Annotated in this window: 43 protein-coding genes (2 of these 43 running past the window's edge); 27 read left to right on the forward strand and 16 right to left on the reverse strand. The window is 51.2% G+C overall.

The genetic code is table 11. The annotated features are described in order from the left end of the window. A protein-coding gene (gene ppc, locus ABD028_RS13370) for a phosphoenolpyruvate carboxylase (RefSeq protein WP_343845505.1) crosses the window boundary here: on the reverse strand, nucleotides 1–1,711 show its 5' portion. It extends 908 nt beyond the left edge of the window; the window shows 1,711 of its 2,619 coding nt (coding positions 1–1,711); it begins with the start codon at nucleotides 1,709–1,711; its stop codon lies beyond the left edge, outside the window. Between the two features lie 168 nt (nucleotides 1,712–1,879). Beyond that, nucleotides 1,880–2,188: an isoamylase early set domain-containing protein gene (locus ABD028_RS13375; protein ID WP_343845507.1), complete on the reverse strand. Its 309-nt coding sequence runs from the start codon at nucleotides 2,186–2,188 to the stop codon at nucleotides 1,880–1,882. A 251-nt stretch (nucleotides 2,189–2,439) separates the two neighbouring features. Between ABD028_RS13375 and ABD028_RS13380 the strand changes: the two genes are divergently transcribed. Both ABD028_RS13380 and ABD028_RS13385 read left to right on the forward strand, forming a co-directional pair. Next, a complete protein-coding gene (locus ABD028_RS13380) occupies nucleotides 2,440–3,633 on the forward strand; it encodes an efflux RND transporter periplasmic adaptor subunit (RefSeq protein ID WP_343845508.1) in 1,194 nt (397 codons plus the stop codon). After that, on the forward strand, nucleotides 3,630–6,752 hold the full coding sequence (locus ABD028_RS13385; protein ID WP_343845509.1) for an efflux RND transporter permease subunit: 3,123 nt from the start codon (nucleotides 3,630–3,632) through the stop codon (nucleotides 6,750–6,752). Before ABD028_RS13380 ends, ABD028_RS13385 begins: the two co-directional genes overlap by 4 nt. A gap of 93 nt (nucleotides 6,753–6,845) precedes the next feature. Here ABD028_RS13385 and ABD028_RS13390 read toward each other — a convergent pair whose 3' ends face one another. Further along, nucleotides 6,846–7,130, reverse strand: a complete 285-nt coding sequence (locus ABD028_RS13390; RefSeq protein WP_102795213.1) for an RNA-binding regulator — start codon at nucleotides 7,128–7,130, stop codon at nucleotides 6,846–6,848. Between the two features lie 217 nt (nucleotides 7,131–7,347). Then, nucleotides 7,348–7,998, reverse strand: a complete 651-nt coding sequence (locus tag ABD028_RS13395; protein WP_343845510.1) for a glutathione S-transferase family protein — start codon at nucleotides 7,996–7,998, stop codon at nucleotides 7,348–7,350. A 316-nt stretch (nucleotides 7,999–8,314) separates the two neighbouring features. Here ABD028_RS13395 and ABD028_RS13400 point away from each other — a divergent pair, with 316 nt between their 5' ends. Further along, complete coding sequence (locus tag ABD028_RS13400) at nucleotides 8,315–10,378, forward strand: putative bifunctional diguanylate cyclase/phosphodiesterase (protein ID WP_343845511.1); 2,064 nt, start codon at nucleotides 8,315–8,317, stop codon at nucleotides 10,376–10,378. Here the strand turns inward: ABD028_RS13400 and cysZ are convergent. Continuing rightward, nucleotides 10,361–11,110: a sulfate transporter CysZ gene (gene cysZ, locus ABD028_RS13405; RefSeq protein WP_102795216.1), complete on the reverse strand. Its 750-nt coding sequence runs from the start codon at nucleotides 11,108–11,110 to the stop codon at nucleotides 10,361–10,363. The genes ABD028_RS13400 and cysZ overlap by 18 nt on opposite strands. A gap of 136 nt (nucleotides 11,111–11,246) precedes the next feature. On the opposite strand from cysZ, the gene smc reads away from it, so the two are divergent. The 6 genes from smc (at nucleotide 11,247) to ABD028_RS13435 (ending at nucleotide 21,509) form a co-directional block, all read left to right on the forward strand. Further along, nucleotides 11,247–14,714, forward strand: a complete 3,468-nt coding sequence (gene smc / locus ABD028_RS13410) for a chromosome segregation protein SMC (RefSeq protein WP_343845513.1) — start codon at nucleotides 11,247–11,249, stop codon at nucleotides 14,712–14,714. A gap of 9 nt (nucleotides 14,715–14,723) precedes the next feature. Then, nucleotides 14,724–15,932 carry a cell division protein ZipA gene (gene zipA / locus ABD028_RS13415; protein ID WP_343845515.1) on the forward strand — a complete coding sequence of 403 codons (1,209 nt, stop codon included), beginning with the start codon at nucleotides 14,724–14,726 and terminating at the stop codon, nucleotides 15,930–15,932. 7 nt (nucleotides 15,933–15,939) lie between these two features. After that, a complete protein-coding gene (ligA, locus tag ABD028_RS13420; protein WP_343845517.1) occupies nucleotides 15,940–17,964 on the forward strand; it encodes an NAD-dependent DNA ligase LigA in 2,025 nt (674 codons plus the stop codon). A 38-nt stretch (nucleotides 17,965–18,002) separates the two neighbouring features. Further along, nucleotides 18,003–18,326, forward strand: coding sequence for a DUF3392 domain-containing protein (locus tag ABD028_RS13425; protein ID WP_343845519.1), 324 nt, complete (start codon nucleotides 18,003–18,005; stop codon nucleotides 18,324–18,326). Continuing rightward, nucleotides 18,326–18,799, forward strand: a complete 474-nt coding sequence (locus tag ABD028_RS13430; protein ID WP_343845521.1) for a DUF2919 family protein — start codon at nucleotides 18,326–18,328, stop codon at nucleotides 18,797–18,799. The genes ABD028_RS13425 and ABD028_RS13430 overlap by 1 nt, the downstream gene beginning before the upstream one ends. Before the next feature lie 112 nt (nucleotides 18,800–18,911). Then, nucleotides 18,912–21,509 (forward strand): TonB-dependent receptor plug domain-containing protein, encoded by a 2,598-nt coding sequence (locus ABD028_RS13435; protein WP_343845522.1) that lies wholly within the window; start codon nucleotides 18,912–18,914, stop codon nucleotides 21,507–21,509. A gap of 108 nt (nucleotides 21,510–21,617) precedes the next feature. On the opposite strand, the gene ABD028_RS13440 is transcribed toward ABD028_RS13435, so the two are convergent. The 4 genes from ABD028_RS13440 to ABD028_RS13455 all read right to left on the reverse strand — a co-directional run bounded on the left by ABD028_RS13440 (nucleotide 21,618) and on the right by ABD028_RS13455 (nucleotide 27,414). Continuing rightward, nucleotides 21,618–22,031, reverse strand: coding sequence for a hypothetical protein (locus ABD028_RS13440; protein ID WP_102795225.1), 414 nt, complete (start codon nucleotides 22,029–22,031; stop codon nucleotides 21,618–21,620). Continuing rightward, nucleotides 22,031–22,960 (reverse strand): LysR family transcriptional regulator, encoded by a 930-nt coding sequence (locus ABD028_RS13445; protein ID WP_343845524.1) that lies wholly within the window; start codon nucleotides 22,958–22,960, stop codon nucleotides 22,031–22,033. Before ABD028_RS13445 ends, ABD028_RS13440 begins: the two co-directional genes overlap by 1 nt. A 225-nt stretch (nucleotides 22,961–23,185) precedes the next feature. After that, nucleotides 23,186–24,532, reverse strand: a complete 1,347-nt coding sequence (locus tag ABD028_RS13450) for a DUF3472 domain-containing protein (RefSeq protein ID WP_343845526.1) — start codon at nucleotides 24,530–24,532, stop codon at nucleotides 23,186–23,188. Nucleotides 24,533–24,597: 65 nt separating this feature from the next. Then, nucleotides 24,598–27,414: a TonB-dependent receptor gene (locus tag ABD028_RS13455; RefSeq protein ID WP_343845528.1), complete on the reverse strand. Its 2,817-nt coding sequence runs from the start codon at nucleotides 27,412–27,414 to the stop codon at nucleotides 24,598–24,600. A 326-nt stretch (nucleotides 27,415–27,740) separates the two neighbouring features. Here ABD028_RS13455 and agaR point away from each other — a divergent pair, with 326 nt between their 5' ends. From agaR to ABD028_RS13510, 11 genes are all read left to right on the forward strand, one after another. Further along, nucleotides 27,741–28,526 carry a transcriptional repressor AgaR gene (gene agaR / locus ABD028_RS13460; protein ID WP_102795229.1) on the forward strand — a complete coding sequence of 262 codons (786 nt, stop codon included), beginning with the start codon at nucleotides 27,741–27,743 and terminating at the stop codon, nucleotides 28,524–28,526. Between the two features lie 12 nt (nucleotides 28,527–28,538). Next, nucleotides 28,539–29,906, forward strand: a complete 1,368-nt coding sequence (locus ABD028_RS13465; protein ID WP_343845530.1) for a Gfo/Idh/MocA family protein — start codon at nucleotides 28,539–28,541, stop codon at nucleotides 29,904–29,906. A 106-nt stretch (nucleotides 29,907–30,012) separates the two neighbouring features. Next, nucleotides 30,013–31,293, forward strand: a complete 1,281-nt coding sequence (locus ABD028_RS13470; protein ID WP_343845532.1) for a D-tagatose-bisphosphate aldolase, class II, non-catalytic subunit — start codon at nucleotides 30,013–30,015, stop codon at nucleotides 31,291–31,293. 11 nt (nucleotides 31,294–31,304) lie between these two features. Further along, entirely contained in the window at nucleotides 31,305–32,441 is a 1,137-nt protein-coding gene (locus tag ABD028_RS13475; RefSeq protein WP_343845534.1) for an SIS domain-containing protein, read from the forward strand. A gap of 2 nt (nucleotides 32,442–32,443) precedes the next feature. Further along, nucleotides 32,444–33,358, forward strand: a complete 915-nt coding sequence (locus tag ABD028_RS13480; RefSeq protein WP_343845536.1) for an ROK family protein — start codon at nucleotides 32,444–32,446, stop codon at nucleotides 33,356–33,358. Next, nucleotides 33,355–34,524, forward strand: a complete 1,170-nt coding sequence (gene nagA / locus ABD028_RS13485) for an N-acetylglucosamine-6-phosphate deacetylase (protein WP_343845538.1) — start codon at nucleotides 33,355–33,357, stop codon at nucleotides 34,522–34,524. The genes ABD028_RS13480 and nagA overlap by 4 nt, the downstream gene beginning before the upstream one ends. Continuing rightward, the gene (locus tag ABD028_RS13490; protein ID WP_343845540.1) at nucleotides 34,511–35,836 is read left to right on the forward strand and encodes a sugar MFS transporter; all 1,326 of its coding nucleotides are present in this window, start codon (nucleotides 34,511–34,513) and stop codon (nucleotides 35,834–35,836) included. The genes nagA and ABD028_RS13490 overlap by 14 nt, the downstream gene beginning before the upstream one ends. 145 nt (nucleotides 35,837–35,981) lie before the next feature. Then, nucleotides 35,982–36,551: an alkyl hydroperoxide reductase subunit C gene (gene ahpC, locus ABD028_RS13495; protein WP_343845542.1), complete on the forward strand. Its 570-nt coding sequence runs from the start codon at nucleotides 35,982–35,984 to the stop codon at nucleotides 36,549–36,551. Between the two features lie 110 nt (nucleotides 36,552–36,661). Next, nucleotides 36,662–38,236, forward strand: coding sequence for an alkyl hydroperoxide reductase subunit F (ahpF, locus tag ABD028_RS13500; RefSeq protein ID WP_343845544.1), 1,575 nt, complete (start codon nucleotides 36,662–36,664; stop codon nucleotides 38,234–38,236). A gap of 94 nt (nucleotides 38,237–38,330) precedes the next feature. After that, the gene (locus ABD028_RS13505) at nucleotides 38,331–38,966 is read left to right on the forward strand and encodes a DUF642 domain-containing protein (protein ID WP_343845546.1); all 636 of its coding nucleotides are present in this window, start codon (nucleotides 38,331–38,333) and stop codon (nucleotides 38,964–38,966) included. Between the two features lie 287 nt (nucleotides 38,967–39,253). After that, a complete protein-coding gene (locus tag ABD028_RS13510) occupies nucleotides 39,254–39,934 on the forward strand; it encodes a DUF642 domain-containing protein (RefSeq protein ID WP_343845548.1) in 681 nt (226 codons plus the stop codon). Here ABD028_RS13510 and ABD028_RS13515 read toward each other — a convergent pair. Further along, entirely contained in the window at nucleotides 39,918–40,511 is a 594-nt protein-coding gene (locus tag ABD028_RS13515; protein ID WP_102795238.1) for a nucleoside deaminase, read from the reverse strand. The two genes, ABD028_RS13510 and ABD028_RS13515, sit on opposite strands and share 17 nt — an antisense overlap. 153 nt (nucleotides 40,512–40,664) lie before the next feature. Between ABD028_RS13515 and ABD028_RS13520 the strand changes: the two genes are divergently transcribed. After that, the gene (locus ABD028_RS13520; RefSeq protein ID WP_102795239.1) at nucleotides 40,665–41,225 is read left to right on the forward strand and encodes a PhnA domain-containing protein; all 561 of its coding nucleotides are present in this window, start codon (nucleotides 40,665–40,667) and stop codon (nucleotides 41,223–41,225) included. Here the strand turns inward: ABD028_RS13520 and ABD028_RS13525 are convergent, their stop codons facing one another. After that, nucleotides 41,226–42,260 (reverse strand): patatin-like phospholipase family protein, encoded by a 1,035-nt coding sequence (locus tag ABD028_RS13525; RefSeq protein ID WP_343845551.1) that lies wholly within the window; start codon nucleotides 42,258–42,260, stop codon nucleotides 41,226–41,228. Between the two features lie 77 nt (nucleotides 42,261–42,337). Continuing rightward, nucleotides 42,338–42,763 (reverse strand): DUF3224 domain-containing protein, encoded by a 426-nt coding sequence (locus ABD028_RS13530; protein ID WP_102795240.1) that lies wholly within the window; start codon nucleotides 42,761–42,763, stop codon nucleotides 42,338–42,340. A 153-nt stretch (nucleotides 42,764–42,916) separates the two neighbouring features. Here ABD028_RS13530 and ABD028_RS13535 point away from each other — a divergent pair, with 153 nt between their 5' ends. Beyond that, a complete protein-coding gene (locus ABD028_RS13535; RefSeq protein ID WP_343845554.1) occupies nucleotides 42,917–43,930 on the forward strand; it encodes a 2-dehydropantoate 2-reductase in 1,014 nt (337 codons plus the stop codon). A 46-nt stretch (nucleotides 43,931–43,976) separates the two neighbouring features. On the opposite strand, the gene ABD028_RS13540 is transcribed toward ABD028_RS13535, so the two are convergent. Then, entirely contained in the window at nucleotides 43,977–44,828 is an 852-nt protein-coding gene (locus ABD028_RS13540) for a hypothetical protein (protein WP_343845556.1), read from the reverse strand. Nucleotides 44,829–44,968: 140 nt separating this feature from the next. On the opposite strand from ABD028_RS13540, the gene ABD028_RS13545 reads away from it, so the two are divergent. Beyond that, complete coding sequence (locus ABD028_RS13545) at nucleotides 44,969–46,399, forward strand: YfcC family protein (RefSeq protein WP_343845558.1); 1,431 nt, start codon at nucleotides 44,969–44,971, stop codon at nucleotides 46,397–46,399. A 268-nt stretch (nucleotides 46,400–46,667) separates the two neighbouring features. Here the strand turns inward: ABD028_RS13545 and ABD028_RS13550 are convergent, their stop codons facing one another. From ABD028_RS13550 to ABD028_RS13560, 3 genes are all read right to left on the reverse strand, one after another. Next, on the reverse strand, nucleotides 46,668–46,982 hold the full coding sequence (locus tag ABD028_RS13550) for a hypothetical protein (RefSeq protein ID WP_343845559.1): 315 nt from the start codon (nucleotides 46,980–46,982) through the stop codon (nucleotides 46,668–46,670). A 77-nt stretch (nucleotides 46,983–47,059) separates the two neighbouring features. Then, entirely contained in the window at nucleotides 47,060–48,451 is a 1,392-nt protein-coding gene (locus tag ABD028_RS13555; protein ID WP_343845561.1) for a DEAD/DEAH box helicase, read from the reverse strand. A 367-nt stretch (nucleotides 48,452–48,818) separates the two neighbouring features. After that, a complete protein-coding gene (locus ABD028_RS13560) occupies nucleotides 48,819–49,697 on the reverse strand; it encodes a LysR family transcriptional regulator (RefSeq protein ID WP_343845563.1) in 879 nt (292 codons plus the stop codon). A 376-nt stretch (nucleotides 49,698–50,073) separates the two neighbouring features. On the opposite strand from ABD028_RS13560, the gene ABD028_RS13565 reads away from it, so the two are divergent. The 4 genes from ABD028_RS13565 to ABD028_RS13580 form a co-directional block, all read left to right on the forward strand. Next, nucleotides 50,074–53,094 (forward strand): TonB-dependent receptor domain-containing protein, encoded by a 3,021-nt coding sequence (locus ABD028_RS13565; RefSeq protein ID WP_343845565.1) that lies wholly within the window; start codon nucleotides 50,074–50,076, stop codon nucleotides 53,092–53,094. A 58-nt stretch (nucleotides 53,095–53,152) separates the two neighbouring features. Further along, a complete protein-coding gene (locus tag ABD028_RS13570; protein ID WP_343845567.1) occupies nucleotides 53,153–54,730 on the forward strand; it encodes an N-acyl-D-amino-acid deacylase family protein in 1,578 nt (525 codons plus the stop codon). Nucleotides 54,731–54,742: 12 nt separating this feature from the next. After that, nucleotides 54,743–57,334 carry a M14 family zinc carboxypeptidase gene (locus ABD028_RS13575; protein ID WP_343845569.1) on the forward strand — a complete coding sequence of 864 codons (2,592 nt, stop codon included), beginning with the start codon at nucleotides 54,743–54,745 and terminating at the stop codon, nucleotides 57,332–57,334. Between the two features lie 213 nt (nucleotides 57,335–57,547). Further along, nucleotides 57,548–57,671, forward strand: partial view of a hypothetical protein gene (locus ABD028_RS13580; protein WP_343845570.1) — the start only. Its footprint extends 248 nt past the window's final position; only the first 124 of its 372 coding nucleotides appear in the window; its start codon is at nucleotides 57,548–57,550; its stop codon lies beyond the right edge, outside the window.

Here is a 57,671-nt window from a genome sequence, read left to right on the forward strand (position 1 = left end):
GGAATAAGGTCAGTTCAATGCCTTTGCTATCGGCCAGCGCCACCAATTGCTCCTGAGACTGGTACTGCCCCCAGCCAGCGGCTAGCGCTCCGGCATCTTTGGCTGAATCCGAGTAGCCAATCATTATGTACTGTCGACCTTGGATATAACCGCGATACCAGTCAATATCCAGTAGCTTACCTGTAACGTCTGCGGCGTTATTCAGGTCATCCAGGGTTTCAAACAAAGGTGCCACTGGCATTGGCCAGTTGATACCCGCTTCTTGTAGTAGCAATTGCACTGCCAATACGTCGGAGGGCTGACTGGCCATGGAAATAATGTAAATGCCAAAACCATCTTTGCTTTGCGATGCGATAACCGCACAGGTATCCAGCACTTCCTGCACTTCTTTACTTGGTTGCCATTTGCGTGGCAACAGAGGACGACGCGATGACAATTCCCGTAACAGGAAGGATTGCTTGTCTTCTTCACTCCAACTTAAATAATCGCCGATGCCAAGGTAGCGGGTCAGTTCACTTAATACCTGACTGTGGCGTTCTGAATGTTGACGGACATCCAGTTTTAACAAGTGAATACCAAAACAGTGGGCTCGGCGGATAGTATCCAGCAGCTCAGCGTTGGCAATACTGGCCAGGCCGGTGTCCACCAGCGACTGATAACATAGCAGCAATGGCTCAATCAGCTCCGCCTGACTGTTTACCCAAGTGGCAGGTGAGCCGCCCTGATCGTTAATAAAGGCATCAATACCATCATGGGTCGCCTCCAGTTTATCGCGCAACTTGCGTAGGATATGACGATAAGGCTCCCTGTGATGCTCGGCAGCTTCCATCAATGCCGGTGTGCCGTGGCTCATTGACAATTCAGCCTGGAGCTTATTCAGATCATTGAAAAACAACCTGGCCGCGCGTTTTCTGGCCAGCAACAACACCTGTTCGGTCACTTTGGCCGTGACAAAGGGATTACCATCTCTGTCACCGCCCATCCAGGATGAGAACCTTACCGGGCAGGCATCCAACGGCATGGGCTGGTCAAACTCGGCACGAAACTTATCATCCATTTCGCGCAAAAACTGCGGAACAGCGTCCCACAAGGAGTTTTCTATAACTGAAAAGCCCCATTGCGCTTCATCTACCGGGGTAGGTCGTACCGAGCGGATTTCTTCGGTATGCCAGGCCTGACAAATCAGTGCTGAGATTCTTTTCAACAGTTTGGCGCGGTCCTCGCTGCTCAGTTCATAACCATGAATGGTGGCCAGACAGTTGGCCAGTTCACTGTATTTGTGAATCAGGGTGCGTCGCGTCACTTCTGTGGGGTGCGCGGTTAGTACTAAATCTATTCGCAGCTGGGCCAGCGCTTGCTGGAAACTGCGACCCGCCATGCTGGTGCCTTTTAGTTTGCTGCTAAGCTGATCCAGTGGGTCTTCCGACGGCTGGGAGCTGTTAAATTCCTGCTCGGCAATATTGGCCAGGTTCAGAAATTGGGCGAACGCGCGGCCAACAGTGAGTAAGTCTGTATCTTCAAGCTCGCTGAACAGCGACTGCAATTCATGTCTGGCCTGCTCATCGCCCTGAGACGAACTGCGCCCTTGCTTGCGAATTGTTTCGATCCTGTCTAACCAGGTTTTGCCCAATTGGGCTTCGATGGTTTCACCCAGAATACTGCCTAGTTCTCTGACAGTTTCCATCAACTGATGATCGATTGGCGCTGACATGCGGTCCTCCAACTTGTTGCAGATTAAGCGGGTCATCCCGTCTATTTTGTAATTTAATTACAATAACCCGAATCGACCTGCTTGTCGAAACTTTGCCTGATATGTTGTGCAGAAAATAAAATAACAGGAAGGGCTACGGGATTGCAGCCCTGGCGGGAAACACTCAATTCATACTGAAATCACAGAGTTATCTTCCAAAGATAGCGGCGAGGGCACATAGGTGTCGGCATTCCAGTCGTTCTCCCATGTCTTGTCATCCAGCAGATAGCGAAACTGATATTGACTGTCCTTAGGCAAATCAAGAGTAGTGGTAAAGTCACCGTTCTTCAGCTTTTTCATGGGCTCAGCACTGGTGTCCCAGGCGTTAAAGTCACCCAATAACCGAACCCTGTCAGCATGTTGGGCTTCTTCTTTGGACAGCTTAAAGGTAACTTTGCATACAGGTTTGGATTTGAGATATTGCTTTTTAAAACTCATCGCGGATGCTCCTTTCTTTGTAATAAAATTACATTTGTTTGCTGTATCCTTATCATCTATACCAGAGTTGAGCGAAATTACAGCAATTTAGAATGAATAAGGTTAAAACCGATGGCTATATACTTAACGTCGTGCACATAGCTGACAGTCAATAACGGCGAAGCTGAAAACTTAACAAAATCAATAGCGCATTCGCGTTATTAAGCAATTAAACTAGCGTTTGTATCGTGACTTATTACAAAGGGTTGTCCATGAGTAGTCGCTTGAAAAAGGTGGTGTTACCTATTGGTATTATTCTGCTGGCCGGGGTTGTGGCAGCCATTATGATCTTCAGCCGTAAACCACCGGCAAAAGTGGCACATGAAACGCAGGCGTTTCTGGTAGAGGTGATACAAGTCAGCAAAAGGGATGTGGATTTTCAGGTTAAATCGCAGGGCACCGTCATCCCCAGAACCCAAACTACGTTGAGTAGCCAGGTCAGTGGCAAGATTGTGGAATTATCTGCTGACTTTATTGAAGGTGGCTTGTTTAATAAAGGTGATGTGCTGATCAAGTTGGAACAAGCCGATTACCTCACGGAACTCAAATCTGCCGAAGCACAGCTGGCCAGTGCTAAGGCAGCGTTGCAGGAAGAACAAGCCAGGGGCAAGGTGGCAGCGGAGGATTGGAAAACTGTTAAAAACAGTATCGCACCGGAATTAGGCCTCAGAAAGCCACAGTTGCAGAAAGAAAAGGCTAATGTCCTGGCTGCTGAAGCACAATTAGAGCGGGCCCAACGCAATCTTGAAAGAACATTAATACGCGCACCTTATGATGGCCTGGTAAAAAGTAAAACGGTGGATATTGGCCAGTTTGTTGCTGTGGGTACCCAATTAGGGGTGATTTATGGCACTGATGTTGCCGAAGTCCGTTTACCCCTGAGTGACAATGACCTGGCCTATCTGGCGTTACCTTCACATCAGGACGTATCAGAAGTGAGTTTGACATCTGTCGTCGCCGGACAGCCACTTAGCTGGCAGGCAAAGCTGGTGCGCAGTGAAGGGGTATTAGATCCGCAAAGTCGGGTTATTTACGCAGTGGCGGAAGTCAGCGATCCCTACCTTAGAAAACAAGAACAGCATGCTGCAGCACTTAAATTCGGGCGTTTTGTCTCGGCCACCATTCGCGGAAACCATGCCAGAGACCTGGTGGTATTGCCACGTCATGTTTTACGGCTCGACGGCACGGTTCTGGTGGTGGACCAAGAGCTTAAGCTGCAAATACGACCGGTTAACATAGTACGTGCAGACGAACGCCATGTGTATATCGACAACGGGTTGCAGGAAGGTGAAAAGGTCACCGTGAGTGCTGTGCCCAACCCGGTCAATGGCATGCCGGTCAGATTGAACAGCGATAGAGGATCTCAGGCGGAAGATAGCACGGCGCCTGGTGGAGACGGGCAATGAGTCGTATCGACACCCATAAAGGGGTTATTGCCTGGTTTGCACGCAATTCTGTGGCTGCCAATCTGTTGATGCTGATTATCATCATTGGCGGATTAATGGGGGCGTTCAGCATCCGTAAACAGGTTTTCCCCACCTTTGAATTTAACATTGTCAATGTTCGTGTGCCTTATCTTGGTGCTGCGCCACAGGAAGTGGAAGAAGGGGTGTTGATTAAGATTGAAGAAGCCATCAAGGATATCGAAGGCATTAAAAAGATTACCGCCACCGCCACCGAAGGGATGGGCACAGTCAGTATTGAAGTGGAAGAAGATTACGATCCGCTGCTGGTGTTGGATGAGGTCAAAGTTCAAGTAGATGCCATTCCCAGCTTTCCAGAGAACATAGAAAAACCTGTTATTTACCGGCAAAAATCCACCCAGACAGTGCTGTGGGTGGCTTTGTACGGCGATACATCCGAAACCATATTAAAAGAGCTGGCCAAGGGGCTACGTGACAATATTGCCAATTTGCCCGGTGTGACAAATGTACAGGTGGTAGGAGCCCGCAATTACGAAGTGTCAGTGGAAATATCAGAGTTGCAACTGCAGCAATATGGTCTGACGTTCACAGAGTTAGTCAATGCGGTGCGCCGCACATCTATTGATTTACCCGGTGGCAGTATTCGCTCAGAAGACGGTGACATTCTGCTGCGGGCGAAAGGCCAGGCCTACAATGGTCGGGACTTTGCCGAGATTGTGCTGTTAACCCGCGCGGATGGTACCCGTTTAACCCTGGGCGATATTGCGACGATTCGCGACGGTTTTGTGGAAGATCCTAATTTTGCTGAGTTTGATGGTAAATCAGCGGTGAATGTCAGGGTTAATGCCATAGGTGATCAGAATGCCCTGAAGATTTCGGAAACCGTCAATGCGTATTTAACAGAGCAAAAAGACAAATGGCCGCCCGGTATCAGTGCAGATACCTGGGGTGACAGCTCTTTTTACCTGGCTGATCGCCTCAATATGATGCTGAGCAATATGGCCATGGGGGCGTTGCTGGTGTTTTTGGTGTTGTCTTTGTTCTTAAAGATTCGCCTGGCCTTTTGGGTCATTGTGGGTCTGCCGGTGTGTTTTCTGGGCACGCTGCTGTTAATGCCATCCGCATTCTTTGACCTGTCTATTAATATGATCAGCTTGTTCGGCTTTATTCTGGTGCTGGGCATAGTGGTTGACGATGCTATTGTGATGGGGGAGTCTGCCTACTCAGAGATTGATCGCAAAGGACACAATGCCGACAATGTGATTGCCGGTGTGAAAAAAGTCGCGATGCCTGCAACCTTCGGTGTGCTAACCACAGTTGCGGCGTTTACGCCGATGTTAATGGTGCCTGGCACCTTTGGGGTGATTTGGAAAACTATTGGTTGGGTGGTGATTCTTTGCCTGTTGTTTTCTTTAATTGAATCCAAGCTAATTCTGCCTGCTCACTTGGTGCATATGAAAACCACCCCATATGACCCGGCCAAGGCCAATCGTTTTCAACGATTCCGCGACTTTTTTGCCGAAGGTATTAAACGTTTTGTACAGCATCGCTATCAGCCCTTATTGGAAAAGGCCGTGCGCAACAGGTATACCACGCTGGCTTGCTTTATTGCCGCGCTGATTTTAACCGTGGGGCTGTTTGGCAGTGGGCTGGTCAGGTTTGTATTTTTTCCCACCATTCCAAGCGACTTTATGTCGGCCACAGTGCAAATGGAACCCGGTTCATCCATTAGTCAACGAGACTTGGCTATCCGCAAAATTTTGGATGCCCTATATGATATGGACAAAGCCGTCGCTGAACAAAATGGTGCCGGTGTGGTAAAGCACTCCATGGCGTTTGACCAGGGTAATTTGGGCGGCCAGGTGTTTGTGGAGCTGTCAAAAGGGGAAACCCGGGAACTGGACGCCTTTGCGATTCAGGATAAATGGCGGCAATTTATTCCCGATCTGCCTGGGGTTAAAAACGTCGATGTGGGCGACCCAGGAGGGCCGGGCGGTGGCTCTGATATTTCACTGCAATTCAGCGGCACCAATCTCATCGAACTGCGCGCCGCTACTGAAGAAATCAAGCAACACCTGGCAAGCTATGACGGTGTCGTGGATATTCAGGACGATTTTTCCGGCGGCAGTGATGAGATCCGTTTGCATATAAAGCCCCAGGCCGAGGCTATGGGCTTGAGTCTGGAAAATCTGGCACGGCAGGTGCGCTACGGTTTTTACGGTGCCGAAGCACAGCGTATTCAACGGGGCGATGAGGAAGTCAAGGTAATGGTGCGTTATCCAAAGGATGAACGCAGCTCCATCGGGCATTTGGAAAATATGCGTATCCGCACCCCAGATGGACATGAGGTGCCATTTTCTGAGGTGGCAGACATAGAGCTGGCGCAGGGCTATGGTTCTATTGTACGTATTAATGGCGTGCGCTCAATTACGGTATCGGCAAAAGTGAATAAAGCCGTGACTGAGCCAGGTAACGTGGTGAGTGAGGTTACCAGTCACTATGTGCCTGGATTGCTGGAACGCTACCCGTCAGTGTCTTTTGGCCTGGAAGGCGCTTCCAAGGAAGAAGGCGAGGCCTTGATGAGCCTGGCTCAGGGCGCGATTTTCGCCTTGTTTGCCATTTATGCCCTGATGGCCGTGCCACTTAAATCTTATTCGCAGCCACTTATTATTATGTCGGTAATACCTTTTGGTATTGTGGGTGCCATCGTTGGCCATTTGTTATTGGGGCATGCGGTGAGTGTTTTATCTTTATGCGGCATTATTGCCTTGTCTGGGGTGGTGGTGAACGACAGCCTGATTATGGTGGACTTTGTTAATCGCGCCAGAGCGGAAGGGCACTCATTGCTGGAATCTGCCATTCAGGCTGGAACTCAACGTTTCCGTGCTATCGTCCTGACCTCACTGACGACCTTTATGGGGTTAATGCCTATCGTGTTTGAACGCAGTTTGCAGGCACAGATTGTGATTCCCATGGCGATTTCACTGGCATTTGGGATCTTGTTTGCCACGGTTATCACTTTATTGCTGGTGCCTTGTTTATATCTGATTCTGAATGATATACGTAGCGTGTTCAGTCGGAAGTCTGCTTATGCAGTCTAGATGTCATACACCAAAAAAATAAAAAAGCCCCGAACAGGGGCTTAATTTTACGCAGTTACCCGAAACCAGGGTTTCGGGATTCACTTCCTTGTATTAGAAGCGACCACGGCTGTTAGAGTGACCACCAGTTCTTGGCTTAGGTGGACGAGCTTCGTTAACTACCAGGGCACGACCGGAAACTTCTTTACCGTTCAGACTCTCGATGGCAGCTTCAGCCTCAGCACGATTTTCGAACTCGACAAAACCAAAGCCTTTAGAGCGATTGGTTTCACGGTCTGTGATGATTTTGGCGGAGCTAACGGCACCGAACGCAGCAAAAGCTGCTTCCAAATCAGCGTCTGTCATTTGATATGACAAGTTTCCAACATATAGTTTCATTGCAAGTTTTCTCACGGCTGTTAAGTATCTACGCCATCAAGGGAGCCAACAGCCAGAATCGCCCGATGTCGCGTGACCGGCAACCATTGCCTGCCACTTGGTTCATTTCTAGTTTGAGGCAAACAACCAGTAAGAGCAACAAAGATTTACGCAAAAATTGATTATTTCCTGTTCAGATTCAAGCAATCACGGAATTCTGTCTGCTCGAACACTGACTTTAGCGCTCTGAACTCTCTATTACTTCGTTTTCTGCCCGTGCATCCTCGTACCATTGTCGCATGGCATGCAGAGACAGTATCTGTTCCTGATAGCGTTTAATTCTGGCATTTCGGGGCGTGACGCCATAGGTTTTAAAGCGGGTGACAATCGGTGCATACATGGCATCGGCAATACTAAACTGGTTGAACAGGAATGGGCCGTCGTGGCAGTCAAGACAATCTTGCCAGATATCCTGCACCCGTTCGATGTCGGCAGCCAGCGCTTCGGTGATATCCACATGTACCGCCACTTTTCGGCAGTTCATCGGCATTAACTGGCGCAGCGTCGAAAAGCCGCTGTGCATTTCCGCACTGATACTGCGAGCCCTGGCTCTGGCAGCCTTGTCTGTCGGCCAGGCATGAATCGCAGGGAAGGCTTCAGCCAGATATTCCATAATTGCCAGGGAATCCCATATCAGCAGGCTATCCTGTTTCAGTACTGGCACTAGGCCTGCAGGCGAGCGCTGCAAAAGCGCGTCTTTACTGTTGGGTTGGTACAACGCGATGCGTTCTTCAGCAAAAGCAATGTCATTGACCTTCATCAGCAACCAGGGCCGTAAAGACCAGGAGGAGTAATTTTTATTGCCAATAACCAGGGTGAGTCCTGCCATGGGAGTCCTTAAATTAACCAGTCAGTTGAGGGTATCAAGCTAACCCTAACCGCACATAAAAGGAAGTCAGATATGAGCGCAGAAATGCAAAGCAGATATCAGTGTCACGATTGAATAAATGTATAGACACTTTTACCTAGAATTTGCTGACAAACTTTAGGTTGATCATGTAGGCTTCTTTTTGAACAAATGGTGATATGTGTAGTTTTCATCATGGGGCATTGGATGTGCCCCGGGTGGTAACGATGCTTACGGAAAGCATCCATGCGACGACTTTGTGCGTTTGCCAACTGACAAGATCATTAGGTTGTTTCTGATGCAAGCCAATTCTCCGTTCCATTCAGATTTTCAGCAGTTTATCCACCGCTCTACGGAACCTATGTTGTTACTAAGGGAAGGACGGGTGGTGCAAGCTAACCAGGCATTGATTAAAGCACTTGGTTATCAGAACGATACCGCACTTCAGCACATGGCCCTGACCGAACTGTGCCAGAATTCTGCAGACGACATGGATATTGCCCTCAGCCTCAAAAAATTTGAACAACATGGCCAGGGGAAGGGGCAATGGGAGTGGCTGACCTATGGCGAAGACTGGATTAATGTTGAATGTCACTTTACCCGTATTCAGTTGGCGGATGGCGACTATCTGCACGCCAGTTTACGTATTCTGGATGAGTTTGGCCCCAGCGCGGCATTGCAACTGCAACTTTATCAACAAGTTTTCGACTCCTCCAGCGAAGCGGTGATTATTACCGACAGACATCAGCAAATTGCCTATGCCAACCGGGCCTTTTGTGAAATGAGCGGCTACAACACCAGCGAATTGGTGGGGAGCGACATTCGAATTCTGCGTTCAGATAAACAGGATGATCAGTTCTTTCTGGATATCACCATGCAACTGATGGAAAAAGGCTTTTGGAGTGGTGAGCTGTGGGACAAGAACAAGCAGGGCGTGGATTTTCTCTGTCAGGTAAGGTTAAGCGCCATTGTGGATGAATATCGCCGCCCCTGTTATTTCGTTGGGGTTTATACCGACATGGCCACCCAGGACAGCCGCCTGCATAAACTGCGGGAAATGGCTTACCAGGATGAGTTGACCGGGCTCCCTAACCGCGCCCTGTTAATGCAGTTAATTCCCCATCAGATTAATCAGTGCCGACGCGATAATAATGGCTTTGGCCTGATGTTTATGGACCTGGATAAATTTAAGCAGGTCAACGACACCCTTGGCCATGAAGCAGGCGATGAATTGCTGCGTCTGGTCGCCAAGCGCTTCTGCAATGTGCTAAGAAACAGCGATACCGTGGCTCGCCTGGGCGGTGATGAATTTGTGATTTTGGTGGGTAATGCAAATGGGCCGGAATCCATGGCCAGAGTGGCCGAAAAACTGCTGCAATGCCTGGAAGAACCCTTTGTGATTAAAAATACCCCGGTGGAAGTTGGCGCCAGTATCGGTATCAGTTTGTTTCCTTACAACAGCGAACAGTCAGAAGAACTCTTGCATCAGGCCGATATTGCTATGTACCGGGCCAAAAAAGACGGACACAGTCAGTTTGTCTTTTATTGTGAGGATCTTAATCAGGAACTGGTGTACTACAAGGAAACTGAACAACAGATTAAAGACGGTCTGAAGCGTGGAGAATTTATTCCCTATTACCAGCCGCAGGTGGATAGCCTCAGTGGCGACATTGTCGGGGTGGAATGCCTGGCACGCTGGAAACATGCCAAGCGCGGTATTGTGCCACCGGATCAGTTTATTGCCGTGGCAGAACGCTCAGGTTTAATACAGGAAGTGTTTTTGCAGGTGCTGGCACAGGCGCTGGCCCATATCAATCTATGGAAAAGCTTGTACCAAAAGGAGATCCAGGTTTCAGTAAATATTTCCGGCTATCAGTTTTGCGATCAGCAAAATATTCAGCAGATGTCTAACTTGCTGAAAGACTCGGGCCTGCCAGCTAATATGCTCAGAACTGAAATTACCGAAAGCTCACTGATGGACAGTGGTCAATATTTGCTGGAACGCCTGGCCTGGGTGAAAACCGCTGGTTTCAGTATTGCGCTGGATGAATTTGGCAGTGGCTACTCATCGTTACGGCAACTGAAAATATTGCCGGTAGATACACTCAAGATAGATCGCTCCTATATGTCCAATATGGACGACGAGCCCAGAGACAAGATCATTATCAAGGCGATTATTCAACTGTCTAAGACCCTGGGCATTGGTGTGGTGGCCCAGGGCGTGGAACGAGAAGATCAGGTCAGGTTTCTACAAGAAAATGGCTGTCATTTGATGCAGGGCTATCATTTCAGCCGACCCTTGCCAGCCGCTGACTTTGAGCGGTTGTTGGCCAATCAGAGCAGCTCAGCGGCGAAACTCTGAGCGATACTTATCCACCCACATGGCCGTGGCACCACAAATTGCCACAGGCATAACCAGAAAGTTGACAATAGGAACCATGGCAAACAGGGTGACAGTAATACCGAAACTAAAGGCACTGCCTTTGTTTTGCCCCAGTCTTTCGCGCATCAGTGGAAAGGCCACCTTGTGGTTGTCAAAGGGGTAGTCGCAATATTGAATGGCCATCATCCAGGCGGTAAACAAAAACCAGATAACCTGACCAAATACCGGTAGCAGAAAAAACACAATCAAAAAGCCCAAAGCACGGGGAATATAGTAAACCAGCTTGGTCCATTCGCGGCCCAGCGTGCGGGGAATATCTTTGATGACCGCCAACATACCGCCATCATCAAGGCGTTGTCCGGTCAGGTGTTGTTCTACTTTTTCTGCCAGCAGGCCATTAAATGGTGCGGCGAGCCAGTTAGCGATACTGCTGAAAATAAAGGAAAAGGTGACTAATATCACAATCACGGCCAGTGGCCACAAAAAGAAGCTTAACCAGTCTCTTAGCCATGACAACCAGTCTGGTACCTGATCCATCAGCCACAAGATGGCGGTGTCAATTTCCTGCAACAGAAAATAAAAGGCCAGAGCGAACAGCATCAGATTCACCATCAGCGGAATGAACACAAACCGCTTCAGACCTTTGGTTTGGATTAACTGAAATCCCTGAAAAAAATAAGCAGCACCGCTTTTGGGTTGTTGGCCTTGCATGACACTCCAGGCAGATATGGGTTTTAGCACAGAGTAACGTAATTGTGCCTGGGGAGAAAATTCCTTAATTGTTACACTTATTGAGTTTTGGTACAGTCGATTCGCGCCCACGACGTGACAACTATAACAAGGACCCATGCGCTTAAAAAAAATTAAACTGGCCGGTTTCAAATCCTTCGTGGATCCCACCAGTATCCCTTTCCCGGACGATATGACAGCCATTGTGGGTCCCAATGGCTGTGGCAAGTCCAATGTGATTGATGCCGTGCGCTGGGTGCTGGGCGAAAGCTCAGCTAAAAACCTGCGTGGCGATGCCATGACCGACGTTATTTTTAACGGCTCCACTGCCCGAAAACCGGTTTCTCAATGCAGTGTTGAGCTGGTATTTGACAATTCCAGCGGTCGTATTCAGGGTGAATATGCCAAGTACAATGAACTCTCTATTAAGCGCCTGGTTACCCGTGATGGCCAATCCAACTATTTTCTGAACGCCAGTAAATGTCGCCGCCGCGACGTCACCGATCTGTTTCTTGGTACCGGCCTTGGGCCACGCAGCTATGCCATTATTGAACAAGGCATGATTTCCAGATTGATTGAGTCAAAGCCCCAGGAATTAAGAGTTTTTATTGAAGAAGCGGCGGGTATTTCCAAATACAAAGAGCGACGTCGGGAAACGGAAAACCGCATTCGCCATTGCCGTGACAACTTGGAACGCCTTGAAGATGTGCGCGGTGAGTTGGGTCAACAATTAGAAAAACTGCAGCGCCAGGCCGCTGCCGCCAAGCGGTATAAGGAATTAAAAGCCCGCGAACGTAAGCTCAAGTCTGAACTGGCCGCACTGCGCTGGCTGAAGCACTCTGAGCATATTAACGAACTGGAACAAAGTATTGCGGCCAAAGAGTCTGAGATAGAGGAATTTATCGCCCGCCAACGGGGTGATGAGAGAGGCATGCTGGCCTTTCAGGAACAAGTGGATGACTTAAAACAGCAGTCCAGTGACGTGCAGAATCAGTACTTTCAGGTGGGCAATCAGATCAGCCGTCTGGAACAAACCCAAATTCATGCCCGTCAGCGTAAGCAACAGATAGAACAGGAACTGGCGCAACTGCAAGAAAACCTGGCCAGCTTAGAAGTCGAGCAGAGTGTAGAAACGCAGCGACAGGCAAGGTTGACCGAGCAATTTGACCAGGTACAGCCGGAGCTGGCGATGCTCGAAGAGCAGCAACAACAAGCCAATTTCTTATTGCTTAGTGCTGAACAGCAGTGGCAGGACCAGCAGGATCACTGGCGACATCAGGAACAGGGCCTGTATCAGTTAAAACAGCAGGTGCAAGACAGACAAAGCCAGATTCAGTCGTTACAGACCATGCTGGAACGGGACAGTTTGCGACTGGAGCAAACGGTACAGGAGCTGCAGGCCCTTAACAATCAAAGCCTTCACCAGCAATTGGTGCAAATGCAGGAAGTGCTGGCAAGCAAGCAAACTGAACTTGAACAAAGTAAAGAAAAGCAGGACCTGGCCAAAACCACGTTGGAAAACGCCCGGCTCGCTCTGGAAAACCGCCAGCAGCAGCAATTGCAACTAAAAGGTCGTTTGCACCAGGCGCAAGCCAGCCTGCAGGCGCTCAGTCAGTTGCAGGAAAACAGCTCAGACAGAGCCAGCGCTACCCAGCAATGGCTGGCACAACAAATTGTGCCACCTAAGCCTGCCTGGCAGTGGCTCAATGTCGACCCTGAATGGGAAAAGGCGGTTGAAACCGCGATGTCCGAATGGTTGGCGGCACTGGTGCTTGAGTCTGGTGAGTATCCACTGATTGACGGCACGCTCTGGTTGCTGGCGGAGCATATGACAAGCGGAAAGCCTGTCGGTACCCTGGCCACCAAGGTCAATGCCGACAAGGTACCTGATTGGCTGACCAGAATAAGGCTCAGCGATGACAATATGGCGCTGGCACCACAGCTTGATGGATTAGCAGAGGGGGAAAGCCTGATTAACCGACAAGGTCATTGGCTGGGACGGGGCTGGGCCTGTTTAGGCAGTCAGTCCGGTCAAAGCGGTGTACTTGACAGAGCCAGACAGATAAACGACCTGAGTGGGCAATGCCAGGCGCTTGATGAGGAACTGAACCAATTAGCTGAACAAGTCGCAGCTGACCAGCACGCGCTGGCGACGGCCGATCATGCCTGGCAACAGGCTGGAGAGGATGTCAGGCAGTTGGACAGGCTGTGTATAGAGTATCAGCAGCAGGTTCTTGCCCTTCAGCAGCAACTACAACAACAAATGCAACAGATTGACAGGTTGCAGACCCAAGTTGACCAGCAGCGCCAACAGGTGGAAGAGGACCAATTGCGTCGCGAAGAGCTGGCTGGCGAGCTGGAAGAATTGCAAATGCGTCTGGATGATGAGAGCGACGCCCTGCAATCTATTCAGAGCCAGCGAGAGTCATTACAACAAGAGCTTAGCAGCAAGCGCGCCCAGCATGATGCCCTGCGCAATCGTTGTCATCAAATGGCCTTACAAGTACAAAACCTACAGAATCAGGTGCATGCTGGTAGTCAGCATCTGCAACGTCTGCAACAGTCGCTGCATAGCCTGAAAGAACGTTATCTGCAGCTTCAGCAGGAACAAGGGCAATGGCAATCACCCATAGAGGAACAGGGGCAGCAACTGCAAGAACTGTTGGCCCAGCGTTTATTGCTGGAGGAACAGCAAAGTCTGATCCATAGCCAGTTGCATGACGCTGAAGAGCAACTTCGACAAAGTCACAAAGGACAGCAAGGTATTCAGGAGCAGATTCAAAAGATGCGCGACCTGCAGCAAAGCCTGAAACTGGAAGCCGAAGGGGCCAAGGTCAGAGCCAGCGCCGTACTTGAGCAGTTGCAGGACATGAATCAGCCCCTGAAGCCAGTGCTGGAGAGTCTGGACGAACAGGCCGAGGAAAATCTGTGGCAGCAGGAGTTGGATAAAACCCAGGCTGCGGTATCGCGTCTGGGGGCGGTGAACCTGGCTGCGGTGGAAGAGTACGATATTCAGGCTGAGCGTAAGCAGCACCTCGATGAACAGCATGAAGATCTGGTGGGTGCCCTGGACACCCTGGAAAGCGCCATTCGTAAGATAGACAAGGAAACCCGCAGTCGCTTTCGCGATACCTTTGACAAGGTCAACGATGACCTGAAAATGTTGTTTCCTAAAGTCTTCGGCGGGGGTGCGGCCTATCTGGAGCTCACCGATGATGACCTGCTGGAAACCGGCGTCACCATCATGGCCCGGCCACCCGGCAAGAAAAATAGTACCATTCATCTGCTTAGCGGTGGAGAAAAAGCCCTGACCGCTTTATCATTGGTGTTCGCAATTTTCAGGCTGAATCCGGCGCCTTTTTGCTTGCTGGATGAAGTGGATGCACCTCTGGACGATGCCAACGTTGGCCGGTTTTGTAAGTTGGTATCAGAAATGTCCAAGACAGTGCAGTTTATTTATATCACCCATAACAAGATCGCGATGGAAATGGCAACCCACCTCACCGGCGTGACCATGGCTGAACCTGGCGTTTCGCGCATGGTCGCTGTGGATGTGGACGAAGCCGTCGCTCTTGCAGAATTATAAAAAGATAAGATGGAAGAATTACGTCTGACTTTTCTCATTTTTGGTGCCCTGGCCATTGCAGGGATCCTGGTACATGGCCTTTGGACCGTGCGTAAGAAAAACAGCAAAAAACGGCAAAGCAAGCCCGCCTATCTGAATCATCGCCAGCAGCAGGCACAGGACCAAGTGGATGAAGATGATTCTGATTTTGCCCCGCAGAAGCGCAATGAACCGCAATTTAATGATTTTGATGAATTGGGCCTGGGACCGGTTCGGGTGGTTAAGAATCAGAGTAAAAAGGCTGATGAGCCGCCACTTTCCGCCGATTCAAGCGAAACGCATATTGAACCCACGGTTTGTGAGCCGCAAGGGAAAAGCCCGGAAAAACGTGAAGAGCAACGCGATGTCAGCGCTGTTGTTCCTGAGCCTCCGGCTTCCTTATTGCGTAAAGATATGCCACCTGAATCCGCGCAGAGCAGTCAACATGCCGAATCGACCGATTCTGCGCCAACAGCGCCTGCTGCTCAGCCTGTCAGACGGGAACCAAGCTTAGATGAGGTGCCGAATCAGCAGACGACACCAACAGCGAACGCGTCGCTTCAACCTGAACCTCGCCCCGGTCTGGCGGAACAGGCAAGAAATCTGGTGATGGGCAAAAAGCCGGATGCTCCCAAACGCCGTGAGCCACAAATGCGTGGCAGTAAAGTGCGTGAAGATCAAATGCGCATTGATTTTGACGACGAACCTAAGCTGGAAACGCCAGCACCGCAGGCCCCCAAGGAAACTAAAGACAGCAACAAAGCGGTCGGCCAGGAAGTGTTGGTGCTGAATATCAAGTCGCCGGATAATAAACCGATTTCCGGTGCTGCCCTGTTACCGGCTTTGCTGACCTTGGGGTTTAAATTTGGCGACCAGGATATCTTCCATCGACACGTGAACAGCAACGGTAAAGGCCCGGTGCTATTCAGTCTGGCCAATATGTTTAAGCCGGGCGTATTCGACGTCGACAATCTGGAAACCTTCTCCACACAGGGCTTGTCACTGTTTATGATCCTGCCTATAGAAGGCGACCCCCATCAGGTTTTCAATATGATGCATAACGCGGCGCGAAAGCTGGCAGATGAATTTGGTGCGCAGGTACTGGATGGACGCCGCGCGGTGCTAACTAAGCAAAGCTTGCAGCAATATGTAGAGAAAATTCGCGAATTCGAGCGAAAGCGCATGATTCGCAAGGCGTAATAGAAGCATGACCCAATCCGCTATTATTGAACGACTGGCCACACTCAGGGCCGGTTTGAACGAATATAACTACCAGTATTATGTACTGGATGCCCCTACGGTTCCCGACGCCGAATACGACAGGCTGATGCAGGAACTCAAGGCGCTGGAAAGCCAGCATCCGGATCTGATTACCCCTGATTCACCCAGCCAGAAGGTTGGCGGTGAACCTGTGTCAGCCTTTGGTGAAGTCGCACACGAAGTGCCGATGCTGTCGCTGGATAATGCCTTTGACGATGATGAGTTTCATGCCTTTGTAAAACGCATGGGCGACAGATTAAAACGTGATTTACAAGGCGGCTTTTGCTGCGAACCCAAGTTAGACGGACTGGCGGTCAGTCTACTGTATGAAAATGGCCAACTGGTGCGCGGTGCCACCCGTGGAGATGGGCGTACCGGCGAGAATATCAGCGCTAATGTAAAAACCATTGCCAATGTACCCTTAATGCTCAGAGGCGCAGGTTATCCGGCCAGGCTGGAAGTGCGCGGTGAAGTGTTTATGACCCGCAGTGGTTTTGAAAAACTGAATCAAAGCCAGGTCGAGCAGGGTAAAAAAGTGTTTGCCAATCCGCGTAACGCGGCAGCGGGCAGCTTGCGCCAGTTAGATTCGCGGATCACCGCATCCAGACCCTTAACCTTTTATGCCTATTCGGTGGGATTGGCTGAAGGCGGTGCCTTGGCGGATAGCCATTATGGACGTCTGCAACAACTGAAAGACTGGGGACTGCCCCTATGTCCGGAAATCCGTCTGGTTGAGGATGCCAAAGGATGTACCGCTTTTTATCAGCAAATCCTGCAAAAGCGCGACAATCTCGCCTATGAAATTGACGGTGTGGTAATCAAACTCAATGATCTGGCACTTCAGCAGGAACTGGGTTTTGTTGCCCGCGCGCCGCGCTGGGCTATTGCCTGGAAGTTTCCTGCCCAGGAAGAAATGACCGAGCTGCTGGATGTGGAATTCCAGGTTGGCCGTACCGGCGCTATTACCCCTGTTGCCCGTTTAAAACCGGTATTTGTCGGCGGGGTAACAGTGTCTAATGCCACGTTGCACAACCAGGATGAGATACAACGTCTGGGAATTAAAATCGGCGATACTGTGATTATCCGCCGGGCTGGCGATGTGATCCCGCAAGTAGTGTCTGTGGTCGAAGCCAAGCGCCCCGAACATGCCAGGGAAATACACTTTCCCGAGCATTGCCCCATTTGTGATTCACAAGTGGAAAAACTGGCAGCAGAAGCCGTGGCACGTTGCACCGGCGGACTGGTTTGCGCGGCGCAGCGCAAAGAAGCCCTGAAGCACTTTGCCTCGCGTAAAGCCTTAGATGTGGATGGTCTGGGTGATAAGCTTATTGAACAACTGGTGGATATGGATTGGATCCACACCCCGGCAGATTTGTTCCGGCTGGATTTAGCCAAGCTGGCCAGTCTGGAACGTATGGGGGAGAAGTCCGCCGCCAATCTGGTCAACGCACTGGATAAAGCCAAGCACACCACCTTAGCGCGCTTTTTGTATGCGTTGGGGATTAGGGAAGTGGGGGAGGCCACCGCAGCCAATCTGGCCCAGCATTTCCTTACTCTGGAAGCACTGCGCCAGGCGGATATGCAAGCCTTGCAACTTGTGCCCGATGTGGGTGAAGTGGTGGCCAGCCATATTGTTAACTTCTTTGCCGAGCCCCATAACCAGCAGGTGGTGGATGAACTATTGGACGTAGGCCTGAGCTGGCCGCAAATCGAAGTCAAAGCCGCACAGGAATTGCCGCTGGACGGTCAGACCTATGTCATTACTGGCACCTTGTCCAGTATGGACAGAAATGACGCCAAGGCGAAATTGCAGCAATTGGGCGCCAAAGTAGCGGGCAGTGTCTCGGCCAAAACCCATTGCCTGGTGGCCGGAGAAAAGGCCGGATCCAAATTGGCCAAAGCCAATGAATTGGGAGTACGGGTGATGAGTGAAGAGGAAATGTTAGCGCTGTTTAGCCAGCACAATATTTAATCCTGTTACTTGCCTAACATCGTTATTCAGAGAGTGTCATGCAGGATATTCTGTTAAAGCTTACCCATCTGTTGCATCCTTACTATATGGAAGTGGCCATGACCTTAGTGGCCACATTGCTGGTAGTGTATGGGGACGTGGTAAATAAACATATCAAACGTATGCTCAGCCCTTACCATTTTGTGCTCAGAACCTTGGTATTTGTGCTGATCTGCGCCTTTGGCTATGGCGCTTTTATTCTTTTTGTCACGCCCTTCACCAAACAGCTGATCCTGATGCTGCCGGCCATGTATCAGGGAATAGTCATAGTGTCAGTATTTCTGCTGCTGGGCTATCTGGCCGAACAGCGCCGCTATATCTGATGGCAAGCACCCGACCCATTCTGCCCCTTAAATTTTACGATAATGAGGGGCGTATCAAGCCCACCTGGCCGCTGTTGGCCAGCCTGCTGGTATTGATGCGCGCGTTTCTGGTGTTTATTGCCTCCATTAGTTACCGGCCTGACACCAGCCTGTTATTAGGGCTGTTCTATCCGGATCGGCACTACTTTTATCTTTGTCTGCTGGTTGGCCTGCCAGCCTTACTGGTGATGACAATGGTTATCTGGCGGCACTGGCTAAGGGAGCGCTGGACTGGATGCTTTTATCTGATCAAGCCCCTGGTGATGATGGCATTGCTGGCTGATATCGCTTTGCACCTGCATATGGCCAATCACGGCCACTGGGTGTTTTCCTGGATCATTGCCCTGACCTTACTGGCGGATATGCTGATGCTGCTTTACTGGCTGCGTAGCCGTACTCTTAAGTTAATGCTTCAGGACTGGCGCAAGCCCTGAACAATCGCCCAAACCTCTTTAAATCTGCTTCTGTTATCGGGTAAAAGTCTGATTTGCTGCTAATAGTTAAATGCCACTGACAAACAGGTGGCCTTCACTATAAGGACATTTTATGCAGAAGCAAAAACTATATACCGCAGTATTGACCTCACTCTTCACCACCTTACCAAGTTCAGCATTGCTTGCTCAGCAGGGTACCGGTATGGAATCACTGGAAAAAATTCAGGTGACTGGCTCAAGGATAAAGCGCACGGATATGGAAGGACCCAGCCCGGTTCAAAGCATTGACCGGGTGGATATTGAACGAACCGGCTTTCAAAACTTACAACAATTATTGGAGCGGCTGCCGGTTAACGGCGCTGGCACATTTTCAACCCGCAATAACAGCCAGGATTCCACCGCCAATGGTGCAGCTGCGGTAAGCCTGCGTGGGCTTGGGCCGGATGCTACCCTGGTCTTGATTAATGGCCGGCGGGTAGGGGTCAGTGCCTTTGCCGAAGGTGTGACCAACTCTTTTGTGGATATTAACAGCATTCCTGTGTCGGCTATTCAGCGCATTGATATCTTAAAAGATGGTGCGTCAGCGATTTACGGCTCTGATGCGGTGGCTGGCGTGGTCAATATCATCCTTAAACAGGATATTGATGGGTTGGAAATCGAAGCCTCTTATGGACAGACCAAGGGCGGCGATTACGATGAGAAACATGTCAGTATGGTCTGGGGCACTGGCGAGGGAAAAAGCCGGGCATCAGTGATCTTTGATTACTTTAATAACTCAGAATTAAGTAATGCAGATATGGGGCGGTTTGGCACGGCAGATCAAACCCCTTATGGCGGCATGGATTTTCGTTCATCCCGCGGATTTCCCGGCTATTTCTATGTGAACGGAGTAAAAACCGTTGATCCAGCTTGCCCGCCTGAGCAATTAAATGTCGAAAACCAAAACTGCTATTATGACTACGGGCCGGCCAGTATCACTATTCCCAAAGCTGAGCGGCTGGGGGCCATCTTTATGCTCAATCATGAATTTGGCAATGATATTGAAGCTTTTGTGGAGGTGGCTGTACAGCACAATACTTCCAATGCCGGTGGCGCTGCCACACCGCTGGACGAGTCGGCTGGGCTGACGGTACCTGCTTCCCATCCCAATAACCCCTTTGGTCAGGATATTGATATTGGGCGCTTTCGCCCGGTTGATGGTGGCAACCGCCGCTGGGATATTGAATCCGACACCTTGAGAATGCTGGCAGGGCTAAAAGGCGAATTTAATCAGTGGCTGTGGGAAGCGTCGGTGCAAAAAGGTCGCAGCGAATCCCAGCAAACCGGTAATCAACATCAGGGGTGGGTAAGGGTCGATTACCTGCAACGGGAAATTAATGCCGGGCGCTATAATCCGTTTGGCGGCACATACAATGATGCCGATGTGATTGCCGACATTACCACCAGTCTGGTGCGTCTGGGGAAATCAAGGATCACTGCTGCGGATCTTAGTATCAGTGGCGACTTGTTTGAGTTTGAACAGAACAGGGTGATGATGGCGGCAGGGCTTGAATATCGTAAGGAGCAGGTGTCGGACATCCCTGATGAACAGTTCCAGCAGGGGCTGATCTTCGGTACCGAAGCGGTATCTGCAGCAGCCAAACGTAGCCAATGGGCTGCCTACCTGGAGTTTTCTGTGCCCTTTGGCGATGCGCTGGAACTGCAGGCGGCGGGCCGTTACGATGACTACAGTGATTTTGGTAGCACCTTTAACCCCAAATTAGCCATGCGCTACTTAATTAGTGACGATATTACCCTGCGCGCGTCCTGGGCACAGGGCTTCAGAGCGCCGTCATTGGCGCAAGTTGGTTTGGGCCCCTCTGAAATATCCGTATTCTTTAAAGACACTTATCGCTGTCTGGCCATGGGGCTGGATCCGGATACAGAATGTGATGTGCTGGATTACAATGTCGAGTTTCGCGGTAACCCAGATCTAAAAGCGGAAGAATCTGAGTCCTGGAATATCGGTATTTTCTACGCCAAAGACACAGGGTTTGATGCTGGCTTTGATCTTTGGAGTATCACGCAGGAAAACAAGATTGAGGTTTTCCATGAAGATGTTTATCAGGCCCAGTGTAACCAGCAGAACAGTCCCTTGTGTGAGCGTAATCCACCCCAAGCCGGTGAGTCACTGGGGGTTCTGTCCAAAGTACATGGCAACCTGCGCAATGTCAGCAGTCAGGATGTGGCCGGAATAGACTTGTCAGCCAACTACAGGTTGGATATGCAGGATTGGGGGGAAGTGAAATTTGGCCTACAGTGGACCGCCATGCACAAGTTTGAGCGTGGTGGCAGAGACTACCTGGGGGAATATGAATATCCCAAGCACCGCTGGGTCGGTACAACGGACTGGCGGCAGGGCGATGTTGGGGTCAGCCTGATCTTCAGTTATATAGGCGAATTTGAAGATACGCCGGATGTGAATTTTGACGGCAATCTTGATTTTGACCAGCATCAAAGTCGTATGGTGGACAGCCATTTGTTAACCGACCTGCAACTTACCTGGCAGGCCAGTCAGCCGCTACGCCTGACATTGGGGGTAAACAATCTGTTTGATAAGGAGCCGCCCTTTGCCATTGGCAATGGCGATGACGATCTGTTTGGTTATGTATCAACGGTGCATAACCCCAGAGGCCGACATTTGTATGCCAAAGCGGCATATCGCTTCTAATATTGTGAGCAGCGCCGCCTTGTTAGGCGGCGCATCTTATATAGAGAAGGGCCATTTAGCTTGTGAATATAAAAAGTTGTTTATAGTTTGCTGGATGTACTGCCTAACTTATTGGGCATTGTTGCTAATTGCCTGATCAAAGTAATTTTTGACGCTGATCTGACTGTCGTTAGCCAGTCGCTGATAACAAATACCGGCAAAGGCATAAGTGTGGCCAGCGTATTCCAACACCACGTAAGGGGCATCTGGGTTACTGTTATCGTAATGCCAATGGCCGCCCACCAGTTTACGGAAAATCTCACCAATGTACGCGCCATACAGATTGCAAATGGTAAATACCGCAGCATTTTCCAGGGCTGAGTCACTGTATTTTTCCAACCATTTAAGAATGGCCACATCCACCAGCGCCACACTCTGTGGGCTGTGGTCCAGTTCAATGCCAAACTCTTCACGGGTTGTCAGCACCGCATTGTGAGCAGTATCTGACATCAGACTATGCAACTCTTCACGGGTCATTTGCATCAGTTTTCCTCTGGTCTTTGTTCTCGCTCGGCACACTCGTTATGTATCTGGCGGTGTGCGAGTATCAATTCTGATAATAATTTACTTCCTGGTCCGAGGGTATCAGGGTTGGGATGAACTAACCATGCTACCAGCTTACGAAAGGTGCTACCCTGAATTTCAAGCTTGACCAGATCGCCACTAACAATATGTTGTTCTACCGTGTGGGTTGGCAGCCAGCAAAATCCCTGGCCCTGCAGCATCAGTTCAATGGCGGTATTAAAGTGGCTGACTGTCCAGCGCTGCTCTGAGCGCAACCAACCCTGCTTTTCATTGGGGGACTGGGAGGTGTCTTTAATTACCAGTTGCAGATGGTGCAGTAATTCATTGGCATCAATAGGGGAAGGCAGCGCCGCCAGTGGATGTTCAGCGTGGCACACCGCTATAAAGTAAAGCTCGGCAATGGGTTCGCCCAGATAACCTTTGGGCACGGTGCCGGTAATCACGATATCAGCCCAGCCATCGGTAATGGCCTCTTCGGTGCCGGTTAGCACAGTGTCGATGATTTTCAGGCGACTGCCACGGCTTTGCGGGTGAAACGCCTTTAAGGCCGGATAAAACAGTTCTCTGGGGTAAGCTAAGTCTAAGGCGACGGTGATTTCAGGCTCCCAGTCCTGATTGATATTCTCTGCCAGGAACTCAAGCTCCTGCACATTCTGGGTCAGGTGCCGGGAACGGCGTAGCATGACCTCACCGGCTTCGGTCAAAAAAGCTTTGCGTCCCTTCACTTCCAGCAATTGAACATTGAGCTGACTTTGCAATTTCGCTACCGCGTGATTTAACGAAGATTGGCTTTTATTCAGCTTAGCGGCGGCATGGGCATAGCCGCCATGGTCGACCACAGCCTGTAAGATTCGCCATTGTTCCAGGGTGGTTTTAGGCCTGTACATTATGCTGATATTTCTATTTTTTCGATAGGTTCCTATGCTAGTGCCGGGGCAGGGGAATTGCAACGCTGTTGTTTCACTGCCTCTTTTGCAATCACCGGTATACCTTGCTCCAATGTGAATACGCAGATGACGCAGATCTACAACAGCATAGATTGAAAAATCTCTTGTTTCTCTGCGTGTTCTCTGCGGCTTTGCGAGAGAGTATTTTCTGCTCGTTAGTGGCAATCACGGCTGCGGCAGAACCGAAAAATCGATTGGTGGCTGCTGACCCGTCGGGTTTCGCTCAAACCGGCTATCAGCTTGAGTTGGCGGATAAACAAAGCCACCGTTTTTCAGAATAAAACCGTTGTCATCACTGTCACCCTGGAAATCCAGACGATCTTCGTCCCGTCCGGTGCCGTCCACCGTGAAGCGGGCCTGGGTTAATTCATGCCATTGCCCTTCGGTGTCCATGGCCCATTGATTCTGATACCAGGCCCAGCGGCCCTGATTGCCATATTGGGTCAGAAAATTCTCCAAAAAGCTGTGCAGACGGGTGGCATAGGTATCGGTCTGGGGGCGTTTAAAGCTGGCGATAAGCTGCCAGCTATCTTGTGCTTTAGGCTTAAACCAGGCTGTATAGTCTGTACTGTTATCCCCGGCTGGGGTGACCTTTAATAAAAAGCTGTAGGTGGTATCGGCCTGCCATGTGTATTTCAGGTAGCTTTGACCACCCGAACCCTCGTTACCAAATTCCCCGGTATACACACCATCGCCTTTGCCAAGTAACTGAATGCGCTGCTCGGGGGGAATTTGACTCGGGTCGTCGGTTTGAAACGGGCTCCAGATAGAAAACAGCACCCGCCTTTCTATCTCCGAATTGACCTGAATACCAAAATAGCCTTCACCAAAACCATTGGCCATATAGTAAGAGCCGGGTACATCCTGACCACCGGGAACAGTGATCTCGCTGTAAAACCACTCGATGTCACGATTAACTGGCATATCGTAGCTGAAATGCACAGAGGGACCACGCCGTCCCCAATAAGGGTTGCCTTCATCCAGATAATACAGCTTCGTGGTGCTGTCTTTGGGCCAGACGGCCAGGCAATGTAACCTGGGCAGGTCACCACTCTGGCCATTCAAGCTGCGTATTTTAAGCTGCTGATAGCCTGCGCTGCCCAGTGTGACCTCAAACAAGGGGTAAGTATGTTGCTGGCCTTTGTCCAGGGTCAGTTCAACTTCCTGATCGCCCAGGCTAACGGCCAAACGCTGAGAGGTGTCAGTGCTTGCCGTCAGGCCAAGCGTCAGGGTATCAGCTCTATCCAGAGCAAAATAACTTAGCAGGCTATGTTGATTGTTTTGCCAGTTAAGCGCAGTGGGGTCTTCATTGGTCACCAGTGCCAGACTGGCAGCCGGGTTATCTTGCACCCAGGTATTAAAGCTCAATGGAATGTCCACCGCCTGACTGCTGGGCAAGGTGAGAATATTGGCATCAGGCTGCTGGGTTAGCTGTGGTGCATTGTTGCTGCTGTCGCCGCAACTGCATAACAGCAACAATAGCGGTACTGTGAATTTATGTTGATTAAGCATGGCACTATCCGTTGCTAACAGGTTGAAAGAATTGCCGCCTAAGGACTAGGCGGCAATGATCAGGTTTAGAATTTAGCTCTGACGCCCAGGGAAATCTGGCGTCCAAAGCGGTTAAGTAGACTCACCTGATCTTCCACCTTGGTGTAGGCCCAATAACGCTCGTTGGTCAGGTTGCTGCCTTCGGCAAAAATGCTGATTTTGTCTGTGACATCATAGCTCAGGCTGGCATCCCACTGACCGTAGTCAGAAATATAAGCCGGTCCGCCCCAGGCTTCAGGGTCATACATATATTTACCACGCCAGTTATAGGCAACACGGGCCTGAATGCCATATTGCTCATAATAGACCACCGCGTTATAGGAGTTTTTCGACATACCTTTAAATGGCAAATTTTTGGCTTTGCGCTCAGGATCGTCGTAGCTGCTGTCCACATAGGTATAGTTAAACTGGAAGCCCAGGCCGTTAAAGGGCTCAGGTAACCATTCTTCAAAAGATTGCTGGTAAGCAAATTCAAGGCCTTTGATATTGGCACCATAAGGACTTTTAACCGAGCGGGTACCGTAATAGGTGATCCCTTCCAGGCTATAAGGCGCTTCACGCTCCTCAATAAAGGACTTGATATCCTTAACAAACACACCACCGCTTAAGGCACTGCTGTCTCCAAAGTACCATTCCAGGGTTATATCGGCCTGATTGGCTTCTTCAGGCGTAGAACTGGGATCGCCCATATTCAGGGTCGGCAGACCATCTTTAAGACTGGTAAAGTTTACTGCCCGCCATGGGCGTAAATCGTTCAGGCTTGGGCGACTGATTACCTTGGCGGCTGAGAAACGGAACAGCAATTCATCGGTCAGGCTCAGCTTAAAGTTCAAGCTGGGTAATACATTGGAATAATCACTGGCAAAGCTGACATCCACAGGTTCATTCCAGCCGTTCTTAATCGGCTTGCCTTCATCGTCCAGCTCAATCTTATCGAGCTGATACACCGCACCAATAGAGCTGGTGCTGGTTTGTGATGCTCTGAGGCCCAGATTCAGTTTATACGGCAGGGAAAACAACTCATCTTCAAAGTAGGCTTGTACATAAGCGGTTTTTACCTCTTCTTCAATGGTATAGCTACCAGCACGGCTGAGTGACGCAACGATATACTCGTCGGCTGCCTCGGCATTGATAGAACGGTAAAAATCCAGCAACTTATCGTAGTCAAAGCTGGGCCAGGGCTGTGGCATCTGACCGGCTTCGCCGTCCATAAAGTTGTCAAAGTTGGCGGCCTGGAACACCTCGGAAGGAATGCGGAACAGGGTAAAATCGCCCTCAGTGAATACCGACCTGTCATCGTAATCCAGTTCCAGTCGGTCCAGATAATATCCGCCACGGCTGAAAATACCGGGATCTCTTGACGCATATTCATTGCGGGCCTTTGACTGCTTTAAATAGGTCAGGCCAAATTCCACTTTACTCAGTATGCCGTCTTCAAAGCGGTATTCACCGATAAGCTTGGCATCATCCACCTTGTCTTCCACCCCGACACCGGTGTTGCGACTGTAGTGTGCGCCGTAGGTTTGTTCGGCATTCAGTCCTGGTGACATCACCACATCAGGCAGCATATTGCCGGTGTTATGGTCGATGCGAATGCTGTCGATAAAGCCACGCGCTACCACAAAGCGGTTGTCACCGGCGTTTTCATTTTTGGCCTTGGACGTAGCCAAGTCGGCGGTGACCGTCAGTGCGTCACTGGCATACCATTTGGTATTAAAGGCAAACTGGTAAGTATCGGTTTTTCTGGGTTCGGTCAGGTTAAGCAGTTCCACCATGGTATTGCCGGTCTGAGTCATGGCCACTACGCGGCCCTGGTCGTCAAAGGTGGCATCGGTAAATACCGGCGTACCGGGCGTCCAGGATTCATCATAGTTAACAAAACCAATCTGATAGCGATGGCCGTCGGTATTGTAGCGCGAATACAAGCCGTCGAAATTTACATCCAATGCTTCTGTCGGCCGCCATTGCACAGCCACCGTTCCGCCGATACGGGTGCGGGTATCCTGAGCATTATTGAAATACATATAGCTGGGAATTTTTGATGCGTAGGTTTCGTTTTCATCAATCACACCATTGCCATTGGTGTCCACAGGCACGCCCGCGCTGTCTTCATCCCAGCCTTCATCCGGGTCAAAGAAGCCGCCGGCGGAATACTCGTCTTCACGCAGGGTCTTCTTTGAATAAGCACCGGATATCAGCACGCCAAAGGTGTTCTCGCTGTTCACATCACCAATGATAAAAGAGCCGTGTGGGTTAACATCTTCAGAGCGGGATTCGTAGATGCCTTTTCCCGAAAGGCTTAAGGTAAAGCCTTCAAGATCAAGGGGTTTACGGGTCTGGATATTGACTATTGCGCCAATGCCACCTTCGGTAAGCCTGGCTTCTGGCGACTTATACACTTCCAGTACGTTTACCAGTTCCGAAGCGATAGTGTCATAGTTAAAATCACGCCCGGCATTATCCGAAGCCAATTTGCGGCCATTCAAGGTGGTGATGTTGTAGCCGTCACCAAGCCCCCGTACCAGAATATTCTGCCCCTCACCGCCATTGCGGGTAATGGTAATGCCGGGAATACGTTGCAGTGCTTCAGCCAGGTTTTCGTCGGGGAACTTGCCGATATCGTCGGCGATAATCAGGTCAACTACACTGTCTGCGTTTTGTTTCTGAAACAGTGATTCAGTGATACTGCTGCGCAGGCCGCGAACCTGAATCTTTTCAACGTCCTGGCCTTTAACATCCTGGCTGTCTTCTTGGTTTTCTTGTTGTTGCGCCAGCGTTGGCAGGCTGGTACCCAGCAGTGCCATGGCCAGACACAGCGATAATTTACTGTACTTGGTTTTCATTGTTTTGTTGTCCCCTCGATTTCACTTGTGCAAATGGTCTTTAAACGAAAGCAAATGAAACTTGCATATGTTTGCTTCGTGTTAAATAAAACGCCAATACTGTTAAATGATCAAGAAAAAATGAAAAAAAACTTTTAATATCTTTCGAAGTTGTGCATGATGCTAGCCAATGAAAGACACCAATATCCCTTGGGAAGTTGGTTAACTGTTTGGGATATATAAGGTTTTTGATATGTGGCAGGGGATTTGTCTGAGCTTTCAAAGTCTTTTGAATGTATTCGATGCCATGCTAGATTTTGTTCCTCACTTACAAAGGGGAAACAAACGTGGATGCATTTAACAGTATTGAGAGACAGCAGGAAATCCTGCGCCAGACCCAGGCCCAGGGCAAGGTGTCGGTTAAGGCACTGGCTGAACAATTTAAGGTGTCGGAAGTCACCATACGCAACGATCTTAGCGTGCTGGACCGCAAGAAATTACTGGTGCGCTCGCGGGGCGGCGCCATGGTCAACAGCCAACTGGGGCGTGAGTTGTCACTCAAGGAAAAGAGCGGGCAGAACTCGGCACTGAAACAGGAACTTGGTGCACTGGCTGCCCAGCTGGTTGGCGAGGGCGAACGAATTTTGCTGGACTCCGGCACCACCACGCAGGAAGTGGCGGCCTGCTTAGTGGATAAGGAAGATCTGGTGGTGATGACCAATGGCTTGAACATTGCCACCGAGCTGGCGCGTTCCGACTCGGTGGAAGTGATGTTGACCGGCGGTACGCTGCGTAAAAAGTCTATGTCGTTTTATGGTGCTATCGCCGAGCGAAGCTTACAGAACTACAACTTCAGCAAGCTGATCCTCGGCGTGGACGGATTTGATTTGCGCACTGGCATTGGTACGCATTTCGAGAAAGAAGCCATTCTCAACCGGCTGATGTGTGAGATGGCAGAAGAGATAGTGGTAGTGACGGACTCGTCTAAGTTTGAGCGCCGGGCTTTTCATGCAATCTGTGCGATTGCGCAGATCCATACGCTGGTGACCGACTCTGGGATTCCGCAGAACTACGTAGATGAACTGGATAAATTAGGTATCAAACTGCACTTGGTGGACCGACATACCGAGTAATAGGAGCAATACATGTCTGAATTTAATCGTCGATCATTTCTTAAAGCAGCAGCAGCGACTGCCGCAGCAGGTGCCGTGGCAGCATGCAGCAGCACGGGGCAGGGCGCGGGCGCACCCAGGGCATTGGGTAAATCAGTGATGGGACTGACTGTTGCGCCCATGCAGGTTGTCAGAGCGGCGATTATTGGGGTAGGTGAGCGTGGCGTTGGTTTTGTCAGCCACCTGTGTAACCTTGACGGCGTTGAGCTAAAAGCCATTTGCGATATTGACCCGCAAGTCACAGCCCGAGCTGTCAAGGTGGCCGAAAAACATGGCCGGCCCAAGCCAGATGTGTACGGTAAAACCGACAAACACTATCTTGATATGCTGGCCCGCGATGATTTAGATATTGTCATTATCGCCACTCCCTGGCGCTGGCACCATCCCATGGCAAAAGCCACGATGCTGGCGGGTAAACATGCCTTTGTGGAAGTTCCCATGGCGACATCTCTTGAAGATCTGTGGGATCTGGTGGACACCTCTGAAGCGACGCAGAAAAACTGCATGATGATGGAAAACGTCTGCTACGGGCGTGACGAGCTGATGGTGCTGAATATGGTGCGCCAGGGTGTGTTTGGTGAGTTGCTGCATGGCGAAGCCGCCTATATTCATGAGCTGCGCTGGCAGATGAAAGAAATTGATCGCAAGACCGGCTCCTGGCGCACCTATCACCATACCCGCACCAACGGCAACTTGTATCCCACCCATGGTCTTGGCCCCGTTGCCCAGTATATGAATATCAACCGCGGTGATAAATTTGACTATATGAGTTCAATGAGTTCACCGGCGCTGGGGCGTGCAGCCTACGCTAAACGTGAATTCCCGGCCGATCACGAGCGTAATCAACTGCACTATATTACGGGTGATATCAACACCAGTATTATTAAGACGCACCTGGGGCGTACCATTATGGTACAGCACGACACCACCACGCCACGCCCCTACACCAGACTGAATCTTATTCAGGGTACCAATGGTGTGTTTGCCGGTTTCCCTAACCGTATTGCATTGGAAGAAGGTGGCAGCGGCAGTTTCCATGAATGGGACTACGATATGCAGAAGTGGTATCAGAAATATGACCACCCGCTGTGGACGCGTATGGGGCAGGAAGCCGAACGCAATGGTGGCCATGGCGGGATGGATTTTCTGATGGTCTGGCGCATGATTTATTGTCTGCGTAATGGTGTACCGCTGGATCAGGATGTCTACGATGGGGCGGCCTGGTCGGCAGTATTCCCATTGTCTAAAGCATCAGTAGCCGATCGCGGTAACTCCAAAGATTTCCCTGACTTCACCCGGGGGCAGTGGCAGCACGGCAAACCACTGGGCATCGCCAGCTAGCATAAACGGGGCTGAGGCTCCGCCTATGCGCTTTTCAAATGATAATTGAGAAATGGCGGCACAGGTTGTCCGCCAGTGTGACTGATATTGTGGATGAGGAGCCAGTATGCAGCATCTTCAAGATATTTTTGCCGCCAACCGCCGTGGCGAACCCCGTGGCATTTATTCGGTATGTAGTGCCCATTCGTTGGTGCTTAAGGCTGCCATGCAGCAGGCTAAAGCAGACAACAGCCTGTTGTTGGTGGAGTCCACTGCCAATCAGGTCAATCAGTTTGGTGGCTACACCGGTATGCAACCGGCAGATTTCATCGATTTTGTCTGCACCCTGGCACAACAAGTTGGCCTGGACAAGCAGCGTTTGATTTTTGGTGGAGATCATCTGGGGCCGGTCTGCTGGACCGATCTGCCTGCGGAGCAGGCTATGCTCAGATGTGAAAGTCTGATCCGCAGCTACGTACAGGCCGGATTTTGCAAGATTCATCTGGACACCAGTATGCCCTGTGCTGACGATGCAGAGCCATTAACAGACGATATTATTGCAGGCCGGGCGGCCAGACTCTGTGCGATTGCAGAGCAGGAATCGGCCAGGTTAAACCGGCAGTTATGTTATGTGATTGGCACCGAAGTCCCGGCACCTGGTGGTGTCAATGAACTGGAAGATCACCTGACGCCCACGCCGGTGGCCAATGTACTTTATACCCTGCAGGCGCATCAGCAGGCCTTTGCTGCGGTTGGTCTGGATGACAACACCTGGAACAAGGTAGTGGCGGTGGTGGTGCAGCCGGGCGTGGAGTTTGATAACAGTAAAGTACATGAATTTGCTCCGGCACTGGCGGCTGAACTGTCTGGTGCCATCCATCAGGTGCCGAATCTGGTTTATGAAGCCCATTCCACCGATTACCAATCCCCGCAGGCGCTGGCGGCTTTGGTGAAAGGCCACTTTGCCATATTGAAAGTCGGCCCGGCGCTGACCTTTGCGCTGCGCGAAGGGGTGTTTGCCCTGTCGCATATTGAAGATGTGCTGATTGAACAGTCCAAACGTTCTGGGCTACGCGAGCTTTGTGCAGAGGTGATGCAGCAGCAGCCCAAGTATTGGCAGAAGTTTTATCCCGACGCACAATCACAGCCCTGGTTAGCCTTTTTCAGTTACAGCGACCGGATCCGTTATTACTGGAATCAACCGGCGCTGCAGGCTGCGGTAGACAAGTTGTTAGCTAATTTGTCAGAGCTTGTGATTCCCTTGCCACTCGTTAGCCAGTATATGCCAATGCAATACCAGGCAGTGCGCGGCAAGACCATCAGCTCTGACGCCGAAGCGCTGTTACTGAATAAAATTACCGATGTACTGGCAGACTATGCTCAGGCATGTGGTCTCACTGAACACTAAGGAAACGCAATATGACCCACCAGGTTTATCTTGGACTTGAGCAAGGTACGCTCGAGCAGAAAAACGCATTCTGGACCGCGAGGGAAATCAGTCAACAGCCCAGTGTCTGGCAGCAACTGCTGGCGCAGATGGTGCAACAGCAGGGGGAGTTGCAGGACTGGCTTAAGCCGGTTTTGGCCTTACCCAATCTGCGTATCATTCTGACCGGCGCAGGCACATCTGCGTATATCGGCGAAGCATTACAAGCGCACCTGAATGCCAGGATGACAATGTCGGCCGGACAGCGGGTGGAGGCAATCAGTACCACTGATATTCTCAGTAACCCCGGACTGCAATTGCGTAAAGACGTGCCAACGCTGCTGGTATCTTATGGTCGTTCCGGAAACAGCCCGGAGAGCCGCGCCGCCGTTGAGCTGGCGGATCAACTGGTGGAGGACTGCTGGCATCTGGTGGTGAGCTGCAATCCTGAAGGTGCGTTAGTCACAAGTGCTAAGGACAATCCACGCTACAAAGTCTTGTTGATGCCGTCTGCGGCCCATGACCAGAGTTTCGCCATGACCAGCAGTTTTACCAGTATGATGCTGGCTACGTTAATGCTGTTTACTCCGGACCAAGCACAGTATGACAAGATGCGCGTGCTGGCCGAGCAAATTCTGCTGCGCGACCTGGACAGTATAGAAACCCTGGCGGCGCTGCCTTGCCGTCGTCTGGTATTTTTGGGTTCTGGACCCTTACTGGCGATTGCCAGAGAAGCGGCCCTGAAAGTACTAGAACTCACCGCCGGTGGTCTGCCCAGTTTTTATGAAAGCCCACTGGGCTTTCGCCACGGCCCCAAGTCACTGATCGATAACAGCACACAGGTGCTGTTGCTACCCTCTGCCAATGCTTACACCGGGCGATATGACGCCGATTTGCGCCTGGAGCTGCAAAAAGATGCTCAGGCGTTACATATCAGCGCGCCAGTGGCCCTGTCGCAGATTGCTGGCCTGGAGGATGTCTGGTTAGGCTTTCCTTATATTCTGTATTGCCAGATGCTGGGCTTTTTTAAGGCACTGCAGTTTGGTATCAGTCCGGATAACCCTTGCCCCACCGGTGAAGTGAACCGTGTGGTGCAGGGTGTGAATATATACCCTTACAGACAGGACTGAGTATGCACTACGGGCTGGATATTGGTGGCACCAAGATGGAACTGGCCATTTTTGACAATGACTTTACCTGTCTTGAAAAAACGCGCTGCGCGACGCCGACTGCCGACTATCCGGCCTTTATACGCAGTGTTGTTGAACTCGTCGAGGAAGCCGATAGCCGATATGCCATGCGTGGTAGCGTGGGATTGGGCTTACCCGGTGTCGTGACCGGTGATGGCAGGGCGTTATCCAGTAATGTACCTTGCCTGACGGGGCAAAGGGTGGGAGCGGATCTGACCCTGGCACTGAGCCGGCCGGTTGCCCTGGGCAATGACTGTCGCTGCTTTGCCCTGTCTGAGGCCAGCTTAGGTGCAGGTAAGGACGCACAGCGAGTGCTGGGGATCATCCTTGGTACCGGGCTGGGAGGCGGGCTTTGCATAGGTGGCGAGCTTTATGCGCGAGACAGTCAACTGGCCGGGGAGTTTGGTCACCTGGGTTTGCATCCCAAGGTGGTGCAGCGCTGGGCGCTGCCCTTGCTCAATTGTGGCTGCGGCCTGAGCGGCTGCGCCGAAACCTATGTGTCTGGTGCGGGCCTTGCCAGGTTATATCAGCATTTCAGTCATCAGCAAGCCGATACCTATGTGTGGCTGGAACACTTTCGCCAGGGACGTCCAGAGGCCATCAAGACCTTTGACTGTTTTATGGATGCGCTGGGCTCAGTAGTGGCGGGGCAGGTTTTGGTACTCGATCCAGACATTGTGGTGTTAGGTGGTGGTCTGTCTGCCATTGCAGAAATACATCAGCATCTGGCCAGGGCAGTGGCGGCGCATTTATTTAAAAACGCCGCCATACCAAAGATTGTGGTGGCCGAAGGTGGCCCCGCCAGTGGTGTGCGCGGAGCCGCGCTGCTGGGTGCGAAAAAAGAGGCAACAACATGAAAGCCCAGAGTTATTGGCTGGCCTGTGACGCTGCCTTTATCGGTAAGCAATGGCTGCGACCAGCTTATTTGCACATTCAGCATGGTGTTATTGCACAGGTCTGCGAAACGCCGCCACCAGGGCAGCCCCTGGTGAATGCGGGCCCAGGCATGGTGGTGCCCGGTTTTATTGATGTGCAGGTCAACGGTGGCAATGGCGTGCTATTGAATGATTGCCCGACGCTGGCAGGCCTGAGAAACATCTTTGCCGCCCACAGCCGTTTTGGTACCACCGCCATGTTGCCCACCTTGATTACCGACAGTCTGGATTGTATGCAGCGTACCGCCGATGCCATCGCGCAGGCGCTTACAAGCGGTGAGCCTGGCATTGTCGGTGTGCATTTTGAAGGGCCGCATATGTCGCTGGCCAAGCGTGGCGTGCATTCACCACAGTATCTGCGCAGTATCAGCGCGGCTGAAATGGCCGTATTTGCCCGGCAGGATTTGGGTGTCAAAGTGATTACCGTGGCACCAGAGGTCGTCAGCCCCACCCAGATCAGTGAACTGGTAGCCATGCAGGTCAGGGTTTGTCTTGGCCATTCCAATGCCAATGCTGAGCAAGTGCAGGCCGCACTTCAGGCTGGCGCCAGTGGTTTCACCCATTTGTATAATGGCATGTCAGCCTTAACTTCCCGTGAGCCGGGGATGGTGGGTACCGCTCTTGCTGACGAGCATAGCTGGTGTGGTTTGATACTGGATGGCCATCACCTGCATCCGTTGTCAGCCAGGCTGGCAATTCGTGCCAAGGGCGTAGACAAGATTATGTTGGTTACCGACGCCATGCCGCCGGTGGGAACGCAAGATACGGAGTTTGCTTTTTATGGTGAAAAAGTCAGACGCGAGGGCAGTAAACTGCTGGCACCCAGCGGCTCGTTAGCTGGCTCCGTGCTGGATATGGCCGGTGCAGTACGCTATGCCGTTGAGTCATTAGACGTCGGCCTGGACGATGCCTTGCTGATGGCCAGTCACAGTCCGGCGACATTTTTAGGCATACAGGACCACCATGGCAGCCTGCAGGTGGGACGACGGGCCGATATGCTGCTGCTGGATAAACAATTACAAGTACAACACGCCTGGCTGGCTGGTCAACCCTGGCAACTGGAGAACAATGATAATGAACATTGCTGAATCTCAACATAAAGGGGATAGTGCCAGCGGGGTGTGGCTACCCATGCTGGTGATTGCCATCTTGTTTTTTCTGTTCGGTTTTGTCACCTGGCTGAACGGCTCACTGATCCCGTTCTTACGTATTGTCTGTGAATTGAATGAATTTCAGGCTTTGCTGGTAACCTTTGCCTTTTATATCGCCTATGTGGTGATGGCGCTGCCGATGTCTGCTGTGTTGGACAGAATTGGCTATAAGAAAGGTATGGTGGCCGGTCTGGGGATTATGATCATCGGAGCGCTGGCCTTTATTCCGGCCGCGCTGATTGCCCATTATGGCTTGTTTCTGCTGGCCTTGTTTGTGCTGGGCAGTGGTCTGACTATCTTGCAAACCGCCTCTAATCCTTATCTGGTATTGTTGGGACCACCTCAAAGTGCAGCCATGCGCATCTGTATTATGGGGCTGTTAAATAAAGGCGCTGGTTTTATTGTTCCTTTGGTCTTTACGGCGATTATTCTGACCGGGATGGACAGTTATTCTGCCGATGCTCTGGCAGCGCTGCCTGAGGCAGAACGCCTGAGTCAGCTTGATGCTCTGGCACACAGACTGGTGACGCCTTATTTATGGATGGCGGCGATGTTGGTGCTACTGACCCTGATGGTGCATTTTGCCCCTCTGCCGGAGCCAGGTGAAGCACTAAGAGGTGGTGCCCATGAGGTTCGCCGCCGCGAGGTGCTGGCACATCCACAGCTGGTGCTGGGGGTAGTGGCCCTGTTTTTCTATGTCGGCGTGGAAGTGATTGCCGGTGATACCATCGGTTTATTTGGTCAGCAATTGGGGGTTAAGCACTTTGGTGCCCTGACATCCTACACTATGGCCTTTATGATGCTGGGCTATCTGCTGGGTGTGCTGTGTATTCCCCGCTTTATCAGTCAGGCTCAGGGGTTACAACTGTCGGCCATCGCCGGAGTAGGTCTGAGTCTGGCCATCGTTATGGGCGACCCCACCAGTGAGCAGGCTACATCCATGTTGCTGGGGTGGGCTGGCGTGCCCTTGGTGCCTGATCCTGTGCTGTATGTGGCACTGCTGGGCTTGGCTAATGCGCTGGTCTGGCCAACGGTCTGGCCTCTGGCCCTGCAAGGGCTGGGAAAACATACCGCAACCGGCTCAGCACTGCTGATTATGGGCATTGCCGGTGGCGCATTATTACCACTGTTGTATGGCTACGTTGCCCATAGCTGGTTGGACAGTCAGTCGGCTTATCTGCTGTTGATCCCTTGCTATGGCTTTATCCTGTTTTACGCCTTTAAAGGACATAAGCTGCGTCATTGGTAATGGCAATCGGGGCAGGGCGAGACTGCCCCTAATCTAAATTTCTAATCTGTTTGATTGAATCAATTAATTATAAAGATTAACTGTCATTGAGTACACTTCTCCTCGTCTTCCAAGGCAACCTTTTAAATCAATGGAGAAAATGTCAATGAGTCAATCACTTATCAATACTAAAATCCTGCCGTTCAATGCCACCGCTTATCACAATGGCGAGTTTGTGCAGGTATCTGACAAGGATCTGCAGGGCAAGTGGGCGGTAGTGATGTTCTACCCGGCTGACTTTACCTTTGTTTGCCCCACCGAGTTGGGTGATCTGGCTGACTACTACGACAGACTGCAAGCCATGGGCGTAGAAGTGTATTCGGTGTCTACTGATACTCACTTTACCCACAAAGCCTGGCATGATGCGTCTGAAACCATCAAGAAAATCAAGTTCCCTATGATTGGCGACCCGACAGGCCGTATCAGCCGTAACTTTGGTGTGATGATCGAAGAAGAAGGTCTGGCTCTGCGTGGCACCTTCGTTATCAATCCTGAGGGTGAAATCAAGGTCGCTGAAATTCACGATTTGGGTATTGGCCGCAGCGCATCTGAGCTGTTCCGTAAAGTGCAGGCCGCCCAATACGTTGCCAACCATGACGGCGAAGTATGTCCGGCTAAATGGCAGCCAGGTGAAGAAACCCTGTCTCCTTCTCTGGATCTGGTCGGCAAAATCTAACATTGAGGGGCCTGAGTCCAGGCCCTTTTCTTCTTGTTCAATTAATGCTCCGTGCTGGCATGTTGATGCCGGTAACAGGTGAGCTTTGCCCAGCGTTTGTCGAGGTTAAAATGTTAGACAACAATTTGAAAAGCCAACTGAAAACCTATTTAGCCAATCTGAAGCGTCCCGTTGAACTGGTTCTGGCCACCGACGACAGCGACAAATCCCAACAACTGTTGGCGCTGGCGCGTGATATTGAAGCGTTATCAGATCTGGTCAGCTACAGCCAAAGTGCTGATAACCAGCGCATACCTTCTATGCAGGTGCGTAGCCCGGACACCGGCACCAGTATTGAATTCGCCGGTTTGCCTATGGGCCACGAATTTACCTCTTTGGTACTGGCATTGCTGCACAGCGGTGGTCATCCCATTAAGCAGGAACAGGCCATTTTAGAACAGATCAAATCGCTGCCCGGTCCATTGCATTTTGAAACCTACGTATCTTTAAGCTGCCAGACCTGTCCTGGTGTGGTGCAGGCACTTAACCTGATGGCGGCGGTGAACCCAAATATCACTAACGTGATGATAGATGGTGCATTGTTCCAGGACGAAGTCAGTCAACGCAATGTGATGGCAGTACCCAGTGTCTATCTGAATGGTGAAAGCTTCTCGCAGGGTGCCATTACTCTGGAGAAAATTCTCACTAAAGTGGACGCCAATGCGGCTAAACATCAGGCCGAGGCCCTTAAACACAAACCCACCTTTGATTTACTGGTAGTGGGTGCTGGCCCTGCCGGGGCATCGGCAGCCATCTATGCGGCGCGTAAGGGTATCCGCACCGGGCTGCTGGCTGACCGCTTTGGTGGCCAGGTCGCCGACACGGTGGGCATAGAGAATTTTATTTCAGTCAAGCATACCGAAGGGCCGAAACTGGTGGCCAGCCTTGAAGAGCACGTACGTGACTACGAGGTGGACATTATGGCGAATCAACGCGCAGTTCAGGTACGCGAAGGCGATACCCTGGAAATTACCCTGGAAAACGGTGCTGTGCTGAAAAGCAAAAGCCTGGTGCTGGCCACTGGTGCGCGCTGGCGCGAGATGAATGTGCCAGGTGAGCGTGAATACCGCGGTAAAGGGGTGGCCTATTGCCCCCATTGCGATGGGCCTTTGTTTAAAGGTAAAAAGGTCGCGGTAATAGGTGGCGGCAATTCGGGTATCGAAGCGGCTATTGACCTGGCCAATATTGTCGAGCATGTTACCGTGCTGGAATTTGACAGCAAGCTGCGTGCTGACGATGTGCTGGTGCGTAAAGCCCGCTCAATGGCCAATATCGAGATTATCCTTAATGCCCAGACTCTGCAGGTTAATGGTGATGGTTCTAAGGTTAATGGGCTGACCTATAAAGACAGGGTATCGGCTGAGCAGCATCATATAGCGCTGGCCGGCATCTTTGTGCAGATTGGTTTGGTACCTAACACCGAATGGTTGAAAGACAGCGGCATTGAGCTGACCCTACGGGGCGAGATTGTGACCGCCGCCAACGGTGAAACCTCAGTAAAAGGCGTGTTTGCTGCCGGTGATGCGACCACCGCACCCTTTAAGCAAATTATTATTGCCATGGGCAGCGGCGCCACGGCCAGCCTCGGAGCCTTTGACTACCTGATGCGCTCATCTGCCCCCGTTGAAAGCCACCAGGCTGCATAACCTTTGGCTACACAGGGATGTGTGGTGAAAATTTGAACGTTGTGCTAGTATGCGCGGCAATTAATGTTAGTGCTGAGTTTATTGGAGAAGTTAAATGCAGCGATTAATTGCCCCTATTCTGTACGCCTTCCTGTCCCTGTTGTTTGTTGCAAATGCCAAGGCCAACTTAATTATCAATGGCAGTTTTGAAGACAACCAAATTCAAAACGGCACCTGGAAGCTATTTTCCGACCAACAGCTTTCTGGATGGCGTGGGAATAACATGGAAATCTGGAACAACTTCGGTGCCATCAATATGTTTGATGGCAACCAGTTGTTAGAGCTTAACTCACAGCTGTACAAGGGGCAGTTCACTGGGATCAGCCAGAGCTTTGCCACGGAAATTGGCCAAACCTACGATATCAGCTTTGCTTATCGTGCCAGACACAGCAATAGTGAAAGTTTTAACATGCGTCTGGACTCCGGTCTGGGTGAGTTGTTCTCCAAAGATTTCGATGACCACGTTACCGGTAAGTGGGCAACCTATCATGGCCAGTTTATCGCTACTGACACCATCACCACCTTGCATTTTAACCCCTTAATACCGATAAGAAGCACGGTGGGTAACCTGATCGATAATATTGTGGTGGAAAAACGCAGCAGCACGGTTGTGGCAGAACCGCAAATGCTGTTGATGCTGGCGTTGGGTCTGGTGCTGTTAACTGTGGTGATTAGGCGTCGTTATGCCTGATCCTGTTGCCAGCTATCATCACGGTAGTCTGTTTGCTGTTAAGCCGGACAGGCACCAGTGTTGAACTTACGCATTAGGCAATTTGCAGCAATCCTCCCTGCAATTAGATTCTCACGATTTTTTACAGTGCTGTCGGAAAATTTATCAGTTTTGCCGGTTTTATCCGGCAGAGTTTTCAGATTTCACTTTTTGAAGCGTAAAAAATAAACAAATTCATTGAGTTAAAAAAACTGGCCTGCAAACTGCTATATCCTTATCACCAATGTGAGTTTTTAAGGTGGTATTAAATGAAGTCTGCATTGCGCGTGTTAGTGATGTTCTCTGCTTTAGTGGTTGCTCAGGTGGCAGAGGCTAATCTGATTGTCAACGGCGGTTTTGAACAACCTGAAGTTGCTCACAACAGCTGGAAATGGTTTAGCTCAAGCCAGGTTGATGGCTGGCAGGGCAGCAACCTTGAAATTTGGGATCACTACAATGGCTTCACCGCGGCTGAAGGTCAGCAACATGCTGAGCTGAATGCCCATGCAGGCTCGGGAGGCGCATTTTCCATCTTCCAAACCTTTGAAACCGAAATCGGCGCTGTTTATGATCTGAGCTTCTTTTATGCGGCCCGTAGCAGCAATGATGAAGCCTTCCGACTGAACCTGACGTCTGGTGCTCAGGATATCTTCAATCAATTGTTTGATGATCATCTGGTCAGACAATGGCGCCAGTTCAGTATGACGTTCACTGCCATAGCGCAAAGTACCACCCTCAGATTTACCTCTGTTGCACCCTATGCTGGTACTGTGGGTAATTTCCTCGACAATGTGGTTGTGCTGAAACAGCCGTTATCGCCGTTAACCGGTCCTCAACAACCGCAAAGAGCTCAGCCAGCTCAGGTACCTGAACCTGCCGGAATTTTGTTGACCGCACTGGGGTTGTTGTTTGTGGCATCAGGCAGAATGTTTGTCAGCCGTTGTAAATAGTTCCCCCTTTGGCCAGGTAGTCATCCAATACCTGCCTGGCCTTATCTCGCTGCAACTCGCGCACTATGTCGACACCCGTGTTCTTTAAGTAGGCATAGCTGGCTTCAAATACTGGCCCCTCATCAAAGCCAATAGCTCTGGCATCTTCGCCAGTGGCTGCACAGACCAGACGCTTTACACCGCTCCATAAAACAGCCCCCAAGCACATGGCACAGGGCTCACAGGAGGTGAACAGTTCATATTGACCATCCTCGGCAGACAAGCAAAAAGTGTCCAGCCGTCGTTGTGCCAGCATGATGGCCATCATTTCCCCGTGCAGACAGGAGTTTTTGGCTGCCATGACCTGATTGACCCCGACGGCTATCAGTTGATGACTGTTGGCGTCAAATATGGCGCTACCAAACGGGCCGCCACTATGACGTTGTACATTCTGAGCCGCAAGTTCAATGGCGAGAGCCATCTTGGCGTTATCGCCTGAATAGGTGGCCGCCCAATCTGGAATTCGCATCACCCAATCGGGCAGGCTGATCTCAAGTTGTTGCAGCGCTGATGGTTTGATTGTTGATCTATCGCACATTGTTAATCCCCTATGCGGCGTAAACTTGCTGTAACTGTATTATGTCTGCGCTGATGTAGCGAATGATTGAAGTGTTTTCAACCCCGAAGCATTACTGCGTAAATCGTGCAAAAGTGGCATAATGCGCGGCCAAATTTGCTAAGAGTATTTACCATGTCTATAGAACAAGCCTTGAATGACCGCGCCGGCGGCCAATGTGAACTTTGTGCAGCACAGGACAATCTGCAGGGCTTGGCTGTGCCACCTATTGATCAGGTTAGGGTAGATAATCACATTCTGGTATGTCAGACCTGTCAATCTCAGATTGAAGGGGCTGAACTTGATACCAATCACTGGCGTTGCCTGAACGACAGTATGTGGAGTCAGGTGCCTGCTGTGCAGGTCATGGCCTGGCGCATGCTTAAGCGTTTGTCTTCTGAGGTATGGGCACAAGACTTACTGGATATGCTGTATCTGGATGAAGAAACGGCCACCTGGGCGCAAAAAGGGGATGACTCAGATCGTGAGCCAACCCTGGACAGCAATGGTGCAGTATTGAACAGCGGTGATACGGTGGTGTTGATTAAAGACCTGGATGTAAAAGGCGCAGGATTTACCGCCAAGCGTGGCACTGCTGTGCGCGGTATCAGCCTGACCGATAATCCTAAGCATGTGGAAGGGCGGGTCAATGGCGTGCGAATAGTGCTGGTGGCCGAGTACCTGAAAAAATCCTGACTAGTTTTGCAGCCGGTTAACCGGCTGATTGCTACTGTCTTCAAACCACTGGAAATACTGTTCTGCGCCTGATATACCTTGCTGAAGCAGCATCTGTTTTTGCTGCTCAGTAAGGTCAAAATCGGTGCTGCCCACCTCTTTGGTATTGATATACAAAGTGCGCTGCCAGTCATCGCTGTGCAAATGTTGGTTTTCCTGGACTTGCATCAGGGCGGTAATCAGCGCCTTGGCATACTGGCTAAAATTGTTAATGGCTTTGCCTTTAGGGGGCTCGTCGTAACGGAACATGGCCAGTTCATCTTCTTTGTCGAGGCGCAGCCCGAGGGTTTGGCGGTTATAAATATAAGGGCTACGGCCGGGACGTTGCAGCAGAAATAAGGCGTTTTCCTTGTTGTAATAGGCCGTATTGCGTGACGCGTCTGATTCGTCTTCATCAATATACTTTTGCCTGTCAAACAACTTGATTGGGTAGTTACGCATAACCCCACCATCTACATACAGATCCTGTTTGGGGCCATGGCGGACGGCCGCAAAAAACAGCGGTATCGACATACTGATACGTATTGCCTGGACCAGCGGCATCTGGGCGTGACGTTCAACCGAAAACACTTCCGAGTAACCGTTAGACAGATTGGTGCCGGTAACATACAGCGCCGGGCAAGCCTGTTTTTGTAAGTCAGCAAAGGTGGCCATACCATGACCAAGTTTTTCTTCAATCAGGCTCATCAGCCAAGTGGAAAAATAGTCTCCCTTGTGCCAGCCGAAATCTTTTGCCAGGCGGCGAATGTCGCGGATCAGGCCGAAGGAGTCATCCATAAAGGCTTTAAAATCGGTTGACTGCAGAATTTGTAATTGGCGGGGAATATCAAAACCCAGCGCAAATAACAGTGCGTTGATGGCACCGGCGCTGGTGCCACCCACCCGGCGGATAGCATGCAGATAATCGCGCTGGGCCATAACCTGCATGGCGCCAACATAGGCAATGCCCTTAACACCTCCGCCTTCAAAGATCAGATTTCGAAACTGGCAGGTCATGGCATTTTGCTCCAGCAGCAACCGAGGGGAAGAAGTTGCTATAACACTAGCTGATGCAAGCTGAAGCGCAAGGTGGTCTAAATCGTTCCTTCTTCAGATTGAACTTCTGTTTTTGGCAAGTGATAGTCAAACAAATAAAAATGTCTGCCACTGTCGATACGAATGGTCATACTGCCGCTTAAGCCAGCCAGTTCGCCTGTGGCGGAGTCCGGTACCACTTCCAGTAACAAATGTTGGCTGGGACCCCGCATGGTACCAAAGTGCTGCAACACAAAACTGCCGCGGCGACCAGCCAGCGTTGCGCTGACTTGCTCTATGGCCACATAACCGGCCGAACTCTTATTCGCCGATTTGGCACTGAGCATTTCACCTTTACTGATGCCGTCAATATCTCCGCTAAAGGTTTTGTCAATGGACAATCTGCCCAGGCTGACGCCGTCTTTGCCTTGGGCGTAGCTCGGCATTTGCTGGACCCTGACTTCAAATTCCCCTCTGGCTTGCATGCTGGCTTCCTGGATTTTTTGTTGTTATCTGTGGTGGTTGAATAACCATGTTATCAATGCCAGATAAGAATTTCACAGTATTTCAGTTGCTACTTGCCCCGGCCCTTGGATTCTTCCTATGATTCATGCAGACCAGAAGAACGAGAAGCAAGAATGCAGCATGTGGTGTTTGGTGCCGGACTTATCGGTGGTTATCTGGGGGGCGTATTAACGCATTTGGAGCAGGATACCCGTTTAATCGGGCGCGACAGTACTTTGTCACGTTGGCAGCCAGGGCTTCGGCTCAGTGACTACCAGGGCCATCAGGCCGGTCCGCTGAAATTGCAGATACAAGGCAGCGACTGGCGGGAAACGGCTGTGCCTTGCGATGTGTTGTGGCTGACGGTTAAGTGCACCCATTTGGCACAAACGGCAGTCGACATTGCACCGCTGGTCGACGATAAAACCGTGATTCTGTGTTGCCAGAACGGTATTGGTAGCGATGCCCTGATAAAGGCTATCTTCCCGCGCAATCAGGTGCTGAGGGTGATGGTGCCCTTTAATGTGGTGGAAACCGTGCCTGGTTGTTTACACCGGGGCTCTGAAGGAAAGCTGACGCTGGAATCTGATGCATCAGGCCTGGTGCGGGCATTGGTCAGTCTGCTGGATTGTGATTTGATGCCAATTGACTGCACTAGTGCCATGACGCCGCTACAATGGGCAAAACTGCAACTGAATCTGGGTAATGCTGTTAATGCACTGGCCGATATCCCGGTTAAATCCATGCTGGAACAACGGGGGTACCGGCTGGTTTTGGCGGCATTGATGGATGAACTGCTAACACTGTGCAAGGTAAAAGGCGTTAAGCTTCCCAGGCTCACCCGGGTACCAGCCAGCTGGCTACCCCTGGTGCTGCGTTTGCCGGATGGGCTATTTACGCGCCTGGCCAGGCAGATGCTGGCGATCGATCCACAAGTGCGTACTTCTATGTGGTGGGATCTGAGTCAGGGTAAGGATACCGAAATTGCTTACCTTAACGGTGCTGTGATCGAACAAGCTCTGAGTTTGGGGCTGGATTGCCGGGTCAATCAGGCCATTGTGGCACTGATTCATCAAGCCGAGCAGGGCAGGCTTAAACCGGGATTGTCTGCCACCAAGCTAATGGAACGGGCGGGTATAATACATTAGCGGGCGTTGAACTTTGCTTGTGGCTAATCTGATGTCACACATACCGTTATGGCCGGTACCATAAATTGTCCTGTTCCAACGGCGTTTGAGCAGGCAGCAAGGGGTTCCACAACGGAATAATGGTGCGCTGGTGCAGTTTGGCTTTTTCCAGATCTTCGCCATGGTATTGCATAAATAGCCGGTCAAATTCACCGGTTTCCAGCAATCTGCGCAGACCTTTTTCTACCTCGTTAGCCAGCGATGTGTCAGAGGGGCGAAAGAAATAATAGAGGGCCGTGGGGTAATACAATACCAAATGCGTCTCCACCGCGAAGCGGCCCTGGTGGTAGTCATGTTCACGCCAGATTTCCAATACCGAACGGGGAAATGCGATACCCCGTTGCCGTTGCAACATGTCGAATAAGTCTTCCGTATGTGGTGTACCGGCAACCCGCACACCATTGGCTTGCAGCACATGTGTATCCGGCCAGCCACGCCCCTGGAGTAGCGTCAGAGCGGTAAGATCAGACAGATTGTTAACCTGGGTAAGTTGTGCCTGGGACTCAGGTTTAATCATCAGCAAACGCCAGCCATACAGGCCTTTATAAATGGGAATACGTACAGGTTGCAGAGCACTTTCCCGCTCGGTACTGGTCATTGACCAGGCCACATCGATACCGTCTCCCAACTGCAGTTGCTTTAACGCACGACTTTGCACCAGGGTTTCCCGGGACGGTTGTAATGAATGTTTCAGCTCGGCTTCCTGTAAAGCCCTGCTGAGCAGCACCACGGCATAATCTGTATCAACCGTGTTTTCCATGGCCTGGCGGGGATATATCAAGGTTGATGAGGCAGCAACGGCTGTCTTAACACCCACCATCAATCCCACCAGTATCATCAGTAACCAAAGGTAGCGCATGTCCTGTCCCTCGCATTTGGGCACGCTATATAAAGTGCCCTTTGATGGCATTTCCTGACAGTTTCCAAAGTGCTGCAATTGCCGAGCGTAACGAGTTTGCGTAGACTCCGCACACCTTTAACAAAAGCATAATTAAACGGATGAAACAAGGATTCAAGGTTCCTCATACATTGGTATTGCTGCTTGGCATGATGCTGGTAGCGTTACTGGCCACCTGGGTTGTACCGCAAGGTTTCTTTGATACGGTAACCGCTGACAATGGTCGGCAGATGGTGGTGCCCGGCACCTATACGTTGAGTGACAGCCGTCACTTTCTTACGCCCTGGGATTTTCTGACCGCCATTCCGCGCGCCTTGGCTGCGGCTCAGGATGTGATTTTCTTTGTCTTTATTGTCGGTGGTGTACTATCTGTTGCCCGTGCCACAGGCACTATTGATGCCCTGATTGGCCGATTGCTGGAACGTTTTGGTCATAAACCCAATGTGCTGATTTTTATGGTGGTGTTTTGCTTTGCACTGGCATCAGGAGCAATTGGCACGGCTGGCGAGTATATACCTTTTGTGCTGATTCTGGTGGCCTTGTGTAAGGCAATGCGACTGGACGCCATGACCGCGGTGGGTATGATCATTGCCGGTTACGGCATCGGCTATGGCGTGTCGGCCTTCAATCCCTTTACCGTGCTAATCGCACAGCAAATTGCCGGTGTGCCGGTGTACTCTGGATTGGAATGGCGACTGGCGATTTTTGTGCCTTTTGTGCTGATTGGTTTTCATCATGTCTGGTCTTACGGCAAGAATGTGCTGGCGGACCCGAATGTCTCTTTGACCCGCGACCTGCCTTGCCCGTTAAGCGGCACCAACCAGGGTGAATACCCGAAGTTGAACGGGCGCCATCAGGTTATCCTGCTGGGATTTGTGGCGGCACTGGTTATTGCTGTATGGGGCATTGCCACCCGGCACTGGTATCTGTATGAGCTGGGTGGGGTGTTTATCGCCTGGGGTATATTTACCACCCTGGTGGGTAAACTAGGCGCCGACAAAGCCGCCGGACAATTTATTGAAGGGGTAAAAGATCTTGCCACTACTGCCATGCTGATTGGGGTGGCGCGCGGCATTGCCCTGATTCTGGAAGACGGGCAGATCCTGCATTCCCTGGTATACGGTATGTCGCTGCCGTTATCGCACCTTGGTGCTGAACTGGCGGCGGTAGGCATGCTGGTGATCCAGACCATACTTAATCTGTTTATTCCCTCTGGCAGTGGCCAGGCCTATGTAACGATGCCGCTGATGGCGCCGGTTGGTGATTTGATTGGTGTTAGTCGACAGGTGGCGGTATTGGCTTATCAGTTTGGCGATGGTTTCTCCAATATGATTGTGCCAACCAACGCGGTCTTGATGGGGATTATTGGTATGGCCGGAGTGCCTTATCATCTGTGGTTCAGATTCTGCCTGCCATTGATGATCAAACTGATGGCCGCCGCGGCTGTGGTGCTGGTACTGGCCGTCAGTTTTGGCTACGGTGACGATGTGCAGCCCAAAGTGGCAACAGAAGTCAGCCAGGGCGCTGAGTAAAACGGCAATAAAAAACGGGTGGTGACACCCGTTTTTGTTTTTATCTGGTATTTCATGCTGTTAAGTCAGCGCACTTAGTTCAAGTGTAATTGTTGGGCTAAAGCCCAACCCACAGCAAGCGGTCTTGAACCCGGCGATGTTACTAAACAGCCCCTGGTGTAGGTCGGACTTAAGTCCGACGTTTGAACCACAACTCTCATATGGGTTGAATCTGAGTCTGACAATACAGCCGAAAAAGATCGCAACACAGATGAGCACTTGGGCGTCATTAATGTTGTTGCGGCTCAGCCTGTGGGGCGTAAGTAGCCAGTCTGGCGACTTTGGCTCTGGCGTCGGTCAGGCTCAGTTTTTCCTGCATGCTCAACGGAAAGAAGATAAGTTTTAATGGCAATTGCCAAAGCTGGGTTAGCCAGCCGGAGTCTCGGCTATAACGTGCTTGCAATGAAGCGTCATTCAGCGCACCGCGTTGCTGCAACGCCATAAAGATAGCCTGGGCCTGCTGTGGATGACGTTGGTCATCCACATGTTCAAACATATCCAGCAGTTCTTCTGTTGATAATGATGTTAAATTGGCGTCTGTCATCTTTTCTTCCTTGTCGTGTAATATTCGCTGACACTGTACGGCATTAGTCTCAGTCCCTGCGCCTTTATAACAAATTTTTATTCAGGCTTATCATCGGCCTGGGGTTGTTGCGGCTCATGCATCACTTCGTCCTGGTCGTCATCCAGCACTTCATCGAGGGGTCTTCTGGGCTTGCGCTTAATTAACATCTGATCCCCTACGTCTACCCCGGTCATAGTGTTAATCCGTTTTTTCTTGGGCTGAGCCTGCTGCCAGACATTGTCGCCACGTCCGGATTGCTGATCTTTTGGCTGTTTGCCGGGCTTGCGGGCCGGTTTAAGGCCTTTGAACTTACCTTGCAAGCCTTCAATACTGGTAAAGCTGATTTGTTGTTCCAGCAACGCGCGAATTGCCACAAAGCTTTCCCAGTCTTTCGGACCGACCAGAGAAATGGCATTGCCTTTATTGCCGGCGCGCCCGGTGCGGCCAATACGATGCACGTATTCTTCGGCCAGCTTAGGTAAATCAAAGTTCACCACCAAAGACACTTTCAATAAATCCAGACCGCGAGAGGCCACATCTGTGGTCACCAGAATCTGATGATGGCCGCGTGCAAATTCATTCATTATATTGCTGCGCTGCGACTGATTCAGCTCGCCAGATAAGGCAATACTGGTCAGTCCCCAATCCTGCATCAGTTTGGCCAGCCGCTCGGTATCGGCGCGGGTGGCAGTAAACAAAATGGCCTGGCGAAAATCCTGTTTGTCCAGCAGGGCTTTAAGCAGGGCTTCTTTGTGCTCAATATGGTCGGCCAGAATAAATTGCTGTTCTATATCCTGGTGCTGTTCACCGGCACTGCCCAAACTAATGCGCTGCGGTGCTTTGAGCAGGGTTTGGGTCAGGTAATGCAGCTCGGCGTTATCCAGGGTGGCAGAGAACATCATGGTCTGACGTTTACGGTGATCGGCACGGGCATGAATATGTTTAAGCTGCGGGGCAAAGCCTAAATCCAGCATGCGGTCTGCTTCGTCCAGGATCAGTAATTCCAGCCCATTTAGGAACAATGATTTGTCCGTTAGGTGGTCGGCAATACGGCCCGCCGTGCCCACCACAAACTGCGGATTGCGTTTCAGCGCCTTAACCTGATCATTAAAATTCTCGCCGCCCAGAATCAATGCCACATTAGCACTGGGACCATCCAGCAAGTTGCGTAACTGCAAAAATACCTGCTTGGCTAACTCCCGGGTAGGGGCCAATATCAGCACCCGGGGATCTTTTTTCGACAACGGCCGGGTTCTGAGTACGCGCTGAATAGCCGGCACCAGATATGCCAGGGTTTTACCCGAACCTGTCTTGGACGACACTATCAGATCCTTACCCAGCAAGGCATGAGGTACAGCCTGGGCCTGAATGTCAGTGGCCTGATTAAAGCCTTTCAGGGTCAGTTTATGGAGCAGTTTATGGTCAAGGGGCAGGTCGGAAAAAAGCAATGAAATGATCCGCTGGCAAATTTGCCGCAAGTATACGCTGTTGGGCCGCTTTGAGCCAGAAAAGGCCTACCTGTTTGTTTGCCACGAAAGTCACGAAAAACACGAAAATGACCAGGTCAATTCTCGCAGAGACGCAGAGTTGGTAGCAAGACAACCACAGAGTCACAGAGCACACAGAGTTGTTGGGAAGAATCACTCTGGGTGTTTTCTTGCTACCAACTCTGCGTCTTTGCGAGAGGGATTCGGTATCAGCCGCAGGCCAGTTTGTGTTTTAGCAATAAACCAATGGCACAGAGCAACGCGTATTTATGCTTAGTCATTCTCCGTGTTCTCTGTGCCTTTGTGGTTACTATGTATTTGGCTTTGCTTACACCATTTCGGCTTTCAGAAAGGCCAGAAAGGCTTCGCTGACTTTCGACAGGGGGCGGTTTTCCAGATACAAGCCGTTGATTTTAAAGGTCAGAGGCGGAGCAAACGAAGCCATACCCACCTTGTCAGACAAATTGCCCAATGCAGTAAACTTATCAATAGTGCAGCAGCCAAGCCCCTGTGCCACCAGGCGGGCGGCCACATAATAGGAGGTAACCTGCAAATTACTCTGCACTTCCACGCCATCATTACTGAGCCTGTCATAGGCCAGTTCCCCTAATGGGCCACTGTCCCAAATCCCAATCAGTTCGGTCTGGGCCAATTGCTCAGCGGTTAGTACGGTTGGCTCTTCGGGAAACAGCGCCTTGGGGTACAAAATCACAATCTCGCCCTCACCGCATTCAATTTTGGTTACCCCCGGCATCGGCGGAGAGGAATACAGCAATGCCAGATCGCAGCGATGCTCGGTCAATGCCTGCAAGGCCTGATCGTTATGGGTGGTTTCCAGATCAAAGCGGATATTGGGATGGTCCTGACGGAACTTCGCCAGTGCCTTAGGCACCACCTCAAATCCTAATGCCGGGGTAAAGGCCAAGTTAATCTGGCCAAAGTCATTACGTTTGATATTTTCCGACATTTTGCGGATAGAACGCAGTTGCCGATAAGTTTTATCCACCTCGGCGAACAGCATATCGGCTTCCTGGGTAGGAATTAACTGGCCCTTATTGCGGTGAAACAGCTGGAACCCCAACTGCATTTCAGCATGGGCCAACACTTTGCTGACCGAAGGCTGTGACACAAAAAGAAGTTTCGCTGCGCCAGTGATGGAACCCGTGGTGTAAACCGAGTGAAAAACTTCGATATGTCTGAGCCGCATGCTGATTCCTCATTGCTTAATGCCAGTCACTGGGCGGGGCAGGCTAGCACCATTATTGTTTGTGTCGGTGTAACGAATGTATTCAGCCCTATAAACCAGGGTTATGGGCTTACCTGATATTACCCCTTATTTCCTATGGAAAGCCTGACATTTAACCTGTTATCTCGACAGTTTGGCGCGTCAAGTGGTTGCCTGGCGTGCTCTGTGGCATAGTTCGCTGCCGCCGGATAACGGCATAACCACAGGTTATAAGATGGGTATTTTCTATCAATTGCACCCTAGCGGTTTATTCATGAATGTTTAATGGAGTGGGTATAGCGACTCAACACAACAATAAGGCCCTGGAACCGGTGGCCAAACTCAAATGGGGATAGTCATGAAAACATCCAACAGCAACAAGTGTAAATTGAGCCCTGTGGCTCTGTGTATTGTCAGCGCCCTTGGCAGTAATCTGGCGCTGGCACAGCAAAACGATGTAGAGCGCCGTCAAGTGGCCGGTGCCCAGGTACAAAGTGCCGAGTCTACCACCGAGAAACTGCAAAAAGAGCAGGAACAGGATCTGGAGAAGGTCATTGTGGTGGGTTCCAGTATTAAAGGCCTGAATGTGACCGGTGCCTTGCCTGTTTCCCTGATGGATCAAAAAGATATTGATGCCATTGCGGCCACATCCGGGGCCGATTTATTTGCCGCCATCCCGTCTAATGGCAACGTGAACTTTAATGGTAACGACGTGGTCAGCGGCGTATATGCCTCACGCGGTGATGTGGCGTCTATCAATCTGCGCAGCATTGGTACCGGCAATACCCTGGTGCTGTTAAATGGCCGCAGGCTGGTGCAGCATCCTGGCTCACAAACCGAAAACTCTGTGCCTGTTACCACAGTGAACATGAACGCCATTCCGGTGATGGGGATTCGCCGGGTGGAAGTGTTACATGACGGTGCCGCCGCCATTTATGGCTCAGATGCGGTGGCCGGGGTGGTGAACAGTGAAATGCGCAGCGACTTTGACGGCTACCGATTTGATGTGCAGTACGGTGATGCGGAAAACATCAGCCGTAATAAGCTCAATGCCAATATGCTGGGGGGCTGGTATTTGAATGATCAGGCCACCAATATCACTTTGTCGATGAATTACTATCATGCCAGTGAAGTAATGGCCTCTGAACTGCCGTACTCTGCGTCATCAGACTTACGCCCTTATTTGCAAGGCTCCAGTTGGGAAGGTGATACCAATTTCCGCAATACATCCAGTACCACACCCTGGGGACGTTTTGTTGCCAGTCAAAGGGTGACAGGCCTAACCACGGCGGCTGGCCAGTTTCACATCGAGCCGCTGGACGGCAGTGACGCTAACCAGCAATGTGTGCTGGCCAACGGTTTGTGTGTAGACAGCGGTTCGGTGAGTGCCGATCAGTATTTTGATACCAACGGCAGCCGCACCTTGCTACCTGAAACCGAGCGGGCCAATGCCTTTATGTTTATCAACCATGAAATGGACAGCGGCACCGAGCTTTATGGTGAACTGAGTTACTACTGGGCGGAGTCTAATTCTCAGCGGGCGGAAACCGCTACCCTGACGTCAGCACCTGTGACCATTAGCAAAGATGCCTACTGGAACCCGCTGGGCTCAGGCGTGAACCGTCTGGCGGGTTATGAAATCCCTACCGAGGGCCTGGATGTGACCATGGATGCCTATCGTGTGGTGGATGCCGGTGTGCGTAAGATCAATGTGGTGAACCAAACCTATCGTTTACTGGGAGGTGCCAGGGGCAGTTTCGGCAATTGGGACTGGGACAGTGCCGCGCTGTATTCTGCGGCGAAAACCGATGATACCACCTACAACCGTACCAGCCTGAGCAAATTCCAGCAGGCCGTGAACCGCCAGGATGACAGTGCCTATAATCCATTTTGTGGCGCCAGCTGTAACAGCCAGGCCAGCATTGATGCGTTTCTGATTGATGTCAGCCGGGTCGGGGAAACCGCCTTGGCGTTGGTGGACTACAAGTTGTCAAACGCCAATTTGTTTAGCTTACCTGCCGGCAATGTCGGTGTCGCCATCGGTACCGAATGGCGCTATGAAAGCTTTGAAAATGACTATGATGATCGTTTGGACGGCACCATCGCCTATCAGGATGCCGTCACCGGGACCTTGTACGAAACCGATGTGATGGGCTCCAGTGGCCAGCCTGATGCTGACGGTTCGCGCAATGTGTTTTCAGCCTTTGTGGAATTGGCGGGCCCTTTGATTAGCCCTGATATGGCGATCCCTCTGGTAGATAAACTGGACTTCCAACTGGCTGGTCGTTACGAAAAATACAACGATGTGGGCAGCGTGTTTAAGCCCAAAGCGGTGCTGTCCTGGTACCCGGTGAAAAGTCTGCAGGTGCGGGCGTCGTATGCAGAAGGCTTCCGCGCCCCGAACCTGGAGCAGTTGCACACTGCGCGCACCAACAGAGTGAACTATCCGGTGGACTACTACCGCTGTCAGGCCAGGGTGAACAAAGGCGAGATCGACAGCCTGAGCGCCTGTAGCGGCACCGACAGTATCGAGAATATCCGTCTCGGTAACCCGGACCTGAAGCCAGAGAAAGACTACAACTATGGCTTTGGTATGGTGTATACCCCGGCTTTTGTTGACAACCTGACCCTGACCGCTGATTTCTGGCGCATCGAGCAGGAAGATCTGGTGGGGATCCGCTCTTATCAGAATATTGCCGATCTGGATTACTACTATCGCATGAACGGTTCTAGCAATCCCAATGTGATTCGTTCCGCCGCCACCGCCGATGACATAGCCTTTTTTGCCGGCTCTGGCCTGGAAGCCGTGGGCGATATGATGGATATCTACGGCCTGTTTGAAAACCTCGATTCACGCACCACCGAAGGGCTGGATCTGGGTATTTACTACAAGCTTAATCGTACCGCCTGGGGTGACTTTGATTTTAAACTCAACGGTGCCAAGCTGTTGAAGGCCTATCAGAGTGTGGACGAAGAATCAGCCAAGCTGGCCAGTCTGGGACTTGCCCTGGATGACGTGGGCGACATGATTGAAATGGATGGCCGCCCCGAGTGGCAGGCATCCGGCACTGTGACCTGGCGTTATGACAACTGGGGCGCAGGCATGCATGCCAAGTATGTGGGGGATTTTTATGACACCAGTGCCGTGCATGACGAAACCGGCGAATACTGGCATGTATCTTCTTGGAACACCCTGAGTCTGTACGGCCAGTACAGCTTTGATGAGGGTGCGATGGACGGTATGCGGGTGCGGGTCGGGGTCAGGAATCTGTTTGACCGCGAGCCGCCGCTGGCCGATGAAACCTACGGCTACGATGCCAGCCTGCACAGTTCAGAAGGGCGTTATTTCTACGTCTCATTGCAGGCAAACTTCTTCTAATCTGATGTTATCCGACAAGGGCGAGTATTCGCCCTTTGTTTGTTTCAGGAGTACTCCTATGCTCAACAAAATTTCGCCACTTGGTGTTGCTATTAAAACAGCGCTGTGCGCGGCATGGCTGGCCGCTGGCGGGGTGGCCAGTGCCGCCAGCGTGGATTATGTGATCCACAGCAATGCTATCTACCCTGGTGATGGCAGCGGCCCGCTGGCCGGTGTGGTGCTGGTGGACAAAGGCAAAATTGTTCAGGTGGCTAAACGGGAACCACAAAACACGCAGGCACGCCAGCGTATTGACGCCAGCGACTTAGTGGTTGCACCGGGTTTTATCGACCCTCATACCCATGCCTGCAACGACTTTGACAAGGGCCAGCCCAACCTGAATGCCAATTACCTGACCCAGGGGGTTACCACGGTATTTTGCGGCAACGACGGTGGTGGCAAGATTAATGTCGGTGAGGTACTTGACCGCTACGAGCAGCAAGGCATTGGCAGCAATGTGGCGCTGTACGTTGGCCATGGTGCGGTTCGCACCGCCGTGATGGGGCGTGAAAACCGCCATGCCAGCACCGAAGAACTTAAGCAGATGCAAACCCTGGTGGCAAATGCCATGCAACAAGGGGCACTGGGGCTGTCTACCGGGCTTTACTATGTACCGGGTAATTATGCCGATACCGCCGAAGTGGTGGCACTGGCCAAGGTGGCCGCACGATTTGGCGGGGTGTATGACAGCCACATTCGCGATGAGAGCAGCTACCATATCGGCTTGGTGGCGGCCGTACAGGAAGTGCTGGATATCGCCCGCGATGCACATATTCCGGTGCATCTGGCGCATTTGAAAGCCCTGGGAGTGGATGTCTGGGGGGAAAGTAAAACCATTATTCAGATGGTGCAGCAAGCCCATGCCAACGGGCTTATAGTCACGGCTGATCAATACCCCTGGAAAGCCTCCGGCACCAGTGTGGCGGGGGCGCTGATGCCGCGCTGGGCACTGGCTGGTAGCAAGGAAGAATACCACGCCAGGCTTAAAGACCCTGCACAGCTGCCGGGTATCAGGGTGGAAATGCTGGATAATCTGCGCCGCCGCGGTGGCCCTGACTCATTGCTGATTAGCGATCCGACTGCCGGTGAGTTACGTGGCAAATCCCTGGCTCAGATTGCCACGGAGCGTGGTGTATCACCTATTGATGCGGCATTGCAGATTATTCTGGGCGGTAATGCCAGGGTGGCCAGCTTCAATATGGCGGATCAGGATATTGAAGCCTTTATGCGCCAGGACTGGGTGGTGACCTCATCCGATGGCAGCCCGGGACACCCGCGCAAATACGCGTCTTTCCCAAAAAAGTACCAGGACTATGTACAGGGCAAAAAACTGCTGAGCCTGGGGGAATTTATTCAGCGCTCCAGCAGCAAAACTGCGCAGATCTTTGGCCTGACAGGACGCGGCCAGATTGCCCCCGGCTATGCTGCCGATTTGGTGCTGTTTGATGCTAAATCTTATGCGCCTAAAGCCGACTATATGCACCCTGAAGTGTTAAGTCAGGGCGTGCAATGGCTGTTGGTGAATGGTCAGGTCGCTATCCAACAAGGTCAACTGACCGGAAAATTAGCCGGTCAGGCGTTACGTAAAAAAATATAATAGAGCAGAGCAATGATGTTGAAAACCCGATTTACCCGTACCCTGAAGCTGGGCCTGCTGTTGGCAGGCGCGGCGTTGTGCTGGCATGTGGCAGCAGATGAACGGGACCAGCAGGCCTTTTATCCTGAGGATGTCAGTTTTAATGCCGCTATTCCCACCCCTGAGGCATTTCTGCAGCATCCTCTTGGCCAGCATATGGCCCGCAATGATCTGATGGTGGCTTACCTGAAACTGCTGGCGGAAAAATCCGACCGGGTGCAATACGAAGTGATTGCCCGTAGTCACGAAAATCGTCCCATCGTAACCCTGACCATCAGCAGTCCGGAAAATCTGGCCCGTCTTGAACAGATCCGCCAGCAGCATCTGGCCCTGCAACAGCCTGGCAGCAAACAACAAATTAATGACGATATGCCGGTGATAAGCTGGGTGAATTATGGTGTACACGGCGGTGAAGTCAGTTCTACTGATGCCGCAATGCCGGTGGCCTACCATCTGGCGGCTGCCCAGGGCGGGCAAATCGAGCGTATTTTGCAGCATAGTGTGATTCTGCTCACCGCCAGCTTTAACCCGGACGGCAACAGCCGCGAATCGGCCTGGAATTGGACCTTTGCTGCCAACACGCCGGTTACCGACCGGGTCAGTGCTTTGCATGGCTCACCCTGGCCGTCAGGGCGTACCAACCACTACTGGTTTGACTTAAACCGTCAGTGGATGATGCAACAGCACCCTGAGCCGGTTGGCTGGGTGGCTAAGTTTCATCAGTGGCGGCCAAATATGGTGGCCGACTTTCATGAAATGCAGTCGCACAAGTCCTATTATTTCCATCCCGGTGCCCCTGATCGGGTCTTTCCGCTAATCGGTAAAGACGCTATGGCGTTATTGTCTGATGTGGTACAAGGGCCGCGTGATTTTATGGACAGCGAAGCGCGTCTGTATTTTAACGAAGAATCTTACGACAACTTCTATATTGGCAAGGGCGCAACCTATCCACATCTGTATGGCAGTCTGGGTATTTTGTTTGAGCAGGCCAGCTCAGCCGGTTTACTGGACACCCCCCGTGGTCTGTTGTCGTTCCGGGACAATATTCGTACCCAGTACCGGGTGGGTATCGCGCTGCTGGACAGCGCTGTGTCAAAGCGTCAGGCATTGCTCAGTTTTCAGCGTAAGTTTGCCGATGCCACCGAACAGCTTGCCGGGGATGACAAAACCAAGGCCTATGTGTTTGCCGTGCCCGGCGATGAGGCACGCGCCTTTCACTTTCTTGAGCTGCTAAGGCGCAATCAGATTGAGGTTAAACGTCTGGCCCGCGACATAAACGTTGATGGCAAAACCTTCCTGGCAGACAACGCCTATGTGGTGGAAACCAACCAGCCTACCTATCGTATGATCAAGGGCATGTTCGAGCGTATTACTCAGTTTGAAAACAATACCTTTTACGATGTGTCCGGCTGGACCATGCCACTGGCGTTTGGCGTGGATTATGCGCCGTTAACCAGCCGCTCCTACAAAACCGCCGAAAAGGTTGAGGCCAGTTTCCCTGCCAAACCGGCACCGGCTAACGCGCAGGTCGCCTATGTGTTTGACTGGCGTAACTATTATGCACCGCGTGCTTTGTATCGTCTGCTGGAGGCAGGCTATCGCCCCAGAGTCACTACTGAGCCTTTGGGCACCAACAGCGACAAAGGTAAAGTAACACTGGGACGTGGCAGTGTGGTCATGCCGGTGGGCTGGCAAGGTGGCGCTGAGGCAAACGCCTTGCATAAGCTGATGACAAAAATTGCCCGTGAAGACGGCATCGATGTGTATGCGGTGGGTACCTCTTATACCGATAGTGTGGGCATGGATCTGGGCAGCAATATGATGCTGGAAGTAAACCAGCCTAAGGTTTTGCTGGTGATAGGCGAGGGGGTTTCTCAGTATGACGCCGGCGAAGTCTGGCACTTGCTGGACAAACGTATGCACATGCCAGTGGTATTGCTGCATAAAGACAAGCTGGCCTGGGTCAATTTAAATGACTACAGCCATTTGATTATGGTGGGCGGCAGTTACAGTGATGTGGCTGACAAAACCGTGCAAAAAATCGATGGCTGGGTAAAAGACGGCGGTACCGTGGTCGGCATTCGTGACGGCGCAAAATGGGCCGGACAGAAACTGCTGGATCTCAGCCCGGTCAGAATCAGTAAAGGCAAGCTGGCCAGTGCCCCGCGTATTGACTATGCGGACAAAGAACATGCCGAAGCTCAGGATATTATTGGCGGCGCCATTATGGCGGGCGATCTGGATATCAGCCATCCTTTAGGCTACGGCTATACGCAGCGCCTGATTGCCAGTCAGCGCAATACCCTGCTGGCCTTTGAGCCCCCGAAAAATCCATTTGCCACGGTAGTCAAAATTGCCGACAAGCCCTTGCTAAGCGGCTTTGCCTCCGAGGAGAATCAGCAACAATTGGCCGGTAAAGCCATGTTGGTGGCGGAGCCTAAGGGCAAAGGGGCGGTGATTCTGTTTACCGATAACCCTAATTTCCGCGCCTATTTTTATGGCACCGAAAAATTGTTTATGAACAGTTTGTTTTTTTCCGGAGCGTTTGAGAAGCCAAGGTCCTGACGACATCCATCGGCCTCTGTAAATCAGGGGCCTTTTACGTTTAAATCACACCCGCTATTCACAACATAGACATTAAGACATTCCTACCTTGCCACCGTGGTCTTCAGTATGGATACTAAACTCGGCGTAGTTAAGCAAGACTGACTGGTCTGATTTGGCAACCATGCTTAAAACGGAATTCAGTTCATATATTCACCGTACAAGGAGCGTTCGATGTTTAAGTTTTTGTTATTTTGTGTGTTTTCCTTCTCGTTAAGTGCATCTGAAAATCAGCCTGACCCTATATCGACAGTTAAGGCATACCAAGATTTATTGAATAAGGGTCACAATGCCGTGG

Origin of the sequence: Bowmanella denitrificans (genome assembly GCF_039522935.1) — a bacterium.
Classification (GTDB): Bacteria; Pseudomonadota; Gammaproteobacteria; order Enterobacterales; family Alteromonadaceae; genus Bowmanella; species Bowmanella denitrificans.

Coding starts and splice junctions, on each gene's coding strand:
- ABD028_RS13570 (WP_343845567.1), top strand. CDS start 53,153: ATGCTCAACAAAATTTCGCCACTTGGTGTTGCTATTAAAACAGCGCTG.
- cysZ (WP_102795216.1), bottom strand. CDS start 11,110: ATGCAAGGCCAACAACCCAAAAGCGGTGCTGCTTATTTTTTTCAGGGA.
- ABD028_RS13510 (WP_343845548.1), top strand. CDS start 39,254: ATGAAGTCTGCATTGCGCGTGTTAGTGATGTTCTCTGCTTTAGTGGTT.
- ABD028_RS13425 (WP_343845519.1), top strand. CDS start 18,003: ATGCAGGATATTCTGTTAAAGCTTACCCATCTGTTGCATCCTTACTAT.
- nagA (WP_343845538.1), top strand. CDS start 33,355: ATGAAAGCCCAGAGTTATTGGCTGGCCTGTGACGCTGCCTTTATCGGT.
- ABD028_RS13440 (WP_102795225.1), bottom strand. CDS start 22,031: ATGCAAATGACCCGTGAAGAGTTGCATAGTCTGATGTCAGATACTGCT.
- ABD028_RS13470 (WP_343845532.1), top strand. CDS start 30,013: ATGCAGCATCTTCAAGATATTTTTGCCGCCAACCGCCGTGGCGAACCC.
- ahpC (WP_343845542.1), top strand. CDS start 35,982: ATGAGTCAATCACTTATCAATACTAAAATCCTGCCGTTCAATGCCACC.
- ABD028_RS13575 (WP_343845569.1), top strand. CDS start 54,743: ATGATGTTGAAAACCCGATTTACCCGTACCCTGAAGCTGGGCCTGCTG.
- ABD028_RS13390 (WP_102795213.1), bottom strand. CDS start 7,130: ATGAAACTATATGTTGGAAACTTGTCATATCAAATGACAGACGCTGAT.
- ABD028_RS13395 (WP_343845510.1), bottom strand. CDS start 7,998: ATGGCAGGACTCACCCTGGTTATTGGCAATAAAAATTACTCCTCCTGG.
- ABD028_RS13475 (WP_343845534.1), top strand. CDS start 31,305: ATGACCCACCAGGTTTATCTTGGACTTGAGCAAGGTACGCTCGAGCAG.
- ABD028_RS13540 (WP_343845556.1), bottom strand. CDS start 44,828: ATGCGCTACCTTTGGTTACTGATGATACTGGTGGGATTGATGGTGGGT.
- ABD028_RS13455 (WP_343845528.1), bottom strand. CDS start 27,414: ATGAAAACCAAGTACAGTAAATTATCGCTGTGTCTGGCCATGGCACTG.
- ABD028_RS13480 (WP_343845536.1), top strand. CDS start 32,444: ATGCACTACGGGCTGGATATTGGTGGCACCAAGATGGAACTGGCCATT.
- ABD028_RS13380 (WP_343845508.1), top strand. CDS start 2,440: ATGAGTAGTCGCTTGAAAAAGGTGGTGTTACCTATTGGTATTATTCTG.
- smc (WP_343845513.1), top strand. CDS start 11,247: ATGCGCTTAAAAAAAATTAAACTGGCCGGTTTCAAATCCTTCGTGGAT.
- ABD028_RS13490 (WP_343845540.1), top strand. CDS start 34,511: ATGAACATTGCTGAATCTCAACATAAAGGGGATAGTGCCAGCGGGGTG.
- zipA (WP_343845515.1), top strand. CDS start 14,724: ATGGAAGAATTACGTCTGACTTTTCTCATTTTTGGTGCCCTGGCCATT.
- ABD028_RS13550 (WP_343845559.1), bottom strand. CDS start 46,982: ATGACAGACGCCAATTTAACATCATTATCAACAGAAGAACTGCTGGAT.
- ABD028_RS13535 (WP_343845554.1), top strand. CDS start 42,917: ATGCAGCATGTGGTGTTTGGTGCCGGACTTATCGGTGGTTATCTGGGG.
- ABD028_RS13375 (WP_343845507.1), bottom strand. CDS start 2,188: ATGAGTTTTAAAAAGCAATATCTCAAATCCAAACCTGTATGCAAAGTT.
- ABD028_RS13450 (WP_343845526.1), bottom strand. CDS start 24,532: ATGCTTAATCAACATAAATTCACAGTACCGCTATTGTTGCTGTTATGC.
- ligA (WP_343845517.1), top strand. CDS start 15,940: ATGACCCAATCCGCTATTATTGAACGACTGGCCACACTCAGGGCCGGT.
- ABD028_RS13525 (WP_343845551.1), bottom strand. CDS start 42,260: ATGACCTGCCAGTTTCGAAATCTGATCTTTGAAGGCGGAGGTGTTAAG.
- ABD028_RS13515 (WP_102795238.1), bottom strand. CDS start 40,511: ATGTGCGATAGATCAACAATCAAACCATCAGCGCTGCAACAACTTGAG.
- ABD028_RS13520 (WP_102795239.1), top strand. CDS start 40,665: ATGTCTATAGAACAAGCCTTGAATGACCGCGCCGGCGGCCAATGTGAA.
- ABD028_RS13545 (WP_343845558.1), top strand. CDS start 44,969: ATGAAACAAGGATTCAAGGTTCCTCATACATTGGTATTGCTGCTTGGC.
- ABD028_RS13430 (WP_343845521.1), top strand. CDS start 18,326: ATGGCAAGCACCCGACCCATTCTGCCCCTTAAATTTTACGATAATGAG.
- ABD028_RS13400 (WP_343845511.1), top strand. CDS start 8,315: ATGCAAGCCAATTCTCCGTTCCATTCAGATTTTCAGCAGTTTATCCAC.
- ABD028_RS13505 (WP_343845546.1), top strand. CDS start 38,331: ATGCAGCGATTAATTGCCCCTATTCTGTACGCCTTCCTGTCCCTGTTG.
- ABD028_RS13435 (WP_343845522.1), top strand. CDS start 18,912: ATGCAGAAGCAAAAACTATATACCGCAGTATTGACCTCACTCTTCACC.
- ABD028_RS13465 (WP_343845530.1), top strand. CDS start 28,539: ATGTCTGAATTTAATCGTCGATCATTTCTTAAAGCAGCAGCAGCGACT.
- ABD028_RS13560 (WP_343845563.1), bottom strand. CDS start 49,697: ATGCGGCTCAGACATATCGAAGTTTTTCACTCGGTTTACACCACGGGT.
- ABD028_RS13565 (WP_343845565.1), top strand. CDS start 50,074: ATGAAAACATCCAACAGCAACAAGTGTAAATTGAGCCCTGTGGCTCTG.
- ABD028_RS13385 (WP_343845509.1), top strand. CDS start 3,630: ATGAGTCGTATCGACACCCATAAAGGGGTTATTGCCTGGTTTGCACGC.
- ABD028_RS13445 (WP_343845524.1), bottom strand. CDS start 22,960: ATGTACAGGCCTAAAACCACCCTGGAACAATGGCGAATCTTACAGGCT.
- ABD028_RS13530 (WP_102795240.1), bottom strand. CDS start 42,763: ATGCAAGCCAGAGGGGAATTTGAAGTCAGGGTCCAGCAAATGCCGAGC.
- ahpF (WP_343845544.1), top strand. CDS start 36,662: ATGTTAGACAACAATTTGAAAAGCCAACTGAAAACCTATTTAGCCAAT.